The sequence below is a fragment of the Spiroplasma endosymbiont of Sarcophaga variegata genome, from assembly GCF_965178695.1.
GTDB lineage: Bacteria > Bacillota_I > Bacilli_A > Mycoplasmatales > Mycoplasmataceae > Spiroplasma > Spiroplasma poulsonii.
The window spans coordinates 461,371-519,041 of the sequence record NZ_CBCXVU010000002.1; the positions used below are offsets into that span (position 1 = coordinate 461,371).

Sequence of the window (57,671 nt, forward strand, 5' to 3'; positions counted from 1 at the left end):
ACAACTTTCATATTGAGCTTGTCATCATTGTCCATCAGGAAACAACCCGCCATTATTTATTTCTTGTCAGTTATAAATTCCAAAATTAAAATCATAATAACGATACATATCATTTTCTTTTTGAGCTTGTAATTCAAAAACATTATAACCGATTTTTTGTTCTTCAATTTTTTTGTATTTTAAACCGTATTTATCTTTTAAAGCACCTTCAAAAATATAACCTTCATTTTGATTAATATTATAATTATTTGCAACTGAAAAATCATAATTAAACACATTACCATAATTAGTATTATAAAAACGATTTTTAAATGCTGAATACAATTTAATGTCTAATTGATTGTATTTATCAGAAAAATAAAAATAACGAGGATAAATTTTAAAACCATTGTTAGCTAATAAACCATATTTTTTATTATATCCTTGCACATAAGTATTATTTTCTAAATCAAAAATGGTACGTAAATAATCTTTATAAAAATTTTGAGAAACCGTGAACATGCTATTTAATAATTTTTCAAATTGACTTTTAATCATATTATTTTCATTAATTAAAACATCTCTAAAATTAACTAATTTTAAACCAAAAAAGTTAATTAAAACAGTATCATACTGTAAATTATCAATATAACCACTTTCAATAAAATTACTGCGATTTTGAAATACAGGCACCAAAGCATGGGTAAAAAAGGCTTTTAAAAATTTATTAATATCAATTTGACCTTTCATCTGTTCAAAAACCATTTTACCAATATTAGGAGAATTACCTTGATAATAATTATAAGTTTCAGCACTAAAATTAAAAGTATCTTCTTTTTCTTTTATGAAAGAAAATAAAAAACCTAAATCATCAGTATACCAATAACTATTTGCATTATTACCATTTCAATATTGTTTAAAATGTGTTAATTCTAAACTACCTGCAACAATATTTTTCTTTTCATCAATTGTTAAAATCATTCGATAAATTAATTTTTTAGTTAAAATAACATCAGGTTTTCAATCTAATTTTTCCATATTATTAATAATTTCAAAATCAAAAATTATTCTTTCACTACCCAAATTTGGGTCATTATAGTTTGGATTACCACCTTGCTGAATTCGGATATTTTCTTGTACAATAACATCAATATATTTAAGCAAAAAAGAACGAACATTTTGATAATATTCAGTATATCATTTTAATTTGCCATCATTATCAACAACGGGTAATTCTGGTTCACCGTTTCCATCTCAACGATATACTAAATTATAGTTTCAAATAAAATCTGAATCATTTTTTAAGTGTTGTCATCAAGTGTTTTGATTATTAATAAAATTATTATCAAAATAAAATTTTGTCGTTATATAATTATTTTCATATTTATTTATATAAAAATATCATTTATTAGTAGCAGTTAAAAATTCTTTATTAGGCGCCTGTGTTCTAGGAATATTAGTTAATTTGCTATTTTCTGGTAGTTGTTGTGGTTCTGGTGTAGGTTTATTACCCCCCCCCCGCGTTTTCATTATTATTTGGTTTTTCACAACTAATTAATGTTGTTGTACTTGTTGCTGTTAATCCGATTACTCCTAAAATACTTAGTAACTTTTTCATATTTTACTTCTCCTTTATTAAAATTACTTGAATGCTATAATTGATTTTATCATATATCAATAATGTATTAAATAATTTTAATATTAAATTTATAAATTAATGAAAGGTATATAAATGTTATGTATAGTCATTTAAGTTTTATTGATAAGGTTAAATTGGAAAAATTATTATTAAAATTATTTTTAAAAAAGAATGGTGAAATAAATATTTCACAAATTGCTAAATGTTTGAACAGAAATCGTAGTACTATTTTGCGAGAAATTAAGCGTTTTAAAACCTTTAATTTTGTCGAAAACTCTTGATGAAATAAAAAAAATCATCAATATGACAATTTGAAAACTAATTTTGTGTAAGATTATGATTTTGCTTTAAATTTTTTAAACGTTAAAATATAATACCGTTGATTGTTGGTTTGGTGTTAAACCTTTGTGTTGGTATTTTCATTTTCAGAGCTTTAAATAATTTTGAATATTAGTGAAACCCAAACCATGATAATGAATTAAGGCTTCTTTAAGACTGGATTGTAATTTACTAATCTTATTTAACTTTTGATAACTAGTATCAGGGTTTGTACTAGTTTTGGTGGAATATAGAGTAGAATTTGTTTGTTTTGCTACTAATAAATATAGTGGTTGCATATCAGAAATAATTATTGATTTTTCTTTAATTAGTTGCTTATTCATATTTTCAATAATCCATTGTTTTTGTAATCTTTTGGTATTGGTGGATTGAACAAAAATATTATTATTGCTATCAACTGCCATTTGAATACAGCATTTGGTATCAGTTGAAAATGGATCGAGATGAGTTTTTCGTTTATCAAATTTATCTTTAAAATTGCCTTTATGAATTTCTTTAATAAATGTTTCATCCATTTGGATTTGACCATTTAATTTTTTAAATTTTAACTGTGTATTTTCTAATTGTTTTGATTGCATTAATTTTTGTCGATTATATCAAGCGGTTTTTGGGGTTGTTTTAATAAAACGAGAAATTATTTTACTAGATTGTCCTAACAATGAAATTTGAATTAATAAATTTCACTGTTCATAATTTAAATGACTTCAATAAGTAAAATGATGACGAAATGCATCAAAACTAGCACGACATTTTTTACATAAATATTTTTGTTTTCCTTCGGAATTATGACCATTTTTAACACAATGAAAAGATTTGCAATTAGGACATATAATGCCTTTATCTCTAAATTTTTGATCAATTTCATTTAAACGTTTTTGTTTTTTAATTAAGTCTGCTTGTTGTTTTATTTTTTCATAAAATTCTAAAAATTGATCATCTGTTAAGCTATTTATTAATTCTGTAATTATTTTTTTCATCATTTATTTACCTCTATATATTAAAAATATACCTAATTTTAGGTATATTTTATAAATATCAAGAGTTTTCGACAAAATTAAAGTTTAAAACTATTGATGAATATAGTGCTTATAAGTCAGATAAAATGTATTATGAGAAAAGAAAAAAGAATAATAAAAGATATAAGTTTACAGAAGAACAATTAAATTTTATTAATATAAGATTTAATGTTTATCGTGATTCTCCATCACAACTTATTCATCGTTATTTTTTAAAGTTTGGTATTAAATTTCCTGTTTGTGTTAAAACATTGTATAAATGAATTCGTTTGGGTTTTTATGTTATTTTTTTTTGATAATTTAACTAATTCACAAATTTCACTAGTATATTCGGATTTTGAAAATAAAATCATTAAACTCCTATCTTTAAATGAATTTAAAAATAGTAATTGTTCATAAAAATTTTGTGATGTAAAAGAATTAAATCCCAATTTAATTAAACTATTATTTAATTCAGAACAAATCATGGTAGATAATCCAATTTCAAAAATAAAAATACGCTTAGAAATAAAAATACAATTAATAATATCGTTTATTTCTAATAAATTTAAACTATTAATTGTTTCAAAAATAGAATATAAATTAATATTTTTATTTTTTTGAATTGTACTAAATAATTTATCATTATATGAAAAATTAAAACTAGTTTTAACCTGATTAATCTTTTCACAAATAAATATTTTAAGTTCTTTAAAATTTTTATACCCTATTTTTTTGATAATCTAGATATAGTAGATGCCGCTATTCCAAAGTTTTTACTAATTATTTTTATAGAATTATTTAAAAAATATTCTGGGCGGTTATTAATTTCAGTCACTATCTGTTTTTCTAAAGATGTAAAATTGTATAAATCCACAATAATTATTGGAATCATTTAATCCCTCCTTTTATTAAAATTTATAATATATTAAATTTCCAAAAAATTTGCATTTTAATAAAAAAATGCAAAAAATATTAATTTTATTGTAATTTATAAATTTATTTTTAAAATATAAATAATTAAAAAAAATAGAAAGGTGTATAAAAATAAAAATTTTTAATGAAAAATTATTACAATATGTTGATAAACCAATTAAGAAATGAGAAGAAGCAGTTAAAATAGCTTGTAACCTTCTAATTGAAAATAATTATGTTCAGAATGATTTCCCGACTAAAATTATTGAAATTACAAATGATTTAGGACCATATTACATTTTAGCACCAAAACTAGCATTATTGCATATTATGCCCGATTCAACGATTTTAAAAAATGGAATAAGTTTTACATATTTTAAAATTCCAGTTGCTTTTCAAGAAGAACAAAAATATCATATTAATTACTGTTTAACTCTTTCTGCAGAAGATAATTTTTCACACATTGAATTACTACAACAAATTGCAAAATTATTTTCAAAAAAAGAGTTTTTAACTGACATTAAAAAATGTTCTTCAACAATTGAATTAATTAAAATTGTATTAAAGTATGACAATTAAGATAAACAAATGTTTATTTTCTCAATATTATTTTACAAATAAATTTAAAACAAAACTACAATAAAATCAATAAAGAATGTAAATAATATTAAAGTAATTACCTTCTGTTACCTTTATAATTTAAACTTTCTTATAAATCTTCTTCTACTTGTTCTTCTTTTATTAACTTTTGATCAACATCTGATATATGATGACTTCGTTGCCAATCCTTATAAATAAAAAAACCAAACGCAATAGCTAATAAAACTGCTAATACTAATAAAACAACAACGGCAACAATAACTAACATGATTTAATTTCCTCCTTTATTTTTTTCTTACCATAATAACTATTAAATCACGCTACTAAAATTGGCACTAAAATTCCTAATACAAAGGCTAAAGTTGAAATATATCAAGCATTAACAGTACAACTTATAATAAAATCATAGACAGAAAATCCAACAATAATTACTAAAATTAACGGAATTAAATAATACATCATAAATCGATATAGTTTTCCTAACTTAATTAATGATACTTGGTTATTATAATTAACTATAACAGATAGTTTTTTGGCATATCAAACAAAAAAGATAATTTGACTTGGGGATACTAAAATTAGATCTAACCATGCTGCTAATAATTGAAATGAGTTAATTAACTGATAAGTATTTTCAAAGACTAACGAAAATCCAACAATAATAATTGTTGTACAGATTCCGCAAATTACTTTTTGATTACTAATATCATATTGAGTTTCAATTGTATCAACAATAACTTCAACATTTCCGACCGTAGTACTTAACCCGGCAATAAATAATGCTAAAAAGAATAAAATTCCTAAAAAATTCACAACACCAACAATGGTATTTTGATTAATAATATGAAAGGTTTCTGGTAAGACATTAAAGACAAAGACCATTGAATCATTTCCAAATTTATTTGTAATTTGTTCTTGAAATAATAAAATATTATTTTTATCTTAAACTAAATTATTAACGATTGCACCATAAGCACCAAAAATAAAGATTGAGTTAGTAATTGATAAAAATAAAATTCTAATTACTAATAAATAAGCTTTTGAAGTATTATCTTGGTTTTGTGGACCAACCCCAGCAAACCGCATCATCATTCCCATTCCTAATGATGTTGTAAAAAATGCTAACGAGAAAACACTACTTCAAGTTTGGCTTTGCTTTAATTTCTCTAGGTTTTCAACTAAAAACAATGTCGCTAACCCTTGACTACTACCAGGCACCGTTAAAATATAGATTGCTAAAATTAAAATAATTAAAAATAATAAGGGTATAAAAAACTTATTAAGTTTTTCAATTCCTTTAATACCAAATAATAGTACTAAGCCAACTAATAACACAACAAAAAGAAACGCTAAAAAACAATCCACTGAAAACCACCGTTATTAGTGACCCCAAAGCCACTATGTTGTAAAATCTGAATATTAAAAATATTACCATTAACATTACTAATTAACGCAGGACTAAATTCAATCCCAATGGAAATAACGGTGTAACCAACTAATACAGCATAATAAATTGGAATAATGATCATTAAAGTTGCTTGAAATCAACCAACAAATTTACTAAAGCAAACACTTTCTTTTTCAAAAATATTAATAACACTTTTACGACGAAGATTCCCTAAATTAAATTCAAAAATTAATAATGGGACTCCGACAATTAACATTGCAAAAATATAAATTAAGAAAAAATAAAATCCTCCATTTTTATTAATATATCCCGGTAACCCTCAAATTGCCCCTAAACCAATTGCTGCACCTAACGATGAAACAATAAACCCAAATTTTGTCATCTGTTTCTTATTACTCATTTTAATCTCCCTTCTTCTTTAAATTAAAAAATGCAATCATTGCATTTTTTATTCATCTGTTTTTTTACGAGTTGCTTTTCTTAGAGCAGTACTTCAAATAATAGAAATAATAATGCTGACACAAAAGACCCCAAAGATAACAATCAAAGCAATTTTCATAGCACTAGCTTTTGTATTATAATTAATAATATTATCATAACCAAAAACATTGCCACTATATACCCCTTTAATTCCTAATTCATTTAAAATATTACTAAATTTCTTTGCGGCATTTGTTCGAGCCGAAGTTATCATTCCATAATAAAAATCAACCGCATGCCCCATTTCATGGTCTAATGCAGTAAAGATGTTTGGTGAACTTCATCACCCCGTTTGGTATTCTTGACTAATACCACTTTTTAAATAATTGTTAAACCCTTTTGCCGAAAAAACAATAAAAGCAGTAGAACTTGATCAAATTTGATCCGTACCTGTAGTTCTATAAAAAACATATCTTGTAAAAGCCTCGGTTTGACTTGCTTGGTTAACTAATGGGGTATCTGGTGAAAATAAAAAACAAGCTAAGAAATATTTAAAATTATCACCAGTCATAGTATAAGTAATATTAAATAAATTTAAAATTTGTTTCTCAAAACTATTAACAGTACTATCTTCTCAACCATAATAATTTCGCATTGCATCAACACTATCTTTTAAGAAAATGGTACTACCGGTTTGATAATTAATGGTTTCATATTTTGTCAATTTTTTTAAATCACTATCTAATTTATCAAATGATGAATAGTGACTCTGCGTGGCTTGCTGAACAAAATCTTGATATTTCTTTAATGATACTGCAGAAGCTTTCGTATATGAATCATTCATCATATTTGCTAAGCCAGCAGATAAATTATTACCATTAAAATTAATGATATTATCTTGTAAGACATCACCATTAAATATCATAACATCATTAGTGACATCTTTCTTAGCATTTGTTTGTCACATTATTAAGCTTGTTTTAAGAGCATTATAAGTATAACTATTATTTCAAAGATTAAAATTATTTGGAATTTTTTGTTGTAAACCAAATCTTGTCCCAAAAAGTGATTGATATTGTAAATCAACTACATCACTTGGTTTCATTGTTAACGTTGTGTCATAAACTGCTGGTTTTGTTACTGTAATTGAAGCGGTTGAATTAAAAAAATAGTTATCAATGTACTGTAAACTATTTTGTAACGTATCAGGTCTTGCTCCAAAATTATTACTTTGTAAGTATGGATAAATATCTATGAAAAAATTATTTAAAATTTCCCAGCTTTTATTTTTCATTTCATCAGGAGTTGTAATCCATTTTGAATAAGCTTCCGCAAAAAATTCTTTTCAACTATCCATTCCATAAATGCTAATATTAACAATTGATGCCATTAATGCTGTTTCAAACACATTCGCATTTTGCATTGTAACATTACTTGTACTTCCGGCTGTTGAATAAATTATGTCTTTATTGTTAACAATATTTTGTTCTAATTTTTTAACAGTTCTATTAGTACTAATATTTGAAGATTTAGAAATAAAATAACTTAATAAATAACCAGAATAAACAAAATCATAAATATTGTTTGAACTAGATACTGATGATGATCCCTTATAGGGTACTGGTTGAATAATAAAATTAGTGGCGGGAATTAATGTTGTTGTAGCAGAACTAAACACTAATAAACTACTTAGTATTGTCTGAAATTTTCGCATAATTTTTTCTCCTTTTGATATTAATTGGCCTCAAATGTTATGTCAGTTTAAATAAGATACTTATTTATTTTATCAAAAAAAATAAAAAATAACTAATTTTCAATAAAATAAAAAATATCATCCCTCAAACAAATTATTAAACATTTTATAATTAATGAAGAAAAGACTAACCCTTTGGAATACCAATTAATATATTTCACATAGTTAGTCTTTATTTTAATTTATTAAAACAACAAAAATCACTTAAAAACTTAATTTCATTGTTCATATTCATAAATCTTGGTAATAACACTATCAACATCATTATCATAAAAGACAAAAGGAACAACTGATTTTGATTGAGTTATATAACTATATAAATAAACTGATTTTTCAAGTTTATTAACCGCTGAACTAAGTTTTGCCGCCGTTTTAATGGCTGCTAATGCGACATCTTGTGAAGAAAAATAAATAAATTTCCCCGCTTGATTTGGATCAGTAATTCGATATACAACATAACGTCCATCAGAAATTATTAAATCTCATGATCTTTTCATTTTTAAGTTTCATGTTTTAATTTCATTTTTATGAACAAACTTTGATGTTAACTGAATTTTATTAGTTAACTGTTGGATTGCCTCCCTGGCACTACTTGTTGTTACTTCTTTATTGCCAAAAACATCATACGCTAAATATTGTTTCCGTAATGTTCGGTCCTTATTAATTAATTCTTTTTCCTTTGCTTCTTGTAATGTTGCTGCTAACATTCGCCCATCACGATCAGAAACATCAGGATCAGGAGAATACGAATACATTAACTTTGTCTGAAAGCTTCCTTCTAAATATAAGAATTTATCTAATTGTTCTGCTGTTGCTAAAAAATCTGGTCGTAATTGATAATAATACTGACCATCATGAACAACCGGCTTTGCTAATAACTTTTCTTTAACAGGAATTCAATTTAAATAACTTTGAATTAAGGATTGGCTATATCCTTTGTTATAATTAACATCATAAGCTTTATCCTTATAAATAAATCCTTTCCCATTAGTACTCTCAAAAGTAGGATTTGTAAGATAATTACCTTTTTTAATATCTTGATATGTTACTTAACGGTTATTATTTAAACCAAAATTAGTTAAAACACTATTAAAATAAAGGTCATATCAAGTATCATAAAAGCGGGTTTTTTCTTCAGTCGTAATATTCCCATTCGAAAAAACTCCTTTTTTCTCTGCGGTAACATCTAAAAACTGATCATCATTCTGCTTCGGATTAGCATATAACTTAATTTTCCCCACCGATTGGTCAACGACACTATAACTATTAATATCAGGTGCTTTTGTCTTTCCAAAACCATAACTTCATTTTGGAACTAAATTAATTTGCATCTTAACACGTTGATTTTTATAAATTCCAGTAAACTGACGGGTTCAATATTTATGTCCTAAGCCAACACCTTCCTTGTTTTCTTGGTACTCAATATCCTGTATTCTTAAATCAATTAATAAGATCTTGACCACTTTTTTTCACGCCAACATCTGTGAATTCCAAAGTTTGACTAGTTCCAGCGCAATAATCTTCTCCTGTTAAATATCTACCATTTAAATCAGAATATTGTACTGTTATTCGATTAGTGCCTGTTGCAGCAATTGCTAACCGATATCTCGTTTCGGTTTTAGCAACATCATTATAATAATCACCATTAAAATATTTGCGTAGATCTTTTTTTAATAAATCATAAATTAATTTACTATTTCCTTGTTCAACAATTGGTTTTACTAATGGTTTTCCTGGCAATGATTGGTTAATATTAGCATAATAACCCTCTTCCATTAAGGAAACCAAGGCATTAATATCTTGATTATTAAAAGCATTATAATATTGATTATTATAAATATAATATAATGATAAATATAATATAATGATTTATTAATTTTCATTTTATATTTTTCATTAATCTTTGCTTCTTATGGTGTATCAAACCAATAAAAACCATCATAACTGTATTGTGGTTTTACTAACCCTTCGTTTGTATAAATATTTAACGCATCTTGTCGACTATATGCCACATTCCCAAAAGCATCACGATACAATTGTTGAAAATTATTTAAATCAGCATCATAAATTTTCTTATCATCTAATGTCATATGTTCATAATTTTTAATAATTTTATTTGGATTAGAAGCAGTTAACATGGTAGTTACCTTATTATTTTTTAATAAATATTCATTTAATGCTTCATCAGAATGAAAGGTTTGACCATCATATTCACTATAATTAACTTGACCACCATAAACACGATTAGCTAAAATATTTTCTCGAAGAACTTCGCGACTAATCGCATAATCATTTGTTGGTGCAACTGCCGTATAATAAATACTAGAAGTTACTGTTGGAGTAATAGTAAAAATTGATGTTACTAGCACTAATAACTTTAACATTTTTAATTCACAACCTTTCTATCATCTTTTTCCCCTTGCACTCGAATAATATTGACATTAATTCAAGCAATAAAATCATTTTCATTAAAAAAGGCATGTTCACCAAACTGAAAACTATTTATTGTTGCATCAAAGTTTAAGATTTGATAATTAATATGATTTCATAGATAATTTCACGTTTGTTGGTGCGACATAAAGTATTTGTGATCACCATAATATTCTAAGGTATAAAGTTCAAACTTAATTCATAAATAATCTGATAATGCATCATAATGTGATGTTGTAATTAAATCACTATTAATAACTTGTTTATTATCAATAATTTCATTGTTATTAATAAAATTAATAATTTCAGTTTTACTATTAGCAAAAAACTCTTTTCCCGTTCTTGTTTGATAACGATATAAAACATCAAAGTTAGCTAACGCAACATTCTCAGCTAAACTAGCTAATGCTTCATCCTTATTTGAAAAATAGTTTCCAAAACCATCTAAATAAAAACTTTGTTGTCTTGGTTTAAAATAAGTTGTAAAAATTTGATTAATAAACTGATCTTTTTCCTCGCTTAAGGTTGAATCATAATCAACCTGATTAATACAATTGGTATCATCAGCTGTTGTCCCACAAATATTTGCATTACTAATTGTTTCGGGTAATCAGTATGGTACATCTTTTGCCATAATACTAATCATTAATTTTCTATTTGGAACATAACGCTCTGGATGTAAATAAATTTGTCGAATTAAATCTGCTTTTACAGCATCTTTTGATAAATAATATTGATCATTAAATTCATATAACTTTTGGCCTTTAGCATCTTTGCCATCTGGTAACATATAATTTAATGCTGAAGTTGCTAATGGTGTTACCCTTGTTTTGGGCTGAGAAGATGTTAATTCAATATCAAAAATTGGTAATTTAAATGTTGGTGTCACATAATATATTGAATTATTATGATCAATTTTATATTCCATTGTCTTTAAATAAATAAAACTAAAAGTTTTGCTTAACTCTCATATTCCACTAAAAATATTAGCAATTGGGAGAACTTTACCAACAAGTTTTAACTTACTTAAAATTTTACCAGCTGAACTACCAATTGCGCTCTTTAAGTTCCGACTTAAATTATTTCGCCCAGTTTGAATTTGTTTATCACTAGTATTATTATTTTTATAGAGACTTTGATAACCATCAGCAATCTTGTTTACCCCTTCAACAACGCTCATTACATTATCAATTGAAGATTGAATCTTTTGTGCAATATTTCACATTTTACGATTATTACCACCATCTTCAAATAAAGCACCCTGGTTTAAAAACATATTATAAATATCATTAAAAGAAACACCATAATCAAGAAGCTCATCTGCACCCTTATCAGAATTCATTAAGACACCCGTCGTTTCTTTATTATTATTTAAAATATCAACAATAATTTTCTTAAAAGCAGTTCCTAATTTTGTAGCGGCATAATCAGTTGATGAAGAATATACCTTAGTATAAGTTAACATTCGTTTCATTGCTACTAATAATTTATGAAAATCAGTAAAACTAGGGTCATTAATATCTTCTAAATTAATTGATGAATCTTCAATAATATTAGTAGGAATATTCAAAGTTTTAATTATTGTTTTTAAATTATTAAATTTACTTTGTAAAATAACTTCATCTTTAACTAAAAAGTCTATATATTCTATGATATTAAGATTATCCCAACGGTATTTTTTAACCTTGTTTTAAAAAAGAATAGTATTAATACTGTCAATTGTTCTAAATGCTAATGGTGCAAAGAAAATTGAGGGAGTAAAAGAACTAACTTCTTTAAAATTTAAACTTCCTGGTAATTTTTCTGTTGTTTCAACATATTTTGGACCAATAAAATAACTATTTAGAAGATCATTGCCTCTATCTTGTGAGATTCAATAAAAATTCTTATCTGGATTGACAACTTCTTTGACATATTTATTAACAGTATATTCATCAATATTATTCATCACAGTTAAAAATTCTGAAAAATTATAATTAGAAAAATATTGTCCACGATATTCAAATCCGTTTTTAATACCATTACGTAATCAATTCTTAATTTCTTGTTCCGTTTGACAAATTGCTCCTTGTAAATAACAAGTTGTTTTACTTGTTAAAGAACCTTCTAATTTTTTCTTAATCAAATTTTCATACAATTCTCTGGCTTCATATTCATTATAACGAATTTGGCCTTCAATGTTATAAACTTTTTGATAATTATAAAAGGTTTCCAATGCCTCGGTTTTTGTTAAATAAGCACTACTATCATTTCCACGATATACCATAGTTGGTTTTTCATATGATGCACTTAAAACATCACGTGATAACTCACCACTACTATTAATCGTATATTCTCCTGGATTACGATTTGTTTGAACAGTACTAATTGGAAAACGATTTTGAATATAATCCTTTAATTTTGATTGCGTACTAAAAACTTGTCCTTCAAAAAGATAATTATTAGTATTATAACCAAAACTGCCTTTTTGGGCACTATTCATTGCATACATAACAGCTGCTGCCTTGGTATTAAAATATTTATTATTAAACTGATAATAAGTTTGTACATTGTTACTTTGGGTTGTTAAAATGCATCCCGTTGCGATTCCAGTTGCACCTAAAAATGTAACGCTAGAAATTAAAATAATAAAACGTTTTGATTTTCAAAGTGACTTTTGCTTCACACCAAAAATTTTATCAACGATTTCTCGCGCAGATAATTTCTTTTTTGCCATAAATATATACTTTTCCTTTTCTTACTAAACGTATAAAATATGTAAAGCTAACTCTTCATCAATTGTAATATCTGAAGTTATATTACCCATTTTTAATGTTGTTTTAACATTAACAATCAACATGTTTTTATAATATGTTCGTGAATCTGACCCATAAACATAATTCATTGCTGGATCTGATTTAATCTCCGAAGTTAAAACTGCTTTTACTAATGATACATCAATATAAAAATCATCAAAAACTGTTGGCATAGAATCAAATATACTTTCAATTTTATAATCTTCTATAAAATTTTTTTTCAAATTTTTCAATATGTTTACTTTATTTTTAATAAAAACATTACTATCATCATAAATTTCTTTTACTAAATTTTCAGTAAGAAAATCCGATTTGTCAAATCTAACACCATGTATAGAACGGCTCATCATTAAAAACTTACGATAACTCCCGTCAAAAGCCTTAATTGCAGTAGTATCATTCAACATTTTTGACAAATAATTTAGTCTTTTTTTATCATTGCCAATAAAATTCTTTTGATTAAATAAAACTTGATTTTGATTACCTGTTCCTTCAATTTTATATTGACCAAATACTGATATTGATCCTACACAAAACCTAATCATAGCGACTTTGTCATTAGGAAGTAAATTATTACTATCTAATAAATCTTGAAATGGAATATTTTGTAATTGTTGCAAATTATAACTTACATCATAATTAAATAATATTTGTTCATTTTTTTTAATATCTGTGCTTACTTTAGAAAATTCATTCATTGAAACAATTGCTGATAACGAAAAATCAGGATATCGTTCCAACAAATCAGGAACATCCTTGAATAACTGTTGTGTTATTAAATCACTAATTAATTTATTAAAAAGTGTCCAACCAGTATTTATTAAACGTTTACTTCACTTTTCAATCTTATCTTCTGGTTGCGAATAATCAGTAATTCAATCATCATCAAAAGTAATTGTATTTTGCAATGATTTTTTAATTTGATCATAAATTGTTAATTCCTTTTGTTCTGACTGTGCACAGCTTATAACTGGCATAACACTTGTTGTTGTTAACAATGTCATTCCTAAAATAACTAAGAGTCCTCTTCATTGATTAATATATCCTTTCATATAATAATTTAATTGATATTATTTAACTTTACATTTTAATACGTTTATCTTATACATAAAAATATTTTTTATACATACTGATTGATTTTTTGATATATTATTTAAATTAATCTTTATTTTTTCTTTTTTCCTAAAGATTACATCTTAAACGTTATCAAAAGGGCCACAATAATCATAACATAATTTTAAAAATTACAAATTAAAAAATATCTTTAATTTTGTCGAAAACTCTTGATATTTATAAAATATACCTAAAATTAGGTATATTTTTAATATATAGAGGTAAATAAATGATGAAAAAAATAATTACAGAATTAATAAATAGCTTAACAGATGATCAATTTTTAGAATTTTATGAAAAAATAAAACAACAAGCAGACTTAATTAAAAAACAAAAACGTTTAAATGAAATTGATCAAAAATTTAGAGATAAAGGCATTATATGTCCTAATTGCAAATCTTTTCATTGTGTTAAAAATGGTCATAATTCCGAAGGAAAACAAAAATATTTATGTAAAAAATGTCGTGCTAGTTTTGATGCATTTCGTCATCATTTTACTTATTGAAGTCATTTAAATTATGAACAGTGAAATTTATTAATTCAAATTTCATTGTTAGGACAATCTAGTAAAATAATTTCTCGTTTTATTAAAACAACCCCAAAAACCGCTTGATATAATCGACAAAAATTAATGCAATCAAAACAATTAGAAAATACACAGTTAAAATTTAAAAAATTAAATGGTCAAATCCAAATGGATGAAACATTTATTAAAGAAATTCATAAAGGCAATTTTAAAGATAAATTTGATAAACGAAAAACTCATCTCGATCCATTTTCAACTGATACCAAATGCTGTATTCAAATGGCAGTTGATAGCAATAATAATATTTTTGTTCAATCCACCAATACCAAAAGATTACAAAAACAATGGATTATTGAAAATATGAATAAGCAACTAATTAAAGAAAAATCAATAATTATTTCTGATATGCAACCACTATATTTATTAGTAGCAAAACAAACAAATTCTACTCTATATTCCACCAAAACTAGTACAAACCCTGATACTAGTTATCAAAAGTTAAATAAGATTAGTAAATTACAATCCAGTCTTAAAGAAGCCTTAATTCATTATCATGGTTTGGGTTTCACTAATATTCAAAATTATTTAAAGCTCTGAAAATGAAAATACCAACACAAAGGTTTAACACCAAACCAACAATCAACGGTATTATATTTTAACGTTTAAAAAATTTAAAGCAAAATCATAATCTTACACAAAATTAGTTTTCAAATTGTCATATTGATGATTTTTTTTATTTCATCAAGAGTTTTCGACAAAATTAAAGAAAAATATTTTATTTTTAAATAATAAAATATTGTAAATTATCAAATGTTTTCTAATTGTAATAATGATGCTTTCATTTCCAATCCACCACGATAACCACGTAAAGCATTATTCTTGCCAAGAACACGGTGACATGGCACAATAATTGTCATTGAATTATTTCCAATGGCAGTTCCAACAGCACGAACGGCGCGGGGATGGCCAATTTTTTGGGCAATATCTGAGTAACAAGTTGTTGTCCCATATGGTATTTTTGCAACTTCTCGTCAAACTTTTTGTTGAAACAATGTTCCAATAAAATCAAACGGTAAGGTAAAAGTTGTTCGTTTCCCTGCTAAATATTCTGTTAATTGGGTAATTACCTTATCGGTCTTTCCCCCTTGATCAGCAACTAACAGAATATTTGTACCTTTTTTCTGTTGTCAATATTCTAACTCACTAAAACCTTTATGGTTAGAACCAATAAAAGTAACTCCTTGGTCAGAAACAGCAACATATAAATCTCAATTATTAAATTTTAAATTAGTATAGTATCATTTTATTACTTTTTGCACAGCCATATTTATTTTTCCTCTCTTGTCATAACTTTTGCATACTAAAATAAATTCTTTTATCCATTAAGTTAATAAAATTATACTATTAATTTTAATAAAAATAATTGGTAACTAACAAATATTTAAACTTCCGTTTCTTCTTGTTGATGATTAGCTAATAACTTTTCATAACCATCATTAATTTTTCGCATTAGTTCTTCACTATCAAAACTTTTATTTAAATCAGGATGATATTTTTTTGCTAACTGACGATATGCTCGTTTAATATCATTAATTGAAGCTGATGAATTTAACCCAAACAATTGATATAATTCTTCTAATTCAGCAGTAGTTGATGCAGGTTGTTGAAAGTTTTCTCATGTTTGTGAATCAAAAAAAGTGTTAAAATCAGTTTCTAATTTCTGAATAAATTCTTGATAAATTTTATTTACCAAAGTAAGATGTTCATTTAAAGCGGTAGAAAAAACTGCTTCTAATTCAGCAAAAATTTGGCGATCTTTTCATCGTAAATAAAATTTAATTTGTTTCAAAATTGTAAAACTACCAAGAACTAAATGCGTTGCTAACATCTTTCTAGTTAATAAGACACATGGTTTTAAAAAACATTCAACAAAAGTTTTATCTCATGTTTCTTGATAATATAATGCTACAAAGACTGTTGCTAACGGTTCAATGTTGTTACTAATAACTTCTGTTAATAAATTATTTAATTCTTCATTAATTGTTGTAAAATATTCAATAAAAATATCGTTTGCAATTGGGTCTGTTGTTTTATTCAAATAATGAATTAATTCTCAATAATCAGACATAAATAATCCTAAGTTAAAATCAATTTGATAATCTGGGATTGAAGTATCAACATATCGTGGTAATGGTAACAAATATTTTGCAATTGATTCATCTTCAGCAATAATTGTCATCATAAGCTCATAACTTTTATCAGCTTGGTCTTTGCCATTAATGGTATGTTCTTCATTTTTAAAATGATATTTTGCCTTTCGAAACCAAAAACTAAACAAAGCTCCCACTAAAGAAAAAGCAACAATGACCAAAACTATAATTACTCAATTCATTGTGATATATACTCCTTTTTATAACAATTTTACTATCGTCAATTTATTAATCAAATATTATCTATTGTTCTTTTTGCATTACGGCATCAATTTCACTCTTAACAGCCACACTAATATTACCAAATGGCATAATTACTGTTTGTAAAACAGTATCAATGTGTTTTAGTTTAAACTTTGTTTTTAATAATTCAAAATCAACTTCATCCAAATCTTTTACTGTTACTCGTAAACGGGTCAAAGTTGCTTTAACCATAACAATGTTATCACTTGTCCCTAAAATCGTGATTAGGTCATTAACAGAAAAAGAGATTTTTTGCTTTGGAATTAAGAATTTTTGAAAATTAAAAATCTTTTTACGAAAAACCATCATTAAAATAAATAATAGCATTAAAATCATGGCCACTACAATAATGATGATATATTCTGCTCGCATTGCTACTCATCCCTTCTGTTGTTATTACAATGTGCAAATAAAATTTTCATTTTAGCAATCATACTTAAATTATTTTCTTCATCATAAAATAAATTTAATGTTTTTTGACTAATTTTTAATTCAATTTGCGAACTCAAAATTTCTGATTCATAAGTATCAATAACTAAACTTTTCCCTGCTAATTCTCCTGTTAAGCGAACAACCTGTGCTTGGTCCAAAATAATAGAAGCATTAATCGTTGAAAATGTTGAATTAGCAACGGGGGCAATTTCTTTTAATTGTCATAATGTTGTCATATTCGCCGCAATAATTGAGCCATTAATTGCTCGCATATACCCTGTTGACCCTGTTTTTGTTGCAAATACTAAACCACTCCCACGAAAATGTTCTAACAAATCATTATTGACATAAATGTCAGTCCGAATTGTTTTAACATGGTCAACAACTTTTGCTTCGTTTAAAGCATAGCGAATAATATTATTGTTATATTTAATTTCTAATAAGGGCATTTGCCGAATCCGCGCTGTATCATTAATAATTGCATCAATTGCTCGAGAATATGTTTTCTCATCATAATTAGCATAAAACCCCAATGATCCAGACTTGATAACAATAAAATAAACTTCATCAATAATATCTTGGAACTCATTAACAGCGCGTAATAAGGTACCATCCCCACCAATAACAAAAACATATTCTGGATTAACAATATCTTCTGCTAAACCATAATTTTGTAATGTTTTGGCAATTTTACTAACCAACTTGGCTGATTCTTGATAGTCATTTGCAATAATTGCATATTTAAACATTGTTATCATCCACCTTTTCTTAACATTTTAGTTATATTATACCTTTATTTTAAATTGTAAGTCGGATTAATTAAAAAATAGGCAGTATTTCTGCCTATTTTAGCGAGATAGGGTTAGTAATTCAACATCAGTAAACTGTAATAAATTAGTTTGACTTAAATGATGGTGAATTTTATTATCTGGTCAAAAAATATAAGTAAAAGTAAATCCAACATAAGTTAACCCTTGTTTTGTTCGAAACTTATTACATGATCCACGCGGAACTGATATTAGTTCTTTTGTTTTTGCATCATATAAAAAACTTTGTGGAATATAAAATAAGACGACATGGGTGATAGAAACCATTACAATTCCTAAAATAAACATTGGTAATCAGGCAAATGGTCACATGTACTTAAGCCCGATAAAGTTTGTATTTCATCCTCCGACATTAAAACCACCATTATTTCATGTTTCTCCACTACTTGGACCAACAAATAACTGATTAGTTTTAAAAATCCAATCTCAAACTACTGCGATAATTGAAAATAATGTTAATCATAATAATTGTCATTTAAATAATAAACCACTATAAGGGTGCCCAACTAAACCATATTTATAAACATATAAATAAGCAAAAATAATTAAAGTATGTAGAATAAAGTAATTATAATAAAAGAAATTATCTAAGCTTCAATACCCATTAACTGGTGTAATAATTGCTAAGATTGGTAAAATAATTGCTGATGGTGCTACAACTTCAAAAAATTTTCGACTAGGAAAAATTAAAATAAATCCTGATAATAACTGGTGCAGACTACATAAATGTAAGGGCATTAATTCACTTAAACCACGAACTTGGGACGGACCAACTGGTCCTCAAATTCATTCTGTTTTTAAAACAAGTGCTAAATATGATACTCAAATCGCATAAGTTAAAAAATAAGTTGCAATTTGATAACTTCCAATTGAAATTCGAATTCATTTTCAATTAACAGTTTTAGCATAATATTTTTTTGCAAAAAATAATGATCCAATAATTAAGACAAAAATAGCAATTCCAACTAATTGAAAAATATAACTATGTCCTTTAGAAAATCATTGGCTCGTTCAATCTGCTCCTGGTACATATGAACCTGCTGGATCAAAGAATCCTCAAGGTCCATCACTAGAACGAACAAATTTCATCTTTCTATTTTCTCCTTTGCTTAAAATTATAAATTATTAAATAATTTTTCAACATTATTTTACAACAAAATTAATAATTTTATTTTTAATAACAATTTCTTTCACGATGTGATGATTAACTAAAAAAGTTTGAACATTAGGATTTGCTTTTGCTAAAGCTAATAAATCCTCATCGGAAGTATCAATCACAACTTCTAATTTAGCACGTAATTTACCATTAACTTGGACTGCAATTATAACTTCATTTTTTTGTAAATATTTTTCATCATAAGTTGGTCAAGTTGATAATGCAATTGCTGATGTTTGTTGTAAATTAACTCAAATTTCTTCTGCTAAATGTGGTGCAAAAAGACTTAACATTTTCGTAAACCCTTCAAAATATGGTTGATAAATGGGGGTCTCATCTTTATAACAAGCATTAATAAAAACCATTAATTGCGAAACAGCAGTATTAAAACTTAGTTTTTCAATCATTTCTGTCCCTTTTTTAACCATATTATGATAAACAAAATCTAATTGGTGATTATTAACTTGCGTAAAGTTATTATTTTTAACAAGACGATAAACCCGATCTAATCATTTTCGGGCTGAGTCTAAACCGCTTGGATTTCATAGTAACGATGCTTCAATTGGACCCATAAACATTTCATATAACCGTAAAGTATCAGCTCCATGCGATTTAATAATATCATCAGGATTAATTACATTACCTTTTGATTTACTCATTTTTGTCCCATCAGCACCTAAAATCATCCCCTGGTTCACTAACTTATAAAATGGTTCTGAAGTTGGGACTAACTTTTGATCATATAAAAATTTATGTCAAAACCGTGAATATAATAAATGCAAGACAGCATGTTCTTGGCCACCAACATATAAATCAACTGGTAATCATTTTTTTAATAATTTTTGTGCTGCTGAACTTCGTAAATCTAACATTTCATTGTTTTCCATTAAAATATAGCCCAAGTAATATCAACAACTACCAGCTCATTGCGGCATTGTATTAGTTTCTCGTCGCCCCTTTTTACCAGTGCTATCAACAACTGTTAACCAATCTTTTGCATTAGCTAATGGTGATTCTCCAGTTTGCGAAGGTTTAATGTTTGTCATTTTTGGTAATTCTAATGGTAATTCTTTTTCATCAACTAAACTAATTGAACCATCTTCTCAATGAATAACCGGGAATGGTTCTCCTCAATAACGTTGACGAGAAAATAATCAATCACGAAGTTTATAAGTTACCTTTGCAGTGGAATGTCCTGCCGCTGATAAAACAGTAATTGCTTTTGTGACTGCCTCGTTAGTTGTTAAACCATTTAAAAACTCCGAATTAATGTGTTTTCCATCCTTATTGTGTAATTTTCCATGGTGTTCACCTTCAATAACATAACTAATTGGTAATTGATATTTTAAAGCAAACAAATAATCACGCTCATCATGACCAGGAACAGCCATTACAGCTCCGGTTGCATAAAATGGTAACACATAATCAGCAATCCAAATTGGTAAAACTTTTTTGTTAACTGGATTAATTGCATAACTTCCAATAAACATTCCCGTTTTTTCTTTACTATTGTCTTGACGATCTAAATCACTTTTTGCTTTTGTGGTTGCTAAAAATTCTGTTACTTTTGTTTTGTATTCTGATGTTGTTAATTTTGTGACTAATGGGTGCTCTGGTGCTAAAACTATGTATTCAACACCAAAAATAGTATCTGCTCGAGTTGTAAAAACTTCAATAATTTCTGAACTATCTTGAACTGCAAAATTAATTTCAGCACCAACTGATTTACCAATTCAATTACGTTGTAAATCCTTGACTGATTCTGGCCAATCAACTTCATCTAAACCTTCTAATAATTTTTCAGCACAAGCCGTAATCTTTAAAACTCATTGCCGCATTGGTTTTTTATAAACTGGATAATGTCCTCGTTCTGATACCATTTTGCCATTGATATTTAAAACTTCTTCATTTGCTAAAACAGTTCCTAGTTCAGGACACCAATTAACATCAACATCACGCATCTCAGCTAAACCATTTTGATATAATAATTCAAAAATCAATTGTGTTGTTTTAAAAAACCCTGGTGAAGAAGTATTAACCTCTTTATTATAATCATAACTAAATCCAAGGGCTTTTAATTGATTCCGAAAATTAGCAATGTTTTGTAATGTAAATTCAGCAGGATCATTTCCTGTTTGTAAAGCATATTGTTCAGCTGGTAATCCAAAAGCATCTCACCCAATTGGATGTAAAACATCATACCCTTGTAATTTTCGCATACGGCTAACAACATCAGTTGCAACGTATCCTTTTGGATGTCCAACATGTAAACCTGCCCCCGAAGGATACGGAAACATATCTAAAATATAAGCCTTTTTATCAGAATTATTTGTTGTTTTAAAAGTTTGGTGTTTTTCTCAATATTGTTGTCATTTTTGCTCAATTGCCTTATGCGAAAATTCCATTTTTATTATCCTTTCTTAATTTTATCTTTTCTTATTATAGCATTGTTCGTAAAGTTTGTTAGCGGTTTAAGCACTATTAATTTAATTTTATTCGCGTATAATAAGAACTATTAAGAAACCAAGAAAGTAGAGGAAAAACAATGAGTGTACAACAAGCAGCACAATTTCGTAAAGCCATCAAAATTTACGATAAAACAAAAACAATTAGCGATGCTGATTTAAAAACAATCTTAACCACCGGTACTTTAGCACCTAGTTCAAATGGATTAGAACCAGTGAAAGTTATTATTATTAAAGATCAAAAATTAAAAGAACAAGCAGCATTAAATTGTTTTATGGCAGGAAACCAACAAAAAGTAAAAGACGCTCCAGTTTTGGCATTATTATTAGGAGCAAACGGAGATTATTTAACTTCAGAAGAATTTCTAACAAAACGTTTGGGACGAATTTTTGAAGGCGAAGCATTAACAAATAATGTAAAAGGAATGAGTAATTATTTAAAAACTTGCCTAAGTCCAGATATGTTTTCTGATGAACAAACACATATAGTTGCTAGTTTTTTGGCATTACAAGCAGCTGATTTAAAAATTGGGTCAAGTATTATGGGCGGGGTCACACCAACCCAAGCTATTCCCTTTTTTAAAGAACACAATATTGTTGACACAACAAAATGACATTTAGCTTTAGGAATGCTTTTTGGATATTATGATGACAACACAGCAGGAACAAGTTTTCCCCGCTTACGAATTCCAGAAGATGAATTTGTTACTATCTTTTAAAAGTTAATACACAGATAACAATTAATCAGAAAGCAATAATATAACCATGAAAACATCACTTAAAACATTTTTAATTATTAGTTTAAGCTGTAATGTTATTTTTCTATTAGCACAAATTGCAACAACGATTCCGTTAGTATTATATAAAAATACCTTACACTTAAGTAATGGTGATTTATCACAAATTTTCTTTGGAATTTTAATTATTATTATTCTAACAATGTTTATTGGTAATTGAATTATCGTTCGAAATCCCTTACGAAAACTAAGCAAAACTAAAGAATTAACTCCGTGACAAGCAGATTTAGGATTTAATATTATAACCAAATATTCACATTTACAAACAGAATATGATGGTTATCTTTGATATTTAAAGAAAAAAGGTTTTATCCTTGTAACAACCCTTGGCATTAACTTTAGCTATGCTTTAATTACAGCTGTTATTTTTTCTATCTTAAGATAAATAAAAAAAGAAAATAATATTATTTTCTTTTTTTATTTTGAAGCTTTCGCTTCTAAGTTATCTTTTTCTTTTGTTTTTTTGCAGCTTCTTTTCGTGCTAAGGCTTTCGCTGCTTTTTTCTCCGCAATTAAACGACGGCGTTTTTTCATTGCCATTGCCATTTCCTATTCACCTTCTTCTTTTGATTGTTATTAAATTTTTTTAACAACTAATTTTAACTTAACAATTCTTGTTCAATTTCATTACGAGTTACAAATCCAGTTTTTCGTTTTAATTCACTTCCATTTTGAAATGTAATTAATGTTGGAATTGATAAAATTCCATAATCTTGAGCAAGATCTTGTAATTCGTCAACATTAATTTTAACAAAATTAACATCACCACGGTCTTTTGCCAATTCACTAATTACCGGCGCAATCATTTTACATGGTCCACATCAATCAGCATAAAAATCAACTAATGTTAATTTGTTTTCGGCAATTGCTTTTTTAAAGTCATCAATAGTTTTTATTTCATTTACAGCCATTTTTACTCTCTCCTTTACTGAACTTTCTTGCTTTTTTTATCATATCACAAAAGTTTTATTTTTTTAATAAAAACTGTTGCAAATATTTTGCTGGTCCATCTTCCCGATTTGATAACGTCACCTCATTGGCCATTGCTTTTAATTCATCAATTGCATTACCAACAGCAATTCCAACTCCAGCTTGACGAATCAATTCAAGATCATTATAAGAATCACCAAACGAATAAGTTTGACTAATATCAATCCCAATATGATGTGATAAAAACTGTAATGCACTCCCTTTTGAAATACCTTTACAAGCAATTTCAAAAACACGATTATTATACTGTGTAATATCTAATTGTGGTAATAGTTTCCGTAATTCTTGTATTAATCCTGCCGCATCATTATCATTCAATGATTCATGTGTAATAACATTGGCATGCGTAATGTCTTCAATAATCTCTTCTGGTTTAGTAATAACCTGATATTTAGTTCGCATTATTTTTGATCAATAATAAGAATTTTCACCATACTCATAAACATAAGTACTATTATTACTAAAAAAATGAACTTTATACTTTTGATAAGTAAATTTAAAAAGAGTATTAATTTCAGCTGTTGTAAAAATCATCATTCATAAAAAACTATTTGTTTTAAATGAATATGCACTTGCCCCATTGTTGGCCAAAACATAACCATGATATTTATGAACTTTTAGTTTACGGGCTTGACGAATTGCATCATTTGCTAATCGCCCCGTTGTTACCACAAACGGAATTCCTTTTTTTTGCACTGAATTAATGGTTTTCTTCGTCAATTTACTAAAACGATGATTATCCTTTAATAAAGTTCCATCTAGATCTGAAAAAACGGCTTTTTTCATCTGTATCCTTCTTTCTAACCAAAAGTTGTATGATCAATTATTTAAGGTATGTATCAGACACTATTTTATAGTTTTATTAATTATAGTAGAAAAATAACAAAATTAAAAAAAATTTTACAAAATTAAAAAACACTTATAAAGTGTCATTTGTTTCTTTTTATGGTCCGGGTGAAGGGACTTGAACCCCCACGAGTTACCCCGCCAGATCCTAAGTCTGGTGCGTCTGCCAGTTCCGCCACACCCGGGTATTTGGTTTTTAAAAATGGTCTCCTGTAAAGGACTTGAACCTTTGACCCACTGGTTAAAAGCCAGATGCTCTACCTACTGAGCTAACAGGAGAAAGTCAATGGTGCTGGCTAGAAGAATTGAACTCCCAACCTACTGATTACAAGTCAGTTGCTCTACCAGTTGAGCTAAGCCAGCCTATAATTAAAAAAATGGTCCGGTGTAACGGACTTGAACCGCTGACCACCTGCTTGTAAGGCAGGCGCTCTCCCAACTGAGCTAACACCGGAAAATGGTGACCTGTACGGGGTTTGAACCCGTGAATGCATGCGTGAAAGGCATGTGTGTTAACCGCTTCACCAACAGGCCAATAAATATTCGTAAAAATTGTCAAAAAAAATAATGGCGCCTAGTGCAGGACTCGAACCTGCGACCGATCGGTTAACAGCCGAGTGCTCTACCGACTGAGCTAACTAGGCATAGCATATTTTTTAGCCTTATTCATTATATACTAAATATTGAAAAACAAGCAACTATTTTTAGCCGTTTTTTTAATTTTTATAAAACTCTTTAAAAATTAAATTTGTGCAATAACTGTTGCATCAATTTAATTTATTTATACTTTTAAAGATAATTTTATAATTAAGCTTAAAATAGCCAAAATATTTAAAAAACAAAAAATTTGAATTAATAGTCTTTTCTTATTTTTATTAAGAGTACTAAAATCTAATAAATAAAATAACATTAATTACATAAGTCACATTAAGAAAAGAAGCATAAAGAAATTATGCAAAATAACATGAATATAATTATATGATGTAAAGAAAATTCAGATTCCATTTCTATTTGTTGCAATAATTATCTTACTAAAGGGTTGGGCATATAAATAGCTTAAAGTTATATACGATATAACAATATTGGCAATTAATCCAAAAAAACCTAAATAAACCGGAATAAAATCTATAATTTTTTTAATAAAATATTTTATGCTCTTTTTTCTTTTGAATTCTGTAAGAATTTCGTTTTTTGCATTTTCAATCTGATACTCATCATTATCTTTTAAAATAACGTGTTGATTATTGTAATATATTTCATATAAACTTAATAATAAAAAATAACTAAAGATAAGCATAAGTAACAATAATTTACCAATTAAAAATAAATCATTTAATAACATCAAAAATAAAGGCATAAAAATAATAATAAAAACATTTAAAACAGTACAATAAAATATTCGCTCTTTTTTTAGGTTAACTATAATATTTACTTGTTTTTTTTTGCGTTAAAATTTTGAGGATAACTCCGATTTTTCATTATTTTAAATAAGAATTTTTGCTCATGATGTTTAATTATATACAATTGAAAATATCAATCAATAATATTAATGACAATACTTACACCTGTTAATATAGAAAAATTAATGGGAAGTCAGTGTCAATTAATATCTCAAGTATAATAAATACAAAGTAAAAAAACAGAATTATTAATACTGTTGTAATACAACGTGACCATAAACTATTTTTAAACTTATTTTGACTAATAATCATTTTTTAAAACATATTTAATAACTTTTTCATTATTAATCTTCCTTTTAATTCAAACTTAATATTATTTTTAAAAATTATCGTGTTAGTAAATATTTATCATGACTTTTTCTTAGTTTGATTATAGCAAATCCAATCAAAATATAACAAAAAAACAATATTTTTTGTTAAGATATATTTATAACTTTAAGAAGATAAACAAAAAGAAAGTTTAAGATAGTTATCTAAAATGAAAAATAAACAGCAAAAATGATTTATAATTACCCGACCAATTAATTTTCTTGGTGTAAAAACAATCTGAAAAGATATTAAAGAAATACCCAAGAGTTTTAAGATTCTTTTAATTTGTCTTGGCATTATTGTTACCTTATTATCTTTTTTTGATTTTAATCATTTTATTGATCCTTATAATAATCCTTCTTTCTTTAGTATTGTAAATGTCCTAAATACTCCCAAACCTTATTTGGGCAATATGCAAAAATGAATTGATGCAACATTATATTCCTTAAGTGGATTAGTTAGTTTTACTGGAATTTTAAATGTTTTTTTAATTAGTTTTGGAAAAATGAGTAACTTTTTTTGAGGTTTAATTAATGTTACAACTTTTGGATTATTTGCTTTTGATTTTGGTTATACCGGTGATGCACAATTAAATTTATTCTTTTATCTACCCTTTCAGTTTATTGGTTGATACATTTGACAAAAAACATTGGTCTTTGAACAAAACCCCTCTTTAAACATTAGAACATCAAAATGATGAATTATAACCCCAATTGCCCTAAGCGCTTGTGCTATTTTAACAATTGCTTGATATTATGAAATTCCCGCCTTTCATTATGCTGTTGTCAAACAAGATTATGCTTATTTATACCAACCAGTTCCGCATCTTTTCGATAGTATTACTAATGGTATTGCAATTATTGCTTCAATTCTAATGTTTTTACGATTAAAAGAACAATGAATTTTATGATTAATTTCTAATATTTTGCAATTTTCAATGTTTGCTGAAGTAAATAGTGTTGGTGGTAATCATCCTATATCAATTAATATTAATATGCTAATTCAAATGAGTTTCTTTATTGTTAATACAATTATTGGTTTTTTAATTTGAAGTGGTTATTTAAACAAAGAAAAAGCAGAATAATAATTCTGCTTTTTTTAAATTATTTCTAATAATTCCATTAATAAAATTTTTAAATCACCCGCCATTTTTTTGGTTTGTTTCATAATATAATCATCATCCACAAAATCAGGATTATCACCAATTGAACAAACTGTTGCTGTTGCTAACCCAGCCACTTTCATCCCACTATGAAAGGCGGAAATTGCTTCTGGAACAATACTCATTCCAATCATTTGCGCATATGGTTTATACATCCTTGCTTCACTAGCTGTTTCAAATATTCCGCCTGGATATCCAACATATACTCCTGTTTTTAATTTAATATTGTTTTTTTCTGCAACTGTTAATAGTAACTGTCGTAATTTATTATCATATAAATTCTGCGGAATTGGTCAGCGAATTCCTAATCGTGGATTATTTAATCCAATAATTGGATTGTCACCAAAAGCATTAATATGATCTGTTATTGCACAAATTTCGCCAATTTTAATTGCTTGTGCATTTAGACTAGCAGCCGCATTAGATGCTATCATTGTTTTAACATTTAACAGTGCTAAAGTATAAATTGGAAAAGCAATTTAACTCATGCTATATCCCTCGCAATAATGGTGTCGCCCTTGCATAAACACCACTTTTTTACCATTATGTTCAGCAAAAACTAAATTTCCAAAATGATGTGGTGCTGTACAACCTGGTCAAAACGGAATATCAACATATTTAATACTATGATTAATTTTAAATTAAGCAGCAAGATCATTATAACCTGAACCAAGGACCATTAAAAATTGATAGTCTTTTCAATCAACTACTTTTTGTTTCAAAAAATTAACGGCTGTTGTTAAATTTTCATCATAAATTTTATTATCTAACCGCATATTACTAGCCTCCTTACCTTCTTCTTTATATTTTAAAATAAACTTATTATTAATACAATTATTCTTTTACATTATTTTTAACAAAAAAACTCTTTCAAAAAGAGTTTCCTTGCATATTTATCTTTTCAACGTTACTGGACAAAGGCAAAAGCAATAAAATATCCAATAAAACAGAGGTCTAAAATATAAATTGTAATTGCCACAGTTTTGGCTTTTTTTGTAATTAAACAAATTAAGGCATGTGCAATAAACCCAAGCGCTAAACCATTTGTAATTGAAAAGGTAACAATCATTGTAATAATCGTAAAGAAAGCAGCAATTCCGAATTCTGGTTTTGCTCATTCAATATCTTTAATTTGACTAACCATTAATGTTCCAACAAAGATAACCGCCGCCCCAGAAATCGCTGGCGTAATTAATTTAAAAATTGGAAATAACGGAATTGCAACTAAAAACATTGTTCCTGTAATAATGGCAGAAAATCCAGTTCGTGCTCCTTGTGAAACGCCAGTTGTTGATTCAACAAAGCTTGTCACCGGTGAACATCCTAATGTTCCACCAACTAAGGTTCCAACAGAGTCAGCAATTAGAGCGCGTGGTTTTAAATCATATTGTTCTCCTGTTGCGGTTGAAATTTGTGTTGAAACAGAATATAACGTTCCTGTTGTATCAAAAAAATCAAAAAAGAGAAAAACAAAAATTGAAATATACATAATTGGTGATGTTCAAATTTTTGGATTCGTAAATGCTGTGAAAGTTGATTTTAAATTAGTACCAAAGTCATTAAAATCACTATAACTTCAACCCTTTCAATGTGCAAAATTTGATCGGATAAAATCACTGTCAATAACATTCCCAATAATCAAAGAAACACCCAGCCCTCCCAAAATTGCAATTGCAATTGCTCCAGGCACTTTATTAAAGTGTAAAACAAAAATTAGAATTAATACCCCAAAACCCATTAAAATCATTGGCCAATTAGTTTTTAAATTTCCTAATGTTGCAACTGGAATTCCACCATTAACAACAATTCCTCCTGGCGTAACAGCATTATCACCAACAAAACCAATATTATGTAAACCAATATAAGCAATAAAAAAGCCGATTCCAGCCCCAATTGCCAGTTTTAATGAATTTGGAATTGCATTAATAACAATTGTTCGTAATTTTGTTACTTAAATAAGACAAAAAATAACCGCTGACAACATGACAGAAATTAAAGCCCCTTGGTAACCCAAACCATTATTAGCAACATTAAAAGTAAAAACAGCATTCAGTCCCATTCCTGGTGCCAAACCAACTGGCATATTTGCTGATAACCCCATAATTAATGTAGCAATGAAAGATGCCGGTGCTGTAGCAATGAAAATTCCGCCAAAAGCCATATTCTGACTTGGATAGGTCGGATGATTAATATCTGGTGCAATAGATAACATATTCGGTTGGACGGACAAAATATATAACATTGCTAAAAAAGTTGTTAAACCACCAATAATTTCTTTTTTAAAAGTAGTTTTTAAATCACCAAAACGAAAAAAAGTTTCAATCTTTTTTTTAAACATTTAATCTAACTCTCTATTCAAATCTATGTAAAAATAAAAAACATTAACCTTGTTGATAAACATAAGTTAACGCAAAAAGAAAGAGCATTAACCTATAGAGTCTTTGTTACATTGGCAAAACGTAGAAACGCTAGACCATATTACTAGCATATACAGGTGGTGTTGTTTAATATATTTATTCTTTAAATATACCAAATTAAATTTTAAAATTCAATCCCTTTAACATAAACAAATGACATTTTCAGAAAACGGGAAAAAAGCTTTAAAACTAGTATAAATTTTAAAAGTTTTTAAATCTTTATCTGATAAATATTCTGTTGCTAATGTTATTAGATCTTGGCGATAATGTTATACTAAATTTGTTCAACAAAACCAACCAAGAATTAAAAAAATAATCCCCATAATTGATAAAACCTGAATTGCAATTCCCATCCCATTAATAACATCACTGTCTTTTAAGAATTGTGTTAAAATAACTAAAATTGTTGTTCCAATAAATAAAAATAAATCAAACACTAAAAATTATGATAAAAATTTTAATCAAAAAAAAGATTTTGACTCTTTTGTTTTTTTATTATAAACATAATAAAAATGAAAAATAATATCATAAATTTTAGCAATACTTTTGTCTTTATAATCATTTTGTCGAATAACTACGGCATTACTTATTTTAGAAAAATTACGCGCTTTAATAATACGTTTTCGTTCCCCGATATTAACATCTTGAAAATCATTATCATCTAACATTTTTCGTAATAATTTTCGTGGTTCTAAAGCTGTTTTACGTCTTTTATATCCAAGTAGAACAAAACCAAAAGTTAATCATCCTAAAATAAACAAACCTGTAATTACAATGAAGACAAAATAAACTAATCCTGTTATTTGTGCTAATCCAAACATTTTTAATCACATTCTCCTTACATATAAATCTTACCTTATTTTTTAGATTTTTCGTCTGGTTCTTGGGTAATTAGTTTGCCATTTTCATCAAATGACTTCGCACAAAATCCAACACCATCGAAAACTTCAGGGACACATTTAAAATTATTTTCAATTTCTTGTAATTTCTGTTGAATTTCTGCTTCTGTTAATTGATTATCTCTTTGATCTTTTTTCATAATTTTAATTCCTCACTGCCAATAATTATAACACTTTATTCTATAAGCAATCAGAGAGTAACTTTAATTTAATTATCTTAAATTTTTAATACTATTTTTTCGATAAAAATAGATAATAAAAAACAAAGAAATTTTCTTCTTTTTTTTAAGATAAAGCTTAATTAATTATCTAAATAAGCAATTGCTTTAATTTCAACTAAAGCATCTTTTGGTAAACCTGTAACAGCCACTGCTGAACGAGCGGGAAAGTCTTCGATAAAATATGTTTGATAAACTTCATTCATTGCCGAAAAGTCATTAATATCTTTTAAGAAAATATTAACTTTTACAACATTTGCTAAGCTATAACCAGCTGACTGAATAACTGCTTTTAAATTTTCTAATGCTCATTTTGTTTGATCAGTAATTGTTGTTCCACCAAAAGTCATTGTTGATGGATCTAATGGTAATTGTCCTGAAACATATAGAAAGTTACCAGCTTTAATTGCTTGTAAATACGGACCAATTGCCTGCGGAGCTAAGGTAGTTGCGATAATTCTTTTACTCATCTTAAATTTTCCTTTCTTATTTAGTAAAAATTGTTATTAAAATGTTGACTATTTTGCCGACCATCGCAAACGATGTTACAATATTAATTCTAAAACATGATGGTGGCGTTTCAACAAAATCATTATCTTTACTAACAATTAATTTATGTTTTCATAGTAGTTCATTAACTTCTTGTGAAGTTAGGTTAGTTTCTGCATAATTAATTCAAACCAAATATGACGCTTCTAATTTCATAATTTTTAAACCTGGAATTACGGTTAGTTTTTCTTTAACATACTGATAATTTTTTACAACATAGGTTAACATTGCTGTCTTTCACATAATTACTTCCGAATTATTATAAGCAGCAAGATAAGCTGGAATTGTAAACACATTGGGTGACGTGATTGAAGCACGTTGATATTGTTCATCAATTTTGGCTCTTAACATCTCGTTATGTGTAATTAAGTACGATGATTTTAAACCGCCAAGATTAAAAGCTTTATTTGGGGAATTACAAACAATTAGATAATTATCTAAAATTGTAAATGATAGTAACGAATTAAATTTAACGTTTGGTAATGCTAAATCACCGTGTATTTCATCTGATATTATTAAAACATGATATTGCTGACAAATTGCAATTATTTTTTGTAATTCGTTCCTTGTTCAAACACGCCCCCCAGGATTATGAGGATTACACAAAATAAATAATTTTGGTTGATATTTTTCTTTAATTTTGTCGAAAACTCTTGATATTTATAAAATATACCTAAAATTAGGTATATTTTTAATATATAGAGGTAAATAAATGATGAAAAAAATAATTACATAATTAATAAATAGCTTAACAGATGATCAATTTTTAGAATTTTATGAAAAAATAAAACAACAAGCAGACTTAATTAAAAAACAAAAACGTTTAAATGAAATTGATCAAAAATTTAGAGATAAAGGCATTATATGTCCTAATTGCAAATCTTTTCATTGTGTTAAAAATGGTCATAATTCCGAAGGAAAACAAAAATATTTATGTAAAAAATGTCGTGCTAGTTTTGATGCATTTCGTCATCATTTTACTTATTGAAGTCATTTAAATTATGAACAGTGAAATTTATTAATTCAAATTTCATTGTTAGGACAATCTAGTAAAATAATTTCTCGTTTTATTAAAACAACCCCAAAAACCGCTTGATATAATCGACAAAAATTAATGCAATCAAAACAATTAGAAAATACACAGTTAAAATTTAAAAAATTAAATGGTCAAATCCAAATGGATGAAACATTTATTAAAGAAATTCATAAAGGCAATTTTAAAGATAAATTTGATAAACGAAAAACTCATCTCGATCCATTTTCAACTGATACCAAATGCTGTATTCAAATGGCGGTTGATAGCAATAATAATATTTTTGTTCAATCCACCAATACCAAAAGATTACAAAAACAATGGATTATTGAAAATATGAATAAGCAACTAATTAAAGAAAAATCAATAATTATTTCTGATATGCAACCACTATATTTATTAGTAGCAAAACAAACAAATTCTACTCTATATTCCACCAAAACTAGTACAAACCCTGATACTAGTTATCAAAAGTTAAATAAGATTAGTAAATTACAATCCAGTCTTAAAGAAGCCTTAATTCATTATCATGGTTTGGGTTTCACTAATATTCAAAATTATTTAAAGCTCTGAAAATGAAAATACCAACACAAAGGTTTAACACCAAACCAACAATCAACGGTATTATATTTTAACGTTTAAAAAATTTAAAGCAAAATCATAATCTTACACAAAATTAGTTTTCAAATTGTCATATTGATGATTTTTTTTATTTCATCAAGAGTTTTCGACAAAATTAAAGATATTTTTTAATTGTTGTTTCAAACATTGCAAAATCAATTTGATAATTATCATCGACTCATTGTAATTGATTTGCAAGCAGGCGCCGTTTATTATTAATAATTGCTTGCCCAAATGGCCCATAAACTGGGGTTTGAACTAAGACATAATCATTAACATCTGTGAAAAATTGAATTAATTGATGCAACGCATTAACAGTTCCATGAACCAACTTAATTTTATCAACCGGAACGTTAACTTGATGTTGATGATAATATCAATTACTAATTGCTTGATAAAGATCATCACTAACATAACTATAACTATAAACTCCTTTTTTTGCGCGTTCCAAAATAGCATTTATAATTGGTAGTGGTGTCGTAAAATCTAAATCGGCAATTGATGAATTAATGATATTATCACCAGTTAGATGATAATTTTTTGCAATGTAAGTGTGATCTCATTTTCGTTCTAAATTTTGACTACGGTCAATGATAATATCAAAGTTATATTTCATTATGGTCAGTTTTACCTTTCGATCTTAGAATTATTTTTTCTCTGTTTATGATTTAAATATTGTTCTTGTTCCCTTGATGATAATTGTTTAAATTTTTTTAAATGCTGTTTTTTAACAACTGGAACAATTCCTAATGATAAAATATTAACTGTTCAAGTTTGAACTTTTTTCTCAATAATTGGTTTTGTCTTAATATATTTTAACCCTAATAATAAACTTGTTGATATTGCGCAACCAATAATGGCAAAGATTAATCATAATAAGATTGCTACCCCAATTGAGACGGTACCCGTTGTTGATTGGATCCCCGCCATTGTAATAAAACCACCACCAGTAATTGTTGAACCTAAATTAAAGGCTGCACATAATCCCCCCGAAACAGCACCACCTAGCATAAACGAAGGAATCACACGAAATGGGTCAGATAAAGCAAACGGAATTGCACCTTCAGTAATTCCTAACGATGATAGAATTCATGCCATTTTACCAGCTTCTTTTTCATATTGATTGGAAAAACGACGACCAATAAATGTTACTAATGCTGTAGTTCAACCAGTTCCAATTCCTGCTGCTCAAAAACAAGCATATGGTACCAATAATGTTGGGTTAGTTAATTGTCCCCCAGTAAAGGCTTGTGAAAATGATGCAAATGAGAAAGCTCATGCTACTTTATTAAATGGCCCGCCCAAATCAAAGACACACATCATTCCAATAATAATTCCTAGCAAGGCTGCTAAATTTGATGTTTGTAAAGTTGTTAACCCACTAAAAATAACATTAATTAATAAAGCAATTGGTTGCCCAATAACAAATAAAATTACACACATACTAATTAATGACCCTAACACAGGATATACAAAACAAGTTAAAACTCCTTGCATTTTTTGACTAACTAAATATTTTTTAAATAATTTCATCATATATCCAACTAGCATCCCAGTAATTAAACCACCAAGAAACCCAAGGCCATCAACAATTACTGTGCCATCAGCAGCGGTTTTTGTAACATATACACATGCTAAACCACCAAGAAACCCTGGTGTTAACCCTGGTTTATCAGCCGTGGCATAAGCAATATAAGCTGCTAGTACTGGTGCTAATAAAATACTTAAACTTTTTCCAGCAACATTACTTAAAGTATTTAATCAATTAGCATGTTGCACAATATAATCCGCTCAAGCAATTTGAATAATAATTGTAATTAAAGCTTGAATTGCTGTTCCAGCCGCAATAACTGGTACTGCATAAGAAATTCCCGTTAAAACAGCATTTTTTAAACTAACAGCTCCCGCTTTAAAATGTAATTTAAATCAACCTTTCTCCTTTTTAGTTTTAATTTGTTTTGTTGTTGGAATCTGTTGATTTGGAAGTTGACGCATAATTTGAAATGCTTTTTTAAAAACACCATCAACATCATGCAATGGTTCACTAACCGCTACTTTTAAAATTGGAATATCAACAAACCGTTCTTGTTCACCAATAGCAATATCAGCCGCAATAATTAGTACATTGGCGTTTTGAATATCTTTTGGTGTTAATTTATCTTCAAAACCATTTGCTCCTTGTTTTTCAACTTTAACTGCATAACCCAAACGCTTTGCTTCATCTTCAATTTTTTTCGCCGCCATATAAGTATGTGCTACCCCAGCTGGACAAGCAGTAATTACTAAAACATAGCCCTTATAATTTTCTTTTGTTACAGTTGTTGGTTCATCTTCTGCTTGTAATAATGCCAAAATTTTTGTTTTATCGTTTTCTGTTTTTAAGGTTTGCCGCAGATCAGGATTTAATAATTTTTTAGCAACATTACTTAAGACTTCTAAATGAATATCATTTTTTTTATTCGTTGGAATAATTAAAGCAATTGCCACTTGAACAGCACTATTATCAAATGTTGGTCATGATAATCCAGTTTGATAACGGACAAAAATAACCGCTGGTTTTTTAATATATTTAATTCGTGCATGGGGAATTGCAAAACCATCTTCTAACCCCGTTGATGTTTCATGTTCCCGGGCTCATAGCGCTTTTGTTAATTTAAAAGAAAATGTTGATGGTTTAATTCATATTTCAAAATTAGCGGAAAAACGAGTTGAAAAAACCGAAGATATTGTGCAATTAAATGATCTTGTTAAAGTTAAGGTCTTAGAAGTTGATGGTAAAGGAAGGATTAAGTTACAGTTACTTGAAGTTTTACCAAAAAAATAATTATTAATTTCCATAATCTTTTCGTGAAAAAAACTAGTTAATTATTTGTTATAATTAAAAATAAGTTAGGAGATTTAATTATGAGTAAAATTGCGATTGACATAATGGGAACCAATTTAGGAATTAATCCAATTATTGGGGCTTTGAAAGTTTTTATGAAAAAATATCAAGATGTTACGTTTATTTTAGTCGGTAATGAAAGCGAAATTCAAACCGCGGTAACTAAAGTAAAATTAGATGCAACAAGTATTAATAAATAAATTAAGAATAAAATAATTTGTAAATTAATCGTTTGCTGTAACAATATTTTTAAGTTTTGCGTTCGATTATATATTGGCGAAGGTTGATATTGAGAAGGATTGGGTAAAACATTATAGTTGTTATTTTTTTCATAAACCCCAATATAATGATATGTTTCATTTTGAAGTAAAGATGAATATAATGTTGCTAATCGTTTTGGTGTTAAACGTTGATTATTATAACGATTAATTAAAAACATATTTTTCATTCCATTATCAAACTGATCAGCAACAACATAAAAAGTAACATTTTTATCATTAAAATTGCTTACTAAAATATCACCAATATTAACACCTTGTAAAAACCGATACGCTTTGTTAATAATAATTGGATATAATTGAACACGATAATTGGTTGGATCTCACTTTGGATCCTTACTATAAAACCAGTTTTTACTTTGAATTAACTTTTTCATTTCATTAACTTGCAAAATAGCATAATTAACTTTTGAACTAAAGCGATCTGCTTGTGCTGCACGTAATAAACTATCTGCATCACCACTTTGGTCAAAACTTTTTATTTTATTAAAGAATCAACTAATATCTGTTTTTTCTTCAACGTTCGGATAAAATAAATTAGTATTATTTTTATAATCATAAAACTCAATTGCATTTCCTGTTAAAGATTTTAACTTTTTACTACTAATAAAATTACGATAAAAAGTTGGGATTGATAAATTAATTGTTGACTCATCATTTGCCGTTTGATAACTTGTTAAAAAATGTTCTAAATTATTATAATTAATTGCTTCTTGCGCATAAAGACTTTGTGTATCAGCAAAAATTTCTGATTGATATGGTCCATAAATAATTGGTTGATACCCTATTGTAATAATTCCATCTTCATGACTTAATTCATTAATAAAATACTCGTAAACAGACCCTTGGATAAACTTTGTAATTTGATCATAATATTTGGTATCTTTACAATTTTGTAAGTATCATTCATAAGAATTAGCTTTAAACCATAAATGTTTTAACGAAGGAATAACAGTACTATCACCAACAAATGGTACACAAACTGGTGGTGCTGTTCCAACACTAGTATATTTTTTCAAAACCATTTCTTCCGTAAAAATTCTTTGTTGGGGATTTAATAAAAGATACCCCGAAACATTAGGATCTTTAACTGCATCTGGACTTTCATATACCAAGTAATCATATGGTGGGGTTTGACCAGTGGGATCATTATAGTTTGTATAATAACGGTAAAAATATTTCCAATTTGTATTTTCTTTTAAATTAAGATTGATCTGACTAAAATTAATAATGGTTGTTAAACCAGTAAACAACATTGCTCCCGTTAAAGTTGTTACAACAATTGTTAATAATAATTTCCATTTTGCATCTAAGGCAAACTTAAGACTAATCTTATATTTAAAATTTAAATGTAAAAAACCAATTTTTGGAATGTGCGTTTTTACCACTTTTGGTTTTAACAAAACTAAGGTTGGTCGTGACACTTCAATAATGATAAATAAGAACGCATAGGCACAAACAACTAAACTTGGCAATAAATACGTTCCAATAATTAATCATCACGGTGGAATTGAAATATAAGTTGTAAATTCTAAAAATCCTTGATGTGTAATATTTAGGATAAACGCAAAGATTCAACTCGTTATTAGTGATAACGAAGCAATTACAAAAATTAATAGTAGAAAACAAGATAATAGTAAAAAAGCAATTGTTCCTGTGCCATAACCCTGGGCTTTTAAATTTCCAATAATACCACGGTTAACAAATAACAATTTATTGACAATCATACTGATCATAATAAATGATGAAATTACTAATAGTAATGAAATCGCCACTAAAATTGACCAAATAATTTCTTCTTTATTTGAAATCAATTCTTTCATATGATTTAACGGGCTATACGCCCCGTTTGAATATGAAAAATTAGCATTATCATAAACATTTGCCATATCACTTCAACTATTTTTTGCTGCTAAAAAATCATTGTTTCATTGGTCCTTCGCCAATGCCGCATTAATTGTTACCCCATTACTCATAATTCGGGCTGCTGCTGCCATATTTTGCTGCAAACGATCATATTCATCACCACTAATTCATAAATACGGATTATAAATAAATGATGATTCATTCGAAGCACTATTAACATAAGCATTAGTTCCGAATCCAACAACACGATATTTAAATCCATAAATGGTAAAAGAATCACCAATTTTAATTTTATTATGCGAAGCATAAGAATTATTAATAATAATTGGTGGATAATCACTTGTTGCATTATAATCTAAAAAAGTTTGATAATCCCCCTTAACCATAATTGGTGTTGTTCAATAATACGGGCGATCACTTTGTATGTAAAAATTTTCAGCTTTAAAAATGTCATAAACCTGCATTGTTTCATTCATAATTGCTCGATCAGCAACCGAACCAATAATGACAGAATTTAATAAACGTAATTCTAACTAATAAATGCGTGGTTGGTTTTGAACAAAACTTTGATAAGCATCAGTAAAAACATTCGTATCAGTTGCTAAACGCGGATTATCTGGTGAACTAACAAACGGAATCAAACCATTAGGGTTTTTTAAATATCCCAGTAGTTCAACATAATCTGCTTGACTTAAAAAATAATCACTACTAGGTAAAATATTGCTTGTAAAATTTAAAACAACATTCCCCGTTGCTTTTAGTTGCTCAACAAAATAAGGATTTGAACTATTTAAATCAAGTCATTTTCCGTTATATGTTGGATCCTTTGTTGAATCTAAAAAAATTTGATAACTATCATTCGTTCCCTTTCGCAATAAAAAATAAGAACTTTCTACTTTTGTAGCATCAATTGTTTGGTTAGAATTAATATAGTTAATGTTATTTAATCCATATGATAAATTTTTATTATTTGAAGCAATTTTTAATTGCTCACTAAAGCGAAAAGAAATATTGGTATTATATAAGTTTTTTCCAATCACAGCTAATTGACTAGTACTTAAATCATTTGACATAATCATTCCTCCAAAAAGAGTAATGACGACACCCAACATTAAAAACAATCCCAAAACCTGAAAACTATTCTTGGTAAAATTTAATCAAAAATTTTTGAATAAATGTCTTATCATTAGTTTTCATCTCCGTATAATTTAATTTAATCATAATACATTATTGGTTATTTTTCAAAATTATATTTTGGATTTTTTGCTAATTTTTGTAAAGCGTCTCGTGCCGCTAATTGTTCTGCTTCTTTATGAGTATAACCATAACCCTCACCATAACGAATGCCATCAATTTCTGCCATCACAGTATATAAGACGCGGTTGCCTTCTAATGGTGGTGATTCTTTTACTAACTTATATTCCAGCGTTCGCACATCACCAGCCTGTAAAAATTCTTGTAATTCGGTTTTATAATCACGGATTTGGTCAAAAAAACCCGGACTTGAAACCATTTTAATTAAAGTTTGATCAATAAAAGTACGAACTGTTTCTTCTCCTAAATCAAGATATAATGCTGCTAACATTGATTCATAAATATCCGCTAAAATGCGATTTTTTTCATACCCTTTTGTTTTAATTTCACCTTTTCCTAACAACAAAAAGGGAGCTCAATTCATTTGCCGAACTAATTCTGCCAATGTCCCTTCACGAACTACTTTACTTCGTAAATTAGTAATTTCTCCCTCATTTTTGTCAGGAAAAGTTAAAAATAAATATAATGAAATTTCTTTTGCTAAAATAGCATCACCTAAGAATTCCATTCGTTGATAAGTATAATTCAAATTATTTTCATTAGCATAAGAATTATGGGTTAAAGCCTCTAAATAATATTTTTTTGTTTTAATCAGAATATTATATTGTCTAAAGAACCCTTTTAATTCTGCAAATAATTGGTCGGGTTGTTTATTTATAAACTTCATCGTAAAATTAATCCTCCTTTAATAATTTTGTCGTTATTTTTTGAACAAAATCATTAACAATTGCAGTGCGAGCCATTTCTAATGTACTAATCCATGATTTCTCATCACTGCTACCATGCGTTTTAATAGCAATTGCCTTTAACCCTAGTACTAAAGCTGAAGCATTATTCCGATAATCAAATGTTTCACGAACACCCCGGAACGCTTTGCGAAGGGATAATGCTTTTAATTTACGATAAAGATTTTTAGTTAATTCATATTTAATAACTGCCATTAAGTTTTTTGCCATTCCCTCTAACGTTTTTAAAGCAATATTCCCGGTAAAACCATCTGTTACGATTATATCAACAAGATTACTTGTAATATCCCGTGGTTCAATGTTTCCTTTAAAATTAACTTTATTATTGGCAGCCAACAATTTATAAGCTTCCTTATGATAGTCTTTTCCTTTTGATGCTTCTTCACCAATATTCAAAATAGCAACTGTTGGAGTTGTATTATGCATAATTGCTTGTGCATAAACACTAGCCATAATTGCAAAATTAACAAGATCTTGGGGCTCATTTTCTAAGTTAGCCCCAACATCTAACATTAAAACTGATTTTCCTTTTTTAATCGTTGGAATAAAAGGCATAAAAGCTGGGCGAGAAATTCCAGGAATTTCACCAACAATAAAATGACATGCTGCTAAAAAAGCTGCCGTTGAGCCACCCGAAAGAAAGGCATCAGCTTTTTGGTCATGTAATAATTCAGCAGCACGAACCATTGAACTATTTGGTTTACGACGAACTTCCATTAAGCCTTCTGTCATTAAAATAACTTCTGTTGTTGCAAAAATTTCATACCTTGTTGCATCTAATTTTACTTTAGTTACCGCGGTTTTAATTTCGCTTTCATTACCGACTAAAATAAACGTAACATCTTGATATTTTTTCATAAAAACTTTCAAAGCCCCAATAATTGTATTAATTCCTAAATTGGTTCCCATCATGTCAATCGCAATTTTACTCATAATTAAATCTCCTAACTTATTTTTAATTATAACAAATAATTAACTAGTTTTTTTCACGAAAAGACTTTAATTTTGTCGAAAACTCTTGATATTTATAAAATATACCTAAAATTAGGTATATTTTTAATATATAGAGGTAAATAAATGATGAAAAAAATAATTACAGAATTAATAAATAGCTTAACAGATGATCAATTTTTAGAATTTTATGAAAAAATAAAACAACAAGCAGACTTAATTAAAAAACAAAAACGTTTAAATGAAATTGATCAAAAATTTAGAGATAAAGGCATTATATGTCCTAATTGCAAATCTTTTCATTGTGTTAAAAATGGTCATAATTCCGAAGGAAAACAAAAATATTTATGTAAAAAATGTCGTGCTAGTTTTGATGCATTTCGTCATCATTTTACTTATTGAAGTCATTTAAATTATGAACAGTGAAATTTATTAATTCAAATTTCATTGTTAGGACAATCTAGTAAAATAATTTCTCGTTTTATTAAAACAACCCCAAAAACCGCTTGATATAATCGACAAAAATTAATGCAATCAAAACAATTAGAAAATACACAGTTAAAATTTAAAAAATTAAATGGTCAAATCCAAATGGATGAAACATTTATTAAAGAAATTCATAAAGGCAATTTTAAAGATAAATTTGATAAACGAAAAACTCATCTCGATCCATTTTCAACTGATACCAAATGCTGTATTCAAATGGCAGTTGATAGCAATAATAATATTTTTGTTCAATCCACCAATACCAAAAGATTACAAAAACAATGGATTATTGAAAATATGAATAAGCAACTAATTAAAGAAAAATCAATAATTATTTCTGATATGCAACCACTATATTTATTAGTAGCAAAACAAACAAATTCTACTCTATATTCCACCAAAACTAGTACAAACCCTGATACTAGTTATCAAAAGTTAAATAAGATTAGTAAATTACAATCCAGTCTTAAAGAAGCCTTAATTCATTATCATGGTTTGGGTTTCACTAATATTCAAAATTATTTAAAGCTCTGAAAATGAAAATACCAACACAAAGGTTTAACACCAAACCAACAATCAACGGTATTATATTTTAACGTTTAAAAAATTTAAAGCAAAATCATAATCTTACACAAAATTAGTTTTCAAATTGTCATATTGATGATTTTTTTTATTTCATCAAGAGTTTTCGACAAAATTAAAGCGAAAAGATTATGGAAATTAATAATTATTTTTTTGGTAAAACTTCAAGTAACTGTAACTTAATCCTTCCTTTACCATCAACTTCTAAGACCTTAACTTTAACAAGATCATTTAATTGCACAATATCTTCGGTTTTTTCAACTCGTTTTTCCGCTAATTTTGAAATATGAATTAAACCATCAACATTTTCTTTTAAATTAACAAAAGCCCCAAACTTTTCAATTTTAACAATTGGTCCTGTCATTTCAGCACCAATTTCAACGGACATTGCAATTGCTTTAATTAATTCATAAGCTTTTTCAATTGCCGGATAATCCTTATGATAAATTGTTACTTGACCATCATCTTCAATATCAATTTTAACATCATCAGCTTTCTCAATAATGGCTGTAATCATCTTACCACCAGGACCAATCACTTCGCGAATTTTATCAACTGGAATCATAAATGTTTTCATTTTCGGCGCTGTTGGCGCTAATTGTGTTCGTGGTGCTGCAATCGTTGCTAAAACATTATCAAGAATTTGCAAACGAGCTTTTTTAGCCGCTAACAATGCTTCTTGTAAAATTGTTTCATTAATACCAGCAATTTTAATGTCCATTTGCAACGCACAAATCCCTTGTGCTGTCCCTGCCACTTTAAAATCCATATCGCCAAGATGGTCTTCCATTCCTTGAATATCAGTTAAAATGGTATAGTTATCATCTTCTTTTACTAATCCCATTGCAATTCCGACCACGGGTGCTGTAATTGGAACACCAGCGGCCATTAAAGCTAAAGTTGCAGCACAAATTGAAGCTTGTGAGGTACTACCATTTGATTCTAATACTTCTGAAACAATGCGAATTGTATATGGAAACACCTTTTCACTCGGAATAATCTGTAACAATGCTTTTTCCCCTAAAGCCCCGTGGCCAATTTCACGACGGGATGGTGGTCCCATCCGTCCTGTTTCACCAACAGAAAAAGGCGGAAAATTATAATGGTGCATAAAGCGTTTCCCATCTTCATCAGTAATACCATCAATAATTTGATTTTCCCCTAAAGCTCCTAATGTCACAACAGACAAGACTTGTGTTTCACCTCGTGTGAACAAAGCACTCCCGTGAACAACTGGTAAAATATCAATTTCACTAGTTAAAGGACGAATTTCATCAAGGCGACGATTATCTAATCGTGTTTTATCAATTAAAATTTGACGACGAACTTCTTGCCGAACAACATCATATAATGCTGTTTTTAGTTCCAAAATAATTCGTTGACGGTCTTTTTCAGTTATATCGTTTGCAATCGGATAATGTTCTAACGCTTGTTCAGTTAAACCTTGAATTGCTTCATAACGTAAAACCTTTTCTTTAATTTGTGCTGCCGCAATTAACTTTGTCGCATAATGTTCATTAACATACGCAATAATTTCGGAACGAACAGTAAATAATGTAACATCCATTTTTGGTTGACCAACTTTAGCAATAATTTCATTTTGAAAAGCAACCAATTCGACAATTACTTTATGACCCCTTAAAATTGCTTCTAACATTGTTGCTTCCGAAACTTCTTTCGCACCAGCTTCAACCATATTAATTGCATCAGTTGTTCCGGTCACAATTAATTCCATTTGACCCGTATTTAACTGCTCTAAAGTTGGATTAACAATAATGTTTTGTTTTTGATCAACGGTTAATAATGCTCCCGCCACAGGACCAGCAAACGGGATTTTTGAAATACCAAGGGCTAATGATGCGCCAAATAAACTAGCAATCCGAACATCACTATCATTATCAACAGCTAAAACATTAATGATAATTTGAACTTCATTACGAAAATTTTCTGAAAATAATGGTCGTAACGCACGATCAATCACCCGTGCTGATAAGGTTCCATATTCTGATGGTTTTCCTTCCCGTTTTAAAAAACCACCCGGAATTTTTCCAACCGAATATAACTTTTCTTGAAAAATAACTGTTAATGGAAAAAAATCAGTTTCACTAACCTTATTACTAACTGTTGCTGTTACTAAGACCACTGTTTCACCATAACGGATTAAAACAGCCCCACTGGCCTGTTTTGCTAATTGTCCATGTTCAACGATCAATTGTCGATTATTAATTATCTTTTTAAATACTTGTTTTGCCATCAAAACCCTTAATTCCTCTCTGTTATTTTAAACCTTTTTAATTTTATCACACATTATTTTGATATTTAAGATATGATATAAATATAGCAAAAAAGTTGAGGAACCTAATATGAAACAGCAATCAGTTTATATTGATAATCAAACCTTTGAAACAATAAAAGATAACGCCTACTTGTTGGATGTTCGAACTAATGTTGAATTTAAAACGTTATCTCAAATGCCAAATTCAACAAATGTTTATATCTTTGACTTGTTGCAAAACCCAAATCATTATTTGCCAGATAAAGAACAACTAATTATTACCCTGTGTAACGGTGGTAACCGCAGTGGTGAAGCCGCATTAGAATTACGCCAACTTGGCTACTTTAATGTTTATGTTTTAACAACTGGCATTTATGGTTATTATCGCTGAAAAAACAAAAAAAATAATAAATAAAAAGGATTTAAAATTAATTTTAAATCCTTTTTATTTATTATAAATCTTCATAGAAATTATCGATAATATGAAATGAACTAATATCTTTTAATTCTTGTAACTTTGTTTTTTCCTCAACAGATAATTTAGTCGGAATTGCAACAAGAACATTAACAATTAGATCACCACGTTTAGTAGATGCTGGGCCTTTAAAAAACCCATGGTTTGGAATACTAAAAACACTATTTGTTTTTGTGTTTGCTGGCAGTTTTAAATGAACATCACCATCAAAAGTTGGCACTTTAATTTCAGCACCTAATAAGGCGTCTAAATAAGAAACTGGTAAATCTAAGTGCAAATTATCATTAATCCGTTTAAAATATTTATTTGATTTAACAGTAATTTCTAAATAAATATCACCACGCGGACCATTATTTAAACCATAATTTCCTTTTTCACGAATTCGTAATTGTTGGTTTTCATAAATTGATTTTGGTAGTTCAATTTCAACAACTTCTTTCCCACGATAATGACCTTGACCTTTACATTTTGGACATTTACTTGTAACAACTTTTCCACGACCCTTACAATCAGGACAAGGTTGTTGCGATTGAATTACGCCAAATAAACTACGTTGTTCAATATTAACATATCCATACCCATCACAAGTTGTACAAGTATGAATATCTTTTTTCGGATCTTTGGCACCCGTTCCATCACACGCTTCACAAGTCTTATCAACATTTAAATCAAGTTTAACTTTTTTTCCAAACATTTGTTCTTTTAAAGTAACTGTTACTCGTGCTGCAACATTTTCTCCTTTAATTGGTTGGTTACTAAAACCACGACGTTTTTTAGCGCCCCCACCAAAAAAGTTTTCAAAAATATCACCAAAACCACCAGAAAAAATATCTTCAAAATCACCACCGCCACTAAAGCCTTGGCTAAAGCCACCAAAACCGCCAAAAGCATTTGGATCATTTCCGGCATAGCCAAATTGATCATAGTTCCGGCGTTTATTTGGATCAGATAATACTTCATAAGCTTCGTTAACTTCTTTAAATTTTGCTTCTGCATCCTTTTCTTTTGAAACATCCGGGTGATATTTTTTGGCTAGTTGGCGAAATGCTCGTTTAATTTCTTCATCTGTTGCATTTCGTTCAACACCCAATACATCATAATAGTCTCGTTTCCCCATTTTACCATCTTCCTACTTTCCTTCTTAAAGAAAAGATAACTAAAATAATTTTAGTCATCATTATTGTTATTTATCTTTCTTTTCATCATCTTCAGTAATTTCTGGTTCAGATTGTTCACCTTGGTGATCATTCATATGTTTTGAAGCTTCGGCCATTGCTTGTTCAAGCCCGGCCATTTTTGCTTCTAATCCGGCATAATCTTCTTTATCTAATAATTCTTTAATTTCTTTAACCATTTCTTCTGATGTTTTTAATTGTTCAGCATCCATTTTATCTTTGTTCGTTTCTAATGCTTGACTAATTACTGCAACATATGATTCAGCCTTATTACGTAATTCGATGTTTTTTAATTTTTGTTCATCTTTATCTTTATTTTTTTCAGCTTCATCAACCATACGTTGAATTTCTTCATCGGTTAATCCGCCACCATTAGTGATTGTAACAGATTGTTCTTTGTTTGTTTTTAAATCTTTTGCTGCAACTGAAACAATTCCGTTGGCGTCAATTGAGAACTTAACTTCAATTTGTGGCATTCCTTTTGGCGCAGGGTCAATTCCTGATAATTGAAAACGCCCCAATGTTTTGTTATCACCAGCCATTTTCCGTTCTCCTTGTAAGACATGAATGTCAACCGCTGGTTGGTTATCAGCAGCAGTTGAAAACACTTGTGCTTTTGAAGTTGGAATTGTTGTATTTCGAGGGATTAAAACAGTTGATACCCCTCCCAATGTCTCAATTCCTAATGATAATGGTGTTACATCTAATAATAAAACATCTTTTACATCACCAGCTAAAACTCCCCCTTGAATTGCGGCTCCAATTGCCACAACTTCATCAGGATTAATTGTTCGGTTTGGCTCTTTTCCTAATTCACGTTTAATCACTTCTTGAACAGCTGGAATTCTAGTACTTCCACCAACTAATAACACTTGGTCTAATTCACTAGCTTTTAATTTAGCATCCGCCAATGCTTTACGAACAGGTTCAACGGTACGATCAACAAGACTTTTTGTCATTTCATCAAATTTTGCTCTTGTTAAAGTTAAATTTAAGTGTAATGGATTACCATCACGAGCAGTAATAAACGGTGCCGCAATTTCTGTTTGTAATTGTGAAGACAGATTTTTCTTTGCTTTTTCCGTTTCTTCTTTTAAACGTTGCATTGCCATTTTATCTGTTTTTAAATCAATTCCATTTTCTTTTTTAAATTCTTCAACCATTCATTTAATGATAACATCATCAAAGTCATCTCCTCCTAAATGGTTATCCCCCGCAGTTGATAATACTTCAAAAGTTCCATCAGCTAAATCTAAGATTGAAACATCAAATGTTCCTCCTCCTAAATCATAAACTAAAACTTTTTGTTCTTTGTCAACTTTATCAATTCCATAAGCTAATGCCGCTGCGGTTGGTTCATTAATAATTCGTTCAACATCTAATCCGGCAATTTTTCCGGCATCTTTTGTTGCTTGACGTTGGGCATCATTAAAGTATGCTGGAACAGTAATAACTGCTTTTGATACTTTTTGTCCTAATTTTTTTTCAGCATAACTTTTTAAATAACGTAAAATTTCGGCTGAAATTTGTTCAGGACTATAATCTTTGCTATTAACATGCACTTTATCAGATGTTCCCATCTTTCTTTTAATTGAACTAATTGTATTTGGATTAGTTACTGCTTGACGTTTTGCAGCATCTCCAACAATAATTTCCTCATTTTTAAATGAAACAACCGATGGTGTTGTACGTTGTCCTTCTGGGTTTTCTAAAACTTTAAATTCGTTTCCTTCCATAACAGCAACACATGAATTCGTTGTTCCTAAATCAATTCCAATAATTTTTGACATAATATCTTTCCTTCCTCTCTCCAATATTGTTATTTTGCTACCTGCACTGATGCATGTCTTAAAACACGATCATGAATCATATATCCTTTTTGCATAATTTGAACAATGCATCCTGAATCAACATCAGTTGATTCAACAATCTCAATTGCCGCATGAAGATTAGAATTAAAATGTTCACCAACTTTTGTATCCATTGCAGTAATTCCTTCTTCTTCGAAAACCGTTTTAAATATATGGTGAATAATTTCAAATCCAGTTAAAAAGTTTTTAACCTCTGGAGTTACATTTGTAACTTGTAATGCCCGCTCAAAGTTATCTAGGGTCGGCAGTAATTTTTCTGCCATTCCGGCGGCACGATAACGTTTAATATCATCTACTTCAGTGTGAATTCTTTTTTTTAAGTTTTCCCCATCTGCTAATGCTAATAACTTTTCTTCTCGTAATCGCATATTATCTTTTAATAATAAATCAATTTCTTGTTCTAAATCTTCAATAATAGCCAAGTTATTTGTTTCAGCTGTCGGTGTTCCAGCTTCTGATGATGCTGTTTCCGAAGGTGTTGCTTGCGTATTAGCCAATTCTTTCCGTAGTTTTTCAATTTTTTCTTTTAATTGGTTTGGTGAAGATTTGCCATTTTGTTCATTATTCATTAATCTCAACCTTTCTATCTTCTTTTTGATATGCTTCTCTAATACGGTTTGCTAATCACTCTAACACTTCATAGAGCTTATCATATTCCAAGCGCTTTGGTCCCACCAAAGCAATGCCCCCTTCTTGCATATCATCAACTTTATATGTTGTTGTTAATAATGCCATATCGTCATTATTAAATCCTGTTTCACTTCCAATTTGGATTGAAACCAAGTCTTCATTTGGGTTATCTTGTTGTTTTTTAAAATAATCAAATGGGGAAATTGTTTCAATAAGGCGAATAATTTGTTTAATTCGTTCCGGATTATTATATTCCGGATTTTGTAACATATATTGTAAACCATGTGTTGAATAACTTGGTTTAACAATGCTTGTTAAAGCATTCGCAAATTGTTTTAAAATATATTCATAATGTTTAACTTGTTGTTCTAAAACTGGTCGAATAACATCAAATTTAGCAGTAATATCCGTTATTTTAGTGTTTTCTAACCGGCTATTAAATAGTTCGACTGAAATTTGTAAATCATTAATTGAACTATTTTCATCAGTATTAAACAATTTGTTTTCAACGTGGCCGTTTTTTAAAACAAAGACAACAACCGCTTGCGTTGCAGAAATTGGTAATAACTCAATTTTCTTTAACATTTCTTCTTTAAAATTTGGCCCAACAACAACCGTTGTTAAATTTGTCATTTCACTTAAGATTTGCCCTGTTTGATCAAGAATATCATTAATTGACATATTACGATCAACAAATAATGCTTCAATTCGGTTTTTAATATCATCAATATTTTTCTCATCCATTAAATTATCAACATAATAACGATACCCTTTTGTTGATGGAATGCGCCCCGATGAAGCATGTTCTTTTTCTAAAAAACCTTCTTTTTCTAAAATTGCAGATTCATTCCGAATTGTTGCAGAAGAAGAATATATTAACGAAGAAGCCATAATAGTTTTACTTCCAACAGGTTGCGCTGTCTTCGTGTATTCTTCCACAATTACTTTTAAGATGTTTTCTTGGCGTTGAGTTAACATCATTAACACCTCCTAGTTTCAATTCTGATCTAAATTTGGCAATTAACACTAAATAGTGATAACAATAATATTATAAATTATCATTCTAAGAATGCAAGTGCTAATTTAATTTTGTACTGTTTTTAATGACCATTTCATTATTAGCAACATCAATCGTATATGATTTTCCCTCTTGAACTTCTTCGGAAATAATAGCATGTGCAATTAATGATTCAAGGTTTCGTTGAATGTAACGCTTAATTGGACGAGCTCCAAATTCACGATCATATCCTTCGTTTAAAATTTTTTCTAAAACTGCTTCTGAATAAGTAATCCGAATTTTTTTACTATTTTCAATGCGCTGAGTTAGTTCCGATAATTCTTTTTCAATAATCTCTTTAATCACTTCTTTCGATAAAGCATTAAAGGTTACAACATTATCAATTCGATTTAAAAATTCTGGCTTAAATTTTTTGGCCAATTCTTTTTGAATTAACAGCCCAACTCCTTCGTTGTTTTCATTCAATAGATATTCTGATCCAATGTTTGAAGTCATAATAATAATTGTATTTTTAAAATCAACCGTTTTTCCTAATGAATCAGTTAAACGCCCATCTTCTAAAATTTGTAAAAGAATATTCAGGATATCTGGATGGGCCTTTTCAATTTCATCAAATAAAACAATTGAGTATGGACTACGACGAACAGCTTCTGTTAATTGCCCCCCCTGTTCATAACCAACATAACCTGGTGGCGCACCAATTAACTTGCTAACAGAATGTTTCTCCATATATTCTGACATATCTAATCGGACCATCTGTTTTTCTGAGTTAAATAAAACATACGCTAAACTACGAGCAACTTCAGTTTTTCCAACTCCGGTTGGTCCTAAAAATAAGAAACTACCAATTGGTTTATTGGGATCTTTAATTCCACTACGACTACGAATAATCGCATCTGAAACCGCTTGAATTGCCTCATTTTGACCGCGAACACGACTACACAAAATATTATTTAAATTCAGTAATTTTGCTTTTTCGGTTTCAACTAACCGGTCAACAGGAATTCCTGTTCATTTTCCAACAATTGCCGCAATCTTGCGCTCAGTTACATCTTCTTTTAACAAGTGTGATTCAGAAGCACTTTTTTCTTGCTCATGTAATTGTTGTTCTAATTTTGGTAATAAGGCGTATTGAATTTCCCCCGCACGATTAAAATCACCGCGTAATTGTGTTTGTTCTAATTCTTTTTTTAATTGTTCAACTTCTGATTTTAAGTTCTTTAATTTAGTAATACTTTCTTTTTCGGAATTTCACTGAATTTCTAATTTTTCTTGTTTTGTTTTTAATGGTTTTAATTCATTTGCAATATCAACTAACCGTTCATTAGAAGCTTTATCCGTTTCTTTTTGTAACGCAACTTTTTCAATTTCTAATTGAACAACACGACGATTTAAGTTATCTAACTCGGTTGGCACCGATGCAATTTCCGTTTTAATTGTTGCAGAAGCTTCATCAATTAAGTCAATTGCTTTATCTGGTAAAAAACGATCAGTAATATAACGTGATGACAAGTTAACAGCAGCAACTAAAGCATTGTCATGGATTTTAACCCCATGGAAAGTTTCAAAGCGTTCTTTCAATCCACGTAAGATTGAAATACTTTCATCAATTGTTGATTCAACAACCATTACTTTTTGAAAACGACGTTCTAAAGCAGCATCTTTTTCAATATATAAACGATGTTCATCTAATGTTGTCGCACCAATACAGTGTAAGTCACCACGAGCCAACATTGGTTTTAGTAAATTACTAGCATCCATACTTCCTTGGGTTTTACCAGCCCCAATAATTAAATGTAATTCATCAATAAATAAAATAAAATCACCATTAGATTCTTTTACTTTATTCATCACTGCTTTTAAACGTTCTTCAAATTCTCCTTGAAATTTAGCTCCTGCAATTAAGGCTCCCATATCTAATTCATAAATTGTTTTATTTTGTAAATTACTAGGAATATCACCTTTAACAATTCGTTGAGCTAATCCTTCGACAATTGCCGTTTTCCCAACCCCTGGTTCTCCAATTAAAACGGGATTGTTTTTTGTTTTACGAGATAAAATTCGGATTACCCGGTTAATTTCATCTTCACGTCCAATAATTGGATCTAATTTTCCAGCAATTGCTTCTTTATTAAGGTTTTTAGTAAATTTTTCAAGAACCTTTGGATCTTTTCCTAGTTCATATTGCTGTGCAAATTCCATAAAGTACCCTCCTTTTTTAGCACTCTCACTCTCTGTTTGCTAATTTGATATTTATATCTTATCATAGTTGTTAGCAAAGTCAACTAAATAGTGCTAAAATTTTAAAAATAATTTAATTACAAAAATATTAGATATAATAAGAAGTAAGGGGAGAAGAAAAAAAGCATATTTTTAGAAAGGAGTACCAATGAAATTACAACACCTAGATAAAAAACGTTTAATCTTAATTGATTTAGATGGGACAACATTAATGAATGATGGTAAAACAATCCATCCAAAAACACAAGAAGTAATTAAAAAAGCTGTTAATGTTGGCCATAAAGTATGTATTATTACTGGGCGCCCCCACCGGGCAAGTATTCGCTTTTATCGTGAATTAGGATTAGATACATTATTAACAAATTTTGATGGTGGTCATATTCATGACCCCTTAAAACGTGAATTTAAACGATTAGTTTTCTCAATTGCATATGATGTAATTATAAGTATTATTAATCATCCCGATGTTAGAGGCAATGTTGAAAATGTTTTAATTGAACATTATGATAAAGCAATTTGTTGAAAAAAAGATGAGGCAATTGAAAACTACTTCCATCTTGATGATGTGGCTGATGATGAATATTTTATTGCCGACCCTTACAATTCTTGAAAAGGTCCCGCTAGTAATATGGCGTTATATTTAAACGGAACTAATAAAACAGATGAAGTATTAAGAATGTTTGAAAACTTTAAGAACTCTGTTCGAATTAATATTGGCCACTATAGCAGCAAACAAAGTCAAACAATGATTAATATTACGAATAAACTTGTTTCAAAAGGATTTGCAGCTGATATTTTAGCCCAATACTATAATGTTGATATTCGTGATGTTATCGCCTTTGGTGATGAAATGAATGATTTAGAATTATTGCAAAATGTTGGTTATGGCGTTGCAATGAAAAATGGTAATGATAATTTAAAAACTAATGCGCGTGGAATTACCCACTTAACTAATGATGAAGGTGGCGTTGGTGATTATTTAGAAAAATTACTAAACGGTGAAAACGTATAAAAAAGGGCTAATGCCCTTTTTTAAATTAAATAATAGTTTTTAAAATATGTCCCATAAAAATCATTAAGAATTTGTCAATTTAAACCCTTTTGATCATCTGGCGTTAATAACCATTGGGCAAAACCTTCGGCGAATAATTCTGCGTTACCACCTGTCCGACCATAACCAGATTGAATAAATGCCCAAGCCTCTAATTGTTGTTGAAACGGTGCATTATTACTAATGCCAACTTGTTTTCCTAAATAACGAACTAATGAATCATTTGGACTATACATAAACCCACGAATATTAATTAATGACTTATCTTTAGTTGGTGTACAACGCCCAGTTGCTGGTGTAATATTATGATTAAAACGAAGACGATTATTTGGTCAAACTCAAGCATAATTTGAAATCGCATGTCCTATTTCATAAACAATAGTTGAAATATTAGTTGCGGTTGAATGAAATCCAATTTGATATTGAATTTTACTCATTCGCGCTTGCAGTGAATGTTCCGTAAACACTAAACATTGTGCTAAATCATTTCCATTTCCTTTTAGTTTTGTAAAAGCTAAAACTTGGTTATTACTTACTGTACCATATTGACCAATACTATTATTAATTTCTAAATTATAGATTAATTTTTTAAAAACGGCTGCGCCAAAAATACTAACAAACAAATTGGCAAAGTCAATTAAATTATTACGGAACGGTGCTTGTTCTTTATAATCTAACGTTAATACCATTTTTTCTAATTGGTATGGATAAATCTTATTATTTGTTAAACCATTAACAACATCAGTAATTGTTTTAAAATGCGACAATGCTTTTTTTTGATTAAATGCTGCTACAACTTTAGGGTTTGCTTGATAAAGCATATTATTTTCACAACGTTTAATAAAAGCTAAGTCATTGGTACTAAGTTGTCTTATTTTACCATTTGCATGCGCAAAGTTTTTAAAGGTGGCACTTACTAATTGGTTATTATTTTGCGGGTTAAATCTATTTTTTGGTTACTATGTTCAGCATATAATAAACATTTACTATATTAAGCATAATTAATTTCATTATCGCCTTTTAAAACACTTCAAAACAATCAGGCAAACAACACCGCTAGCCCTAAACTCACAATTAAAATTGTAATCATTGTAATATTTTTTGTTTTCTTCATAACCATTCCCCTTTAACAAGATTAGTTTTGTTATAATTAAAAATTGATAAAATATTACGTCCCACTTTTTATAATTATACCAAAAAACGCCTTAAATTAAAAGGTTTACGCCATATGGATACTACCATAGGGTTCTTAAAAAAGTTTAATATAAAAAACACCCGAAACAAAACGGATGTTAAAACATTAATATAAACAAGATGATAGTGGCTATTAGAGTTCTCTAATAACCATTTTGATTCTAGCATTTGAATACAAAAAACTATTTTCTAGTAAAGAAAAATACTAATTATTATTATCGTCATCATCTTCTGATAAATCTTTTATTTTCTTTTTATCAATTTTAACTCAACCAGAAGTTTGCTTTTCTTGATTAATTTGCAATCAAATATGATAATTTGGATCGTTTGGATTATTTGCTGCTTTTCGTAATTTCAACTTTTGTTCTAATGTTAAATTACTAGGATTAAAATATTCACCTTCAGTCGCATATTGATCACCATCAATTTCTGCTTTTGCTTTTTTAGCTGCTGCTAAAATTTCAGCCATTGTTTTTTTTGCCATTATATCCCTCCATTATGAAACCATTATAGTAATATTATAACATTATCTAGGATAACGACATAATTATTAAAAAAAGAAAAATAACTTTATTACTTTTCCCTTCTCAGTCTATCAACTAATAAATTTAATATTACTGTTAATTTAAATTCCATCAAATGTTTCAGCATAAACATTTTCATACATATTTAAGCTTTGTAACAGTTGAATTGTCTTTTTTGTTAACTTAAGTTTTTCAAAACCATTATTCTCTTTAATATGTTGTAATGTCTCTGCTTTCACAATTGGTTGAATACTAAAATATTTGATTCATGCCAAGACTAATTGGGAAACAGTACAATTATATTTTTTTGCTTCCGTAATTAGAATTTGGTTTTCTAAAACTTTTGTGATTGGTGAATATGCTTGAACTAAAATATTTTTATCTTGACAATATTGTACCCGGTCTCACCGTTGATTAAAGGGATTAAACTCAATTTGATTAATGTTGGGATAAATCCCTGTTTTTTCAAATAAGACTTCAATCATATCTTTATCAAAATTGCTAACACCAACAATATGAATTAAACCTTGTGCTTTACATTGTAATAATTCAACATAAGCTTTAATTGTTTTATGAAAATTCATATTTGGGCGATGAATTAAAACAATATCCAAATAATTCACATCTAGGCGTTTTAACGCTCCCAATACTGCCGTTGTTGTCTTCCCTGCTTCAATGTCATCGCATCAAATTTTTGTTTCAATAATAACATCTTCTCGTTTTGCATTATTAGTAATTAAATATTTTTTAATTGCTTGCCCAACCATTTCTTCATTCTGATAAACTTTAGCAGTATCAATAATTTTATAACCATTTTGCAAGGCATTAATAATTGCCTCTTCTTTTTTCAAAAATAAAGTCCCAAATGCAATCTTTTCTAAACGAAATGGCATCTTCCTAACCCCCTTTAGATTATTTACTATATTTATTTAATAAATCCTGAACATTACTTGTTACGGGATATTTTGAAATAATTTGATGATAAATATTATTGTACCCAACAAAAGAATGGACAACATATTTATGATCAATAATTTGTAATGGTTTTAAAACAGTTCCTCCCGTTAAAATAGCTGCAAAAAACATTGCTTCTTCATCAGCAACTAGGTCTCGTTCAGAAAAAATTGTATCATAACTAATTTTTTTGTGCGCCAAAGCTTGTTGTTCAATCTTCATTCGGTCTTGAGTTTCACTTTCGTTTGGCCAAACTTGTTCATATGCTGTTAAACGCGCAAACATTTTATAATTAGTTGCAATTGCTAACGCGCCCATTAGAACACCTTCTGGTGCACCACCAATGCCATATAAAAAATCAGCTTTTTTTAAAACAACATCAATCGCCCCCAAAACATCTCCCTCATTAATTAATTCGACATAAATTCCTAGTTTTTTCATTGTCTTAATAATTGCTTGATGACGAGGTTTATTTAAAATAATACATAATAAATTTTGTTTGATACTTAATAAAGTTAATAATATTTTCTCAATCGGTTGAGAAAAATCAATTGTTGCTCCTAAGTCTTCTGATAAAAATAATTTTTCCATATACATTTCTGGAATTTGTAACATTGTATCAATTTTAGCAATAGCAATACACGGGATTGAACCCGGTTCATTTTTACTGGCCGGAGCTGTTCCTTCAATTGGGTCAACAGCAATATCAATTGTAATTGCTTGTTGATGGGAAAAAGTTTGTCCTTGATACAACATTGGTGCTGCATCAAGTTCACCTTTGCCAATTGCAATTTTTGCTTTAACATCATTATTTGTTAATAACTTATTAATGATATCAACCGCTTTTTGATCTAACATATTTTTATCATTCTTGCCAACTAATTCATATGCAGCAATCACAGCTAACTGGACTGCGCGTAAAAATAAAAGACTATTTGTTTCCATTGTTCATTCCTTTGCTTGCTATTAATATTTAATCACATAATTGCAAAAATAAAAATGTAAAGTAACTTACATTTTTATTTTTATGAATGTTTTTCATTTGATTCTTTTGGAAGTTTTCCAAACAATTCGTGAAAGGCTCGCTTCCAGCCAACCTTGCCGGCATACATCAAAAACTCATTGCTGGAAATAACAAAGGTACAAAAAACAATTGGAACAATACATACTCAATAGTATAAAGTTGGTTGTAAAATCTGGTTTGGAACACTAGCAGCAATAAAAATGTACTGTCAAATTGGTGTTCAAAATAACATTAATAATTGGGTTGATGTTGTATAGGTTGGCCCTGACATTGCTAAACAAGCATAATATAACATACGTGAACTACCCATAATAATTCCACCAAAAATAAAAATTAAAGCATAATCATAATATTAAAAGTTAGTAAATATTTTATAACCTTCAAAAAAATTTTGATGCGAAGCAACAGCCGCAATTGGTGTTCCTAATAATAACATTAATAATGCTGAAGACCCTGTTTTAATTGAAACTGTTTCATAATTAGTAAAATTAATTTTGGAATAACTCATTAAATGTGACATTCCCAACGCTTCCATTGCATAGAAAGCAGCTGTTATTAAGGCTAAACACATTCCCCCAATTGATGAT

At 28.5% G+C, this 57,671-nt stretch carries 61 protein-coding genes, 6 tRNA genes, 4 pseudogenes and 1 riboswitch (2 of these 72 only partly in view); of the genes and pseudogenes, 12 read left to right on the forward strand and 59 right to left on the reverse strand.

Annotation, left to right across the window (positions count from 1 at the left end):
- Together ACOBME_RS04135 and ACOBME_RS04140 are read right to left on the reverse strand one after the other, a co-directional pair.
- A protein-coding gene (locus tag ACOBME_RS04135) for a spiroplasma phage ORF1-like family protein (RefSeq protein ID WP_419334380.1) crosses the window boundary here: on the reverse strand, nucleotides 1–1,509 show its 5' portion. Its footprint begins 234 nt before the window's first position; the window shows 1,509 of its 1,743 coding nt (coding positions 1–1,509); its start codon is at nucleotides 1,507–1,509; the stop codon falls past the left edge of the window.
- Complete coding sequence (locus ACOBME_RS04140; protein WP_338964107.1) at nucleotides 1,487–1,597, reverse strand: lipoprotein; 111 nt, start codon at nucleotides 1,595–1,597, stop codon at nucleotides 1,487–1,489. The genes ACOBME_RS04135 and ACOBME_RS04140 overlap by 23 nt, the downstream gene beginning before the upstream one ends.
- 119 nt (nucleotides 1,598–1,716) lie before the next feature.
- On the opposite strand from ACOBME_RS04140, the pseudogene ACOBME_RS04145 reads away from it, so the two are divergent.
- Nucleotides 1,717–1,941, forward strand: a pseudogene (locus ACOBME_RS04145) (IS30 family transposase); the annotation flags it as partial.
- Nucleotides 1,942–1,974: 33 nt separating this feature from the next.
- Here ACOBME_RS04145 and ACOBME_RS04150 read toward each other — a convergent pair.
- Nucleotides 1,975–2,937 carry an IS1/IS1595 family N-terminal zinc-binding domain-containing protein gene (locus ACOBME_RS04150; protein ID WP_338963247.1) on the reverse strand — a complete coding sequence of 321 codons (963 nt, stop codon included), beginning with the start codon at nucleotides 2,935–2,937 and terminating at the stop codon, nucleotides 1,975–1,977.
- Nucleotides 2,938–3,014: 77 nt separating this feature from the next.
- On the opposite strand from ACOBME_RS04150, the pseudogene ACOBME_RS04155 reads away from it, so the two are divergent.
- Nucleotides 3,015–3,254: pseudogene (locus tag ACOBME_RS04155) on the forward strand (IS30 family transposase); the annotation flags it as partial.
- On the opposite strand, the gene ACOBME_RS04160 reads toward ACOBME_RS04155, so the two are convergent.
- Both ACOBME_RS04160 and ACOBME_RS04165 read right to left on the reverse strand, forming a co-directional pair.
- Nucleotides 3,186–3,440, reverse strand: a complete 255-nt coding sequence (locus ACOBME_RS04160; RefSeq protein WP_338964191.1) for a phosphoheptose isomerase family protein — start codon at nucleotides 3,438–3,440, stop codon at nucleotides 3,186–3,188. The pseudogene ACOBME_RS04155 and the gene ACOBME_RS04160 overlap by 69 nt on opposite strands.
- A gap of 239 nt (nucleotides 3,441–3,679) precedes the next feature.
- Complete coding sequence (locus tag ACOBME_RS04165) at nucleotides 3,680–3,847, reverse strand: hypothetical protein (RefSeq protein ID WP_338964193.1); 168 nt, start codon at nucleotides 3,845–3,847, stop codon at nucleotides 3,680–3,682.
- A gap of 197 nt (nucleotides 3,848–4,044) precedes the next feature.
- Here ACOBME_RS04165 and ACOBME_RS04170 point away from each other — a divergent pair, with 197 nt between their 5' ends.
- Nucleotides 4,045–4,446, forward strand: coding sequence for a PTS sugar transporter subunit IIA (locus tag ACOBME_RS04170; protein WP_338966566.1), 402 nt, complete (start codon nucleotides 4,045–4,047; stop codon nucleotides 4,444–4,446).
- Between the two features lie 130 nt (nucleotides 4,447–4,576).
- On the opposite strand, the gene ACOBME_RS04175 is transcribed toward ACOBME_RS04170, so the two are convergent.
- The 12 genes from ACOBME_RS04175 to ACOBME_RS04230 form a co-directional block, all read right to left on the reverse strand.
- A complete protein-coding gene (locus ACOBME_RS04175; RefSeq protein ID WP_338964195.1) occupies nucleotides 4,577–4,735 on the reverse strand; it encodes a hypothetical protein in 159 nt (52 codons plus the stop codon).
- Nucleotides 4,729–5,349: an SLC5/6 family protein gene (locus ACOBME_RS04180; RefSeq protein WP_419334384.1), complete on the reverse strand. Its 621-nt coding sequence runs from the start codon at nucleotides 5,347–5,349 to the stop codon at nucleotides 4,729–4,731. The genes ACOBME_RS04175 and ACOBME_RS04180 overlap by 7 nt, the downstream gene beginning before the upstream one ends.
- A gap of 60 nt (nucleotides 5,350–5,409) precedes the next feature.
- A complete protein-coding gene (locus ACOBME_RS04185) occupies nucleotides 5,410–5,832 on the reverse strand; it encodes a hypothetical protein (protein WP_419334387.1) in 423 nt (140 codons plus the stop codon).
- Nucleotides 5,817–6,275, reverse strand: coding sequence for an SLC5/6 family protein (locus tag ACOBME_RS04190; protein ID WP_338964201.1), 459 nt, complete (start codon nucleotides 6,273–6,275; stop codon nucleotides 5,817–5,819). The genes ACOBME_RS04185 and ACOBME_RS04190 overlap by 16 nt, the downstream gene beginning before the upstream one ends.
- 48 nt (nucleotides 6,276–6,323) lie before the next feature.
- On the reverse strand, nucleotides 6,324–8,009 hold the full coding sequence (locus ACOBME_RS04195; protein ID WP_419334390.1) for a hypothetical protein: 1,686 nt from the start codon (nucleotides 8,007–8,009) through the stop codon (nucleotides 6,324–6,326).
- A gap of 251 nt (nucleotides 8,010–8,260) precedes the next feature.
- Entirely contained in the window at nucleotides 8,261–8,803 is a 543-nt protein-coding gene (locus ACOBME_RS04200) for a hypothetical protein (RefSeq protein WP_338964205.1), read from the reverse strand.
- 294 nt (nucleotides 8,804–9,097) lie between these two features.
- The gene (locus ACOBME_RS04205; protein WP_338964208.1) at nucleotides 9,098–9,379 is read right to left on the reverse strand and encodes a hypothetical protein; all 282 of its coding nucleotides are present in this window, start codon (nucleotides 9,377–9,379) and stop codon (nucleotides 9,098–9,100) included.
- Nucleotides 9,380–9,428: 49 nt separating this feature from the next.
- Nucleotides 9,429–9,824, reverse strand: coding sequence for a hypothetical protein (locus ACOBME_RS04210; RefSeq protein WP_338964210.1), 396 nt, complete (start codon nucleotides 9,822–9,824; stop codon nucleotides 9,429–9,431).
- A gap of 134 nt (nucleotides 9,825–9,958) precedes the next feature.
- A complete protein-coding gene (locus tag ACOBME_RS04215) occupies nucleotides 9,959–10,432 on the reverse strand; it encodes a hypothetical protein (RefSeq protein WP_419334395.1) in 474 nt (157 codons plus the stop codon).
- A 2-nt stretch (nucleotides 10,433–10,434) separates the two neighbouring features.
- Nucleotides 10,435–12,048, reverse strand: a complete 1,614-nt coding sequence (locus tag ACOBME_RS04220) for a hypothetical protein (protein WP_338964214.1) — start codon at nucleotides 12,046–12,048, stop codon at nucleotides 10,435–10,437.
- A 120-nt stretch (nucleotides 12,049–12,168) separates the two neighbouring features.
- Nucleotides 12,169–13,194, reverse strand: coding sequence for a hypothetical protein (locus ACOBME_RS04225; protein WP_338964216.1), 1,026 nt, complete (start codon nucleotides 13,192–13,194; stop codon nucleotides 12,169–12,171).
- A 24-nt stretch (nucleotides 13,195–13,218) separates the two neighbouring features.
- The gene (locus tag ACOBME_RS04230) at nucleotides 13,219–14,325 is read right to left on the reverse strand and encodes a hypothetical protein (protein ID WP_419334398.1); all 1,107 of its coding nucleotides are present in this window, start codon (nucleotides 14,323–14,325) and stop codon (nucleotides 13,219–13,221) included.
- A gap of 290 nt (nucleotides 14,326–14,615) precedes the next feature.
- Here ACOBME_RS04230 and ACOBME_RS04235 point away from each other — a divergent pair, with 290 nt between their 5' ends.
- On the forward strand, nucleotides 14,616–15,578 hold the full coding sequence (locus ACOBME_RS04235; RefSeq protein WP_338963247.1) for an IS1/IS1595 family N-terminal zinc-binding domain-containing protein: 963 nt from the start codon (nucleotides 14,616–14,618) through the stop codon (nucleotides 15,576–15,578).
- A 137-nt stretch (nucleotides 15,579–15,715) separates the two neighbouring features.
- Here ACOBME_RS04235 and ACOBME_RS04240 read toward each other — a convergent pair whose 3' ends face one another.
- The 6 genes from ACOBME_RS04240 to leuS form a co-directional block, all read right to left on the reverse strand.
- Nucleotides 15,716–16,237 (reverse strand): methylated-DNA--[protein]-cysteine S-methyltransferase, encoded by a 522-nt coding sequence (locus ACOBME_RS04240; protein WP_338964223.1) that lies wholly within the window; start codon nucleotides 16,235–16,237, stop codon nucleotides 15,716–15,718.
- 116 nt (nucleotides 16,238–16,353) lie between these two features.
- On the reverse strand, nucleotides 16,354–17,304 hold the full coding sequence (locus ACOBME_RS04245) for a J domain-containing protein (RefSeq protein ID WP_338964225.1): 951 nt from the start codon (nucleotides 17,302–17,304) through the stop codon (nucleotides 16,354–16,356).
- 61 nt (nucleotides 17,305–17,365) lie between these two features.
- Complete coding sequence (locus ACOBME_RS04250; protein ID WP_040092734.1) at nucleotides 17,366–17,737, reverse strand: PTS sugar transporter subunit IIB; 372 nt, start codon at nucleotides 17,735–17,737, stop codon at nucleotides 17,366–17,368.
- A 2-nt stretch (nucleotides 17,738–17,739) separates the two neighbouring features.
- The gene (locus ACOBME_RS04255) at nucleotides 17,740–18,546 is read right to left on the reverse strand and encodes an NAD(+)/NADH kinase (protein WP_127093379.1); all 807 of its coding nucleotides are present in this window, start codon (nucleotides 18,544–18,546) and stop codon (nucleotides 17,740–17,742) included.
- A 99-nt stretch (nucleotides 18,547–18,645) separates the two neighbouring features.
- A complete protein-coding gene (locus ACOBME_RS04260; RefSeq protein WP_338964232.1) occupies nucleotides 18,646–19,713 on the reverse strand; it encodes a TMEM164 family acyltransferase in 1,068 nt (355 codons plus the stop codon).
- A gap of 54 nt (nucleotides 19,714–19,767) precedes the next feature.
- On the reverse strand, nucleotides 19,768–22,185 hold the full coding sequence (leuS, locus tag ACOBME_RS04265) for a leucine--tRNA ligase (RefSeq protein WP_338964235.1): 2,418 nt from the start codon (nucleotides 22,183–22,185) through the stop codon (nucleotides 19,768–19,770).
- 140 nt (nucleotides 22,186–22,325) lie between these two features.
- On the opposite strand from leuS, the gene ACOBME_RS04270 reads away from it, so the two are divergent.
- Together ACOBME_RS04270 and ACOBME_RS04275 are read left to right on the forward strand one after the other, a co-directional pair.
- Nucleotides 22,326–22,964, forward strand: a complete 639-nt coding sequence (locus ACOBME_RS04270) for a nitroreductase family protein (protein ID WP_338964237.1) — start codon at nucleotides 22,326–22,328, stop codon at nucleotides 22,962–22,964.
- 46 nt (nucleotides 22,965–23,010) lie between these two features.
- A complete protein-coding gene (locus ACOBME_RS04275) occupies nucleotides 23,011–23,427 on the forward strand; it encodes a hypothetical protein (protein ID WP_338964239.1) in 417 nt (138 codons plus the stop codon).
- A gap of 213 nt (nucleotides 23,428–23,640) precedes the next feature.
- Here ACOBME_RS04275 and trxA read toward each other — a convergent pair whose 3' ends face one another.
- The 9 genes from trxA to ACOBME_RS04320 form a co-directional block, all read right to left on the reverse strand.
- Nucleotides 23,641–23,952 carry a thioredoxin gene (gene trxA / locus ACOBME_RS04280; protein WP_040092726.1) on the reverse strand — a complete coding sequence of 104 codons (312 nt, stop codon included), beginning with the start codon at nucleotides 23,950–23,952 and terminating at the stop codon, nucleotides 23,641–23,643.
- 55 nt (nucleotides 23,953–24,007) lie between these two features.
- Nucleotides 24,008–24,817: a Cof-type HAD-IIB family hydrolase gene (locus ACOBME_RS04285; protein ID WP_338964244.1), complete on the reverse strand. Its 810-nt coding sequence runs from the start codon at nucleotides 24,815–24,817 to the stop codon at nucleotides 24,008–24,010.
- 160 nt (nucleotides 24,818–24,977) lie between these two features.
- Nucleotides 24,978–25,062, reverse strand: a tRNA-Leu gene (locus tag ACOBME_RS04290).
- Between the two features lie 18 nt (nucleotides 25,063–25,080).
- Nucleotides 25,081–25,156: transfer RNA gene (locus ACOBME_RS04295), tRNA-Lys, on the reverse strand.
- Between the two features lie 8 nt (nucleotides 25,157–25,164).
- Nucleotides 25,165–25,240: transfer RNA gene (locus ACOBME_RS04300), tRNA-Thr, on the reverse strand.
- A 15-nt stretch (nucleotides 25,241–25,255) separates the two neighbouring features.
- Nucleotides 25,256–25,331: transfer RNA gene (locus ACOBME_RS04305), tRNA-Val, on the reverse strand.
- 4 nt (nucleotides 25,332–25,335) lie between these two features.
- Nucleotides 25,336–25,411: transfer RNA gene (locus ACOBME_RS04310), tRNA-Glu, on the reverse strand.
- 34 nt (nucleotides 25,412–25,445) lie between these two features.
- Nucleotides 25,446–25,521 (reverse strand) — tRNA-Asn (locus tag ACOBME_RS04315).
- A gap of 269 nt (nucleotides 25,522–25,790) precedes the next feature.
- Complete coding sequence (locus ACOBME_RS04320; RefSeq protein ID WP_419334404.1) at nucleotides 25,791–26,219, reverse strand: hypothetical protein; 429 nt, start codon at nucleotides 26,217–26,219, stop codon at nucleotides 25,791–25,793.
- 596 nt (nucleotides 26,220–26,815) lie between these two features.
- Between ACOBME_RS04320 and pnuC the strand changes: the two genes are divergently transcribed.
- Nucleotides 26,816–27,730 carry a nicotinamide riboside transporter PnuC gene (gene pnuC, locus ACOBME_RS04325; protein WP_338964246.1) on the forward strand — a complete coding sequence of 305 codons (915 nt, stop codon included), beginning with the start codon at nucleotides 26,816–26,818 and terminating at the stop codon, nucleotides 27,728–27,730.
- A 14-nt stretch (nucleotides 27,731–27,744) separates the two neighbouring features.
- On the opposite strand, the gene ACOBME_RS04330 is transcribed toward pnuC, so the two are convergent.
- The 8 genes and pseudogenes from ACOBME_RS04330 to ACOBME_RS04365 form a co-directional block, all read right to left on the reverse strand.
- Complete coding sequence (locus ACOBME_RS04330; RefSeq protein ID WP_338966568.1) at nucleotides 27,745–28,287, reverse strand: phosphorylase family protein; 543 nt, start codon at nucleotides 28,285–28,287, stop codon at nucleotides 27,745–27,747.
- Between the two features lie 162 nt (nucleotides 28,288–28,449).
- Nucleotides 28,450–28,584 carry a hypothetical protein gene (locus tag ACOBME_RS04335; protein ID WP_419334408.1) on the reverse strand — a complete coding sequence of 45 codons (135 nt, stop codon included), beginning with the start codon at nucleotides 28,582–28,584 and terminating at the stop codon, nucleotides 28,450–28,452.
- Between the two features lie 131 nt (nucleotides 28,585–28,715).
- Nucleotides 28,716–30,146: pseudogene (locus tag ACOBME_RS04340) on the reverse strand (NCS2 family permease).
- Nucleotides 30,147–30,221: 75 nt separating this feature from the next.
- Nucleotides 30,222–30,322: riboswitch (purine riboswitch) on the reverse strand.
- A gap of 172 nt (nucleotides 30,323–30,494) precedes the next feature.
- Complete coding sequence (locus ACOBME_RS04345; protein ID WP_338964250.1) at nucleotides 30,495–30,662, reverse strand: hypothetical protein; 168 nt, start codon at nucleotides 30,660–30,662, stop codon at nucleotides 30,495–30,497.
- A gap of 6 nt (nucleotides 30,663–30,668) precedes the next feature.
- Entirely contained in the window at nucleotides 30,669–31,046 is a 378-nt protein-coding gene (locus ACOBME_RS04350; RefSeq protein WP_338964252.1) for a hypothetical protein, read from the reverse strand.
- A gap of 35 nt (nucleotides 31,047–31,081) precedes the next feature.
- Nucleotides 31,082–31,264, reverse strand: coding sequence for a hypothetical protein (locus ACOBME_RS04355; protein ID WP_040092722.1), 183 nt, complete (start codon nucleotides 31,262–31,264; stop codon nucleotides 31,082–31,084).
- Between the two features lie 161 nt (nucleotides 31,265–31,425).
- Nucleotides 31,426–31,812, reverse strand: coding sequence for a RidA family protein (locus ACOBME_RS04360; protein WP_419334411.1), 387 nt, complete (start codon nucleotides 31,810–31,812; stop codon nucleotides 31,426–31,428).
- A 16-nt stretch (nucleotides 31,813–31,828) separates the two neighbouring features.
- Complete coding sequence (locus ACOBME_RS04365) at nucleotides 31,829–32,551, reverse strand: aminotransferase class I/II-fold pyridoxal phosphate-dependent enzyme (RefSeq protein WP_419335367.1); 723 nt, start codon at nucleotides 32,549–32,551, stop codon at nucleotides 31,829–31,831.
- 202 nt (nucleotides 32,552–32,753) lie between these two features.
- Between ACOBME_RS04365 and ACOBME_RS04370 the strand changes: the two are divergent.
- Together ACOBME_RS04370 and ACOBME_RS04375 are read left to right on the forward strand one after the other, a co-directional pair.
- Nucleotides 32,754–32,840: pseudogene (locus ACOBME_RS04370) on the forward strand (transposase-like zinc-binding domain-containing protein); the annotation flags it as partial.
- A gap of 84 nt (nucleotides 32,841–32,924) precedes the next feature.
- Nucleotides 32,925–33,566 (forward strand): transposase, encoded by a 642-nt coding sequence (locus ACOBME_RS04375; protein WP_338963553.1) that lies wholly within the window; start codon nucleotides 32,925–32,927, stop codon nucleotides 33,564–33,566.
- Nucleotides 33,567–33,660: 94 nt separating this feature from the next.
- On the opposite strand, the gene ACOBME_RS04380 is transcribed toward ACOBME_RS04375, so the two are convergent.
- The 6 genes from ACOBME_RS04380 to plsX form a co-directional block, all read right to left on the reverse strand.
- Nucleotides 33,661–34,161, reverse strand: coding sequence for a beta C-S lyase family protein (locus ACOBME_RS04380; RefSeq protein ID WP_338964256.1), 501 nt, complete (start codon nucleotides 34,159–34,161; stop codon nucleotides 33,661–33,663).
- Between the two features lie 11 nt (nucleotides 34,162–34,172).
- On the reverse strand, nucleotides 34,173–36,383 hold the full coding sequence (locus ACOBME_RS04385; protein ID WP_473187162.1) for a fructose-specific PTS transporter subunit EIIC: 2,211 nt from the start codon (nucleotides 36,381–36,383) through the stop codon (nucleotides 34,173–34,175).
- Nucleotides 36,384–36,406: 23 nt separating this feature from the next.
- Nucleotides 36,407–39,049: an ABC transporter permease family protein gene (locus ACOBME_RS04395; protein WP_419334412.1), complete on the reverse strand. Its 2,643-nt coding sequence runs from the start codon at nucleotides 39,047–39,049 to the stop codon at nucleotides 36,407–36,409.
- A 57-nt stretch (nucleotides 39,050–39,106) separates the two neighbouring features.
- Nucleotides 39,107–39,646 (reverse strand): hypothetical protein, encoded by a 540-nt coding sequence (locus ACOBME_RS04400; protein WP_338964260.1) that lies wholly within the window; start codon nucleotides 39,644–39,646, stop codon nucleotides 39,107–39,109.
- A 161-nt stretch (nucleotides 39,647–39,807) separates the two neighbouring features.
- Complete coding sequence (gene rnc / locus ACOBME_RS04405; RefSeq protein ID WP_338964263.1) at nucleotides 39,808–40,554, reverse strand: ribonuclease III; 747 nt, start codon at nucleotides 40,552–40,554, stop codon at nucleotides 39,808–39,810.
- Between the two features lie 7 nt (nucleotides 40,555–40,561).
- Nucleotides 40,562–41,566, reverse strand: a complete 1,005-nt coding sequence (gene plsX / locus ACOBME_RS04410; protein WP_419334414.1) for a phosphate acyltransferase PlsX — start codon at nucleotides 41,564–41,566, stop codon at nucleotides 40,562–40,564.
- Nucleotides 41,567–41,710: 144 nt separating this feature from the next.
- Here plsX and ACOBME_RS04415 point away from each other — a divergent pair, with 144 nt between their 5' ends.
- Complete coding sequence (locus tag ACOBME_RS04415; protein ID WP_338963247.1) at nucleotides 41,711–42,673, forward strand: IS1/IS1595 family N-terminal zinc-binding domain-containing protein; 963 nt, start codon at nucleotides 41,711–41,713, stop codon at nucleotides 42,671–42,673.
- A 124-nt stretch (nucleotides 42,674–42,797) separates the two neighbouring features.
- Here the strand turns inward: ACOBME_RS04415 and ACOBME_RS04420 are convergent, their stop codons facing one another.
- The gene (locus ACOBME_RS04420; protein WP_338964269.1) at nucleotides 42,798–44,906 is read right to left on the reverse strand and encodes a polyribonucleotide nucleotidyltransferase; all 2,109 of its coding nucleotides are present in this window, start codon (nucleotides 44,904–44,906) and stop codon (nucleotides 42,798–42,800) included.
- A gap of 109 nt (nucleotides 44,907–45,015) precedes the next feature.
- Here ACOBME_RS04420 and ACOBME_RS04425 point away from each other — a divergent pair, with 109 nt between their 5' ends.
- Nucleotides 45,016–45,342 carry a rhodanese-like domain-containing protein gene (locus ACOBME_RS04425; RefSeq protein ID WP_338964272.1) on the forward strand — a complete coding sequence of 109 codons (327 nt, stop codon included), beginning with the start codon at nucleotides 45,016–45,018 and terminating at the stop codon, nucleotides 45,340–45,342.
- A 37-nt stretch (nucleotides 45,343–45,379) separates the two neighbouring features.
- Here ACOBME_RS04425 and dnaJ read toward each other — a convergent pair whose 3' ends face one another.
- From dnaJ to ACOBME_RS04450, 5 genes are all read right to left on the reverse strand, one after another.
- Nucleotides 45,380–46,519: a molecular chaperone DnaJ gene (gene dnaJ / locus ACOBME_RS04430; protein WP_338964274.1), complete on the reverse strand. Its 1,140-nt coding sequence runs from the start codon at nucleotides 46,517–46,519 to the stop codon at nucleotides 45,380–45,382.
- Between the two features lie 66 nt (nucleotides 46,520–46,585).
- Nucleotides 46,586–48,367: a molecular chaperone DnaK gene (dnaK, locus tag ACOBME_RS04435; RefSeq protein WP_419334418.1), complete on the reverse strand. Its 1,782-nt coding sequence runs from the start codon at nucleotides 48,365–48,367 to the stop codon at nucleotides 46,586–46,588.
- A 29-nt stretch (nucleotides 48,368–48,396) separates the two neighbouring features.
- Nucleotides 48,397–49,017, reverse strand: coding sequence for a nucleotide exchange factor GrpE (locus ACOBME_RS04440; protein ID WP_338964279.1), 621 nt, complete (start codon nucleotides 49,015–49,017; stop codon nucleotides 48,397–48,399).
- Nucleotides 49,010–50,059 (reverse strand): heat-inducible transcriptional repressor HrcA, encoded by a 1,050-nt coding sequence (hrcA, locus tag ACOBME_RS04445; protein ID WP_419334421.1) that lies wholly within the window; start codon nucleotides 50,057–50,059, stop codon nucleotides 49,010–49,012. Before hrcA ends, ACOBME_RS04440 begins: the two co-directional genes overlap by 8 nt.
- Before the next feature lie 97 nt (nucleotides 50,060–50,156).
- Nucleotides 50,157–52,298: an ATP-dependent Clp protease ATP-binding subunit gene (locus ACOBME_RS04450; RefSeq protein WP_338964283.1), complete on the reverse strand. Its 2,142-nt coding sequence runs from the start codon at nucleotides 52,296–52,298 to the stop codon at nucleotides 50,157–50,159.
- Between the two features lie 187 nt (nucleotides 52,299–52,485).
- Here ACOBME_RS04450 and ACOBME_RS04455 point away from each other — a divergent pair, with 187 nt between their 5' ends.
- Complete coding sequence (locus ACOBME_RS04455) at nucleotides 52,486–53,349, forward strand: Cof-type HAD-IIB family hydrolase (RefSeq protein WP_338964285.1); 864 nt, start codon at nucleotides 52,486–52,488, stop codon at nucleotides 53,347–53,349.
- A gap of 20 nt (nucleotides 53,350–53,369) precedes the next feature.
- Here ACOBME_RS04455 and ACOBME_RS04460 read toward each other — a convergent pair whose 3' ends face one another.
- The 7 genes from ACOBME_RS04460 to ACOBME_RS04490 form a co-directional block, all read right to left on the reverse strand.
- Nucleotides 53,370–54,209, reverse strand: coding sequence for a hypothetical protein (locus ACOBME_RS04460; RefSeq protein WP_338964287.1), 840 nt, complete (start codon nucleotides 54,207–54,209; stop codon nucleotides 53,370–53,372).
- A 170-nt stretch (nucleotides 54,210–54,379) separates the two neighbouring features.
- Complete coding sequence (locus tag ACOBME_RS04465; RefSeq protein ID WP_338964290.1) at nucleotides 54,380–54,502, reverse strand: hypothetical protein; 123 nt, start codon at nucleotides 54,500–54,502, stop codon at nucleotides 54,380–54,382.
- Nucleotides 54,503–54,787: 285 nt separating this feature from the next.
- Complete coding sequence (locus tag ACOBME_RS04470; protein ID WP_419334424.1) at nucleotides 54,788–55,066, reverse strand: hypothetical protein; 279 nt, start codon at nucleotides 55,064–55,066, stop codon at nucleotides 54,788–54,790.
- Nucleotides 55,067–55,207: 141 nt separating this feature from the next.
- A complete protein-coding gene (locus tag ACOBME_RS04475; protein ID WP_338964296.1) occupies nucleotides 55,208–55,999 on the reverse strand; it encodes an aldo/keto reductase family protein in 792 nt (263 codons plus the stop codon).
- 19 nt (nucleotides 56,000–56,018) lie between these two features.
- On the reverse strand, nucleotides 56,019–57,005 hold the full coding sequence (locus ACOBME_RS04480) for a fructose-bisphosphatase class II (RefSeq protein ID WP_419334426.1): 987 nt from the start codon (nucleotides 57,003–57,005) through the stop codon (nucleotides 56,019–56,021).
- Between the two features lie 80 nt (nucleotides 57,006–57,085).
- Complete coding sequence (locus tag ACOBME_RS04485; protein WP_419334428.1) at nucleotides 57,086–57,394, reverse strand: hypothetical protein; 309 nt, start codon at nucleotides 57,392–57,394, stop codon at nucleotides 57,086–57,088.
- Nucleotides 57,395–57,436: 42 nt separating this feature from the next.
- Nucleotides 57,437–57,671, reverse strand: the end of a protein-coding gene (locus tag ACOBME_RS04490) for a hypothetical protein (protein WP_419334430.1). The gene runs 554 nt beyond the window's last position; only the last 235 of its 789 coding nucleotides appear in the window; its start codon lies off the right edge, out of view; its stop codon occupies nucleotides 57,437–57,439.